Source organism: Amycolatopsis sp. cg9, assembly GCF_041346945.1.
GTDB lineage: Bacteria > Actinomycetota > Actinomycetes > Mycobacteriales > Pseudonocardiaceae > Amycolatopsis.
Genome location: NZ_CP166850.1, coordinates 4028344 through 4084252 on the forward strand (window position 1 = coordinate 4028344; position 55909 = coordinate 4084252).

The 55909-nt window shown below is 71.5% G+C and carries 52 protein-coding genes (2 of these 52 running past the window's edge); 25 read left to right on the forward strand and 27 right to left on the reverse strand.

Features of this window, described 5'->3' with window-relative positions; all coding sequences use genetic code 11:
* From AB5J73_RS19440 to AB5J73_RS19455, 4 genes are all read left to right on the forward strand, one after another.
* Positions 1-376, forward strand: the 3' end of a protein-coding gene (locus AB5J73_RS19440) for an ABC transporter substrate-binding protein (RefSeq protein WP_370971088.1). 938 nt of this gene lie to the left of the window's left edge; the window shows 376 of its 1314 coding nt (coding positions 939-1314); its start codon lies beyond the left edge, outside the window; the stop codon is at positions 374-376.
* 60 nt (positions 377-436) lie between these two features.
* Entirely contained in the window at positions 437-1003 is a 567-nt protein-coding gene (locus AB5J73_RS19445; protein WP_370971089.1) for a TetR/AcrR family transcriptional regulator, read from the forward strand.
* A gap of 21 nt (positions 1004-1024) precedes the next feature.
* Positions 1025-1975, forward strand: coding sequence for a GlxA family transcriptional regulator (locus tag AB5J73_RS19450; RefSeq protein WP_370971090.1), 951 nt, complete (start codon positions 1025-1027; stop codon positions 1973-1975).
* A gap of 83 nt (positions 1976-2058) precedes the next feature.
* The gene (locus AB5J73_RS19455; RefSeq protein WP_370971091.1) at positions 2059-2454 is read left to right on the forward strand and encodes an HPF/RaiA family ribosome-associated protein; all 396 of its coding nucleotides are present in this window, start codon (positions 2059-2061) and stop codon (positions 2452-2454) included.
* A gap of 462 nt (positions 2455-2916) precedes the next feature.
* Here the strand turns inward: AB5J73_RS19455 and AB5J73_RS19460 are convergent, their stop codons facing one another.
* From AB5J73_RS19460 to AB5J73_RS19475, 4 genes are all read right to left on the reverse strand, one after another.
* Positions 2917-3918: a serine/threonine protein phosphatase gene (locus AB5J73_RS19460; RefSeq protein ID WP_370971092.1), complete on the reverse strand. Its 1002-nt coding sequence runs from the start codon at positions 3916-3918 to the stop codon at positions 2917-2919.
* Between the two features lie 45 nt (positions 3919-3963).
* Entirely contained in the window at positions 3964-4755 is a 792-nt protein-coding gene (locus AB5J73_RS19465; RefSeq protein WP_370971093.1) for an SDR family oxidoreductase, read from the reverse strand.
* A complete protein-coding gene (locus AB5J73_RS19470) occupies positions 4752-5159 on the reverse strand; it encodes a carboxymuconolactone decarboxylase family protein (protein ID WP_370971094.1) in 408 nt (135 codons plus the stop codon). The genes AB5J73_RS19465 and AB5J73_RS19470 overlap by 4 nt, the downstream gene beginning before the upstream one ends.
* 65 nt (positions 5160-5224) lie before the next feature.
* Entirely contained in the window at positions 5225-7207 is a 1983-nt protein-coding gene (locus AB5J73_RS19475) for an NB-ARC domain-containing protein (protein ID WP_370971095.1), read from the reverse strand.
* 566 nt (positions 7208-7773) lie between these two features.
* Here AB5J73_RS19475 and AB5J73_RS19480 point away from each other — a divergent pair.
* A complete protein-coding gene (locus tag AB5J73_RS19480) occupies positions 7774-8319 on the forward strand; it encodes a hypothetical protein (RefSeq protein ID WP_370971096.1) in 546 nt (181 codons plus the stop codon).
* A gap of 184 nt (positions 8320-8503) precedes the next feature.
* Here the strand turns inward: AB5J73_RS19480 and AB5J73_RS19485 are convergent, their stop codons facing one another.
* From AB5J73_RS19485 to AB5J73_RS19515, 7 genes are all read right to left on the reverse strand, one after another.
* Positions 8504-8899 carry an Imm7 family immunity protein gene (locus tag AB5J73_RS19485; protein WP_370971097.1) on the reverse strand — a complete coding sequence of 132 codons (396 nt, stop codon included), beginning with the start codon at positions 8897-8899 and terminating at the stop codon, positions 8504-8506.
* Positions 8900-9062: 163 nt separating this feature from the next.
* The gene (locus AB5J73_RS19490; RefSeq protein ID WP_370971098.1) at positions 9063-11447 is read right to left on the reverse strand and encodes a tetratricopeptide repeat protein; all 2385 of its coding nucleotides are present in this window, start codon (positions 11445-11447) and stop codon (positions 9063-9065) included.
* 61 nt (positions 11448-11508) lie between these two features.
* Entirely contained in the window at positions 11509-12120 is a 612-nt protein-coding gene (locus AB5J73_RS19495; RefSeq protein WP_370971099.1) for a TMEM175 family protein, read from the reverse strand.
* A gap of 329 nt (positions 12121-12449) precedes the next feature.
* Positions 12450-14690: a tetratricopeptide repeat protein gene (locus AB5J73_RS19500; protein ID WP_370971100.1), complete on the reverse strand. Its 2241-nt coding sequence runs from the start codon at positions 14688-14690 to the stop codon at positions 12450-12452.
* Positions 14690-15055 carry a hypothetical protein gene (locus tag AB5J73_RS19505; RefSeq protein WP_370971101.1) on the reverse strand — a complete coding sequence of 122 codons (366 nt, stop codon included), beginning with the start codon at positions 15053-15055 and terminating at the stop codon, positions 14690-14692. The genes AB5J73_RS19500 and AB5J73_RS19505 overlap by 1 nt, the downstream gene beginning before the upstream one ends.
* 239 nt (positions 15056-15294) lie before the next feature.
* The gene (locus tag AB5J73_RS19510; protein WP_370971102.1) at positions 15295-16041 is read right to left on the reverse strand and encodes a cyclopropane-fatty-acyl-phospholipid synthase family protein; all 747 of its coding nucleotides are present in this window, start codon (positions 16039-16041) and stop codon (positions 15295-15297) included.
* Positions 16042-16226: 185 nt separating this feature from the next.
* Positions 16227-16799, reverse strand: a complete 573-nt coding sequence (locus AB5J73_RS19515; RefSeq protein ID WP_370971103.1) for a TetR/AcrR family transcriptional regulator — start codon at positions 16797-16799, stop codon at positions 16227-16229.
* A 78-nt stretch (positions 16800-16877) separates the two neighbouring features.
* Here AB5J73_RS19515 and AB5J73_RS19520 point away from each other — a divergent pair, with 78 nt between their 5' ends.
* Both AB5J73_RS19520 and AB5J73_RS19525 read left to right on the forward strand, forming a co-directional pair.
* Positions 16878-17495, forward strand: coding sequence for an NAD(P)-dependent oxidoreductase (locus tag AB5J73_RS19520; protein WP_370971104.1), 618 nt, complete (start codon positions 16878-16880; stop codon positions 17493-17495).
* Positions 17492-18400, forward strand: a complete 909-nt coding sequence (locus AB5J73_RS19525; protein WP_370971105.1) for an SDR family NAD(P)-dependent oxidoreductase — start codon at positions 17492-17494, stop codon at positions 18398-18400. Before AB5J73_RS19520 ends, AB5J73_RS19525 begins: the two co-directional genes overlap by 4 nt.
* Positions 18401-18493: 93 nt before the next feature.
* Here AB5J73_RS19525 and AB5J73_RS19530 read toward each other — a convergent pair whose 3' ends face one another.
* Positions 18494-19063, reverse strand: coding sequence for a TetR/AcrR family transcriptional regulator (locus tag AB5J73_RS19530; protein WP_370971106.1), 570 nt, complete (start codon positions 19061-19063; stop codon positions 18494-18496).
* 89 nt (positions 19064-19152) lie between these two features.
* Between AB5J73_RS19530 and AB5J73_RS19535 the strand changes: the two genes are divergently transcribed.
* A complete protein-coding gene (locus AB5J73_RS19535; RefSeq protein WP_370971107.1) occupies positions 19153-20103 on the forward strand; it encodes a ketopantoate reductase family protein in 951 nt (316 codons plus the stop codon).
* A 10-nt stretch (positions 20104-20113) separates the two neighbouring features.
* On the opposite strand, the gene AB5J73_RS19540 is transcribed toward AB5J73_RS19535, so the two are convergent.
* Entirely contained in the window at positions 20114-20941 is an 828-nt protein-coding gene (locus tag AB5J73_RS19540; protein WP_370971108.1) for an alpha/beta fold hydrolase, read from the reverse strand.
* Positions 20942-21012: 71 nt separating this feature from the next.
* Between AB5J73_RS19540 and AB5J73_RS19545 the strand changes: the two genes are divergently transcribed.
* Positions 21013-21999 carry a GlxA family transcriptional regulator gene (locus AB5J73_RS19545; RefSeq protein ID WP_370971109.1) on the forward strand — a complete coding sequence of 329 codons (987 nt, stop codon included), beginning with the start codon at positions 21013-21015 and terminating at the stop codon, positions 21997-21999.
* A 134-nt stretch (positions 22000-22133) separates the two neighbouring features.
* Here the strand turns inward: AB5J73_RS19545 and AB5J73_RS19550 are convergent, their stop codons facing one another.
* Positions 22134-23564 carry an amidase gene (locus tag AB5J73_RS19550; RefSeq protein ID WP_370971110.1) on the reverse strand — a complete coding sequence of 477 codons (1431 nt, stop codon included), beginning with the start codon at positions 23562-23564 and terminating at the stop codon, positions 22134-22136.
* 294 nt (positions 23565-23858) lie between these two features.
* Between AB5J73_RS19550 and AB5J73_RS19555 the strand changes: the two genes are divergently transcribed.
* A complete protein-coding gene (locus tag AB5J73_RS19555) occupies positions 23859-24887 on the forward strand; it encodes an MFS transporter (RefSeq protein WP_370971111.1) in 1029 nt (342 codons plus the stop codon).
* Here AB5J73_RS19555 and AB5J73_RS19560 read toward each other — a convergent pair.
* The 3 genes from AB5J73_RS19560 to AB5J73_RS19570 form a co-directional block, all read right to left on the reverse strand.
* On the reverse strand, positions 24863-25057 hold the full coding sequence (locus AB5J73_RS19560; RefSeq protein WP_370971112.1) for a hypothetical protein: 195 nt from the start codon (positions 25055-25057) through the stop codon (positions 24863-24865). The two genes, AB5J73_RS19555 and AB5J73_RS19560, sit on opposite strands and share 25 nt — an antisense overlap.
* Positions 25058-25128: 71 nt before the next feature.
* Positions 25129-25785 carry a response regulator gene (locus AB5J73_RS19565; protein ID WP_370971113.1) on the reverse strand — a complete coding sequence of 219 codons (657 nt, stop codon included), beginning with the start codon at positions 25783-25785 and terminating at the stop codon, positions 25129-25131.
* Positions 25773-26972, reverse strand: a complete 1200-nt coding sequence (locus tag AB5J73_RS19570; protein WP_370971114.1) for a sensor histidine kinase — start codon at positions 26970-26972, stop codon at positions 25773-25775. The genes AB5J73_RS19565 and AB5J73_RS19570 overlap by 13 nt, the downstream gene beginning before the upstream one ends.
* Positions 26973-27095: 123 nt before the next feature.
* On the opposite strand from AB5J73_RS19570, the gene AB5J73_RS19575 reads away from it, so the two are divergent.
* A complete protein-coding gene (locus AB5J73_RS19575) occupies positions 27096-27830 on the forward strand; it encodes an ABC transporter ATP-binding protein (protein ID WP_370971115.1) in 735 nt (244 codons plus the stop codon).
* The gene (locus tag AB5J73_RS19580; protein ID WP_370971116.1) at positions 27824-30364 is read left to right on the forward strand and encodes an FtsX-like permease family protein; all 2541 of its coding nucleotides are present in this window, start codon (positions 27824-27826) and stop codon (positions 30362-30364) included. Before AB5J73_RS19575 ends, AB5J73_RS19580 begins: the two co-directional genes overlap by 7 nt.
* 41 nt (positions 30365-30405) lie before the next feature.
* On the opposite strand, the gene AB5J73_RS19585 is transcribed toward AB5J73_RS19580, so the two are convergent.
* Positions 30406-30732 carry a hypothetical protein gene (locus AB5J73_RS19585; protein ID WP_370971117.1) on the reverse strand — a complete coding sequence of 109 codons (327 nt, stop codon included), beginning with the start codon at positions 30730-30732 and terminating at the stop codon, positions 30406-30408.
* 195 nt (positions 30733-30927) lie between these two features.
* On the opposite strand from AB5J73_RS19585, the gene AB5J73_RS19590 reads away from it, so the two are divergent.
* The gene (locus tag AB5J73_RS19590) at positions 30928-31593 is read left to right on the forward strand and encodes a glycoside hydrolase family 11 protein (protein WP_370971118.1); all 666 of its coding nucleotides are present in this window, start codon (positions 30928-30930) and stop codon (positions 31591-31593) included.
* A gap of 2 nt (positions 31594-31595) precedes the next feature.
* Positions 31596-32258 carry a polysaccharide deacetylase family protein gene (locus AB5J73_RS19595; protein ID WP_370971119.1) on the forward strand — a complete coding sequence of 221 codons (663 nt, stop codon included), beginning with the start codon at positions 31596-31598 and terminating at the stop codon, positions 32256-32258.
* 5 nt (positions 32259-32263) lie between these two features.
* Here AB5J73_RS19595 and AB5J73_RS19600 read toward each other — a convergent pair whose 3' ends face one another.
* Entirely contained in the window at positions 32264-32935 is a 672-nt protein-coding gene (locus tag AB5J73_RS19600) for a hypothetical protein (protein ID WP_370971120.1), read from the reverse strand.
* Between the two features lie 87 nt (positions 32936-33022).
* Here AB5J73_RS19600 and AB5J73_RS19605 point away from each other — a divergent pair, with 87 nt between their 5' ends.
* On the forward strand, positions 33023-33694 hold the full coding sequence (locus tag AB5J73_RS19605; protein ID WP_370973236.1) for a response regulator: 672 nt from the start codon (positions 33023-33025) through the stop codon (positions 33692-33694).
* 4 nt (positions 33695-33698) lie between these two features.
* Here AB5J73_RS19605 and AB5J73_RS19610 read toward each other — a convergent pair whose 3' ends face one another.
* Entirely contained in the window at positions 33699-33878 is a 180-nt protein-coding gene (locus AB5J73_RS19610; RefSeq protein WP_370971121.1) for a hypothetical protein, read from the reverse strand.
* A 130-nt stretch (positions 33879-34008) separates the two neighbouring features.
* Positions 34009-34221, reverse strand: coding sequence for a DUF5988 family protein (locus tag AB5J73_RS19615; RefSeq protein WP_370971122.1), 213 nt, complete (start codon positions 34219-34221; stop codon positions 34009-34011).
* A 369-nt stretch (positions 34222-34590) separates the two neighbouring features.
* Between AB5J73_RS19615 and AB5J73_RS19620 the strand changes: the two genes are divergently transcribed.
* Positions 34591-35484: a TIGR03619 family F420-dependent LLM class oxidoreductase gene (locus tag AB5J73_RS19620; protein ID WP_370971123.1), complete on the forward strand. Its 894-nt coding sequence runs from the start codon at positions 34591-34593 to the stop codon at positions 35482-35484.
* On the opposite strand, the gene AB5J73_RS19625 is transcribed toward AB5J73_RS19620, so the two are convergent.
* Entirely contained in the window at positions 35468-36091 is a 624-nt protein-coding gene (locus AB5J73_RS19625) for a hypothetical protein (protein ID WP_370971124.1), read from the reverse strand. The two genes, AB5J73_RS19620 and AB5J73_RS19625, sit on opposite strands and share 17 nt — an antisense overlap.
* A gap of 124 nt (positions 36092-36215) precedes the next feature.
* Between AB5J73_RS19625 and AB5J73_RS19630 the strand changes: the two genes are divergently transcribed.
* A complete protein-coding gene (locus tag AB5J73_RS19630; protein WP_370971125.1) occupies positions 36216-36848 on the forward strand; it encodes a hypothetical protein in 633 nt (210 codons plus the stop codon).
* Here the strand turns inward: AB5J73_RS19630 and AB5J73_RS19635 are convergent.
* Both AB5J73_RS19635 and AB5J73_RS19640 read right to left on the reverse strand, forming a co-directional pair.
* On the reverse strand, positions 36826-39987 hold the full coding sequence (locus AB5J73_RS19635; RefSeq protein ID WP_370971126.1) for a sigma factor: 3162 nt from the start codon (positions 39985-39987) through the stop codon (positions 36826-36828). The genes AB5J73_RS19630 and AB5J73_RS19635 overlap by 23 nt on opposite strands.
* On the reverse strand, positions 39984-40262 hold the full coding sequence (locus AB5J73_RS19640) for a hypothetical protein (RefSeq protein ID WP_370971127.1): 279 nt from the start codon (positions 40260-40262) through the stop codon (positions 39984-39986). The genes AB5J73_RS19635 and AB5J73_RS19640 overlap by 4 nt, the downstream gene beginning before the upstream one ends.
* Before the next feature lie 364 nt (positions 40263-40626).
* Between AB5J73_RS19640 and AB5J73_RS19645 the strand changes: the two genes are divergently transcribed.
* The gene (locus AB5J73_RS19645; protein ID WP_370971128.1) at positions 40627-42756 is read left to right on the forward strand and encodes an RICIN domain-containing protein; all 2130 of its coding nucleotides are present in this window, start codon (positions 40627-40629) and stop codon (positions 42754-42756) included.
* A 1-nt stretch (position 42757) separates the two neighbouring features.
* Here AB5J73_RS19645 and AB5J73_RS19650 read toward each other — a convergent pair whose 3' ends face one another.
* Genes AB5J73_RS19650 through AB5J73_RS19660 form a run of 3 tightly spaced genes read right to left on the reverse strand, consistent with a single transcriptional unit; the run spans position 42758 to position 45389 of the window.
* The gene (locus tag AB5J73_RS19650; protein ID WP_370971129.1) at positions 42758-43609 is read right to left on the reverse strand and encodes a class II fructose-bisphosphate aldolase; all 852 of its coding nucleotides are present in this window, start codon (positions 43607-43609) and stop codon (positions 42758-42760) included.
* Complete coding sequence (locus AB5J73_RS19655; protein ID WP_370971130.1) at positions 43609-44511, reverse strand: 1-phosphofructokinase family hexose kinase; 903 nt, start codon at positions 44509-44511, stop codon at positions 43609-43611. The genes AB5J73_RS19650 and AB5J73_RS19655 overlap by 1 nt, the downstream gene beginning before the upstream one ends.
* A complete protein-coding gene (locus AB5J73_RS19660) occupies positions 44508-45389 on the reverse strand; it encodes an SIS domain-containing protein (protein WP_370971131.1) in 882 nt (293 codons plus the stop codon). The genes AB5J73_RS19655 and AB5J73_RS19660 overlap by 4 nt, the downstream gene beginning before the upstream one ends.
* 273 nt (positions 45390-45662) lie before the next feature.
* Here AB5J73_RS19660 and AB5J73_RS19665 point away from each other — a divergent pair, with 273 nt between their 5' ends.
* The 7 genes from AB5J73_RS19665 to AB5J73_RS19695 all read left to right on the forward strand — a co-directional run.
* Positions 45663-47057, forward strand: a complete 1395-nt coding sequence (locus AB5J73_RS19665; protein ID WP_370971132.1) for an ABC transporter substrate-binding protein — start codon at positions 45663-45665, stop codon at positions 47055-47057.
* Positions 47057-48016, forward strand: coding sequence for a carbohydrate ABC transporter permease (locus AB5J73_RS19670; protein WP_370971133.1), 960 nt, complete (start codon positions 47057-47059; stop codon positions 48014-48016). Before AB5J73_RS19665 ends, AB5J73_RS19670 begins: the two co-directional genes overlap by 1 nt.
* On the forward strand, positions 47997-48902 hold the full coding sequence (locus tag AB5J73_RS19675; RefSeq protein WP_370971134.1) for a carbohydrate ABC transporter permease: 906 nt from the start codon (positions 47997-47999) through the stop codon (positions 48900-48902). The genes AB5J73_RS19670 and AB5J73_RS19675 overlap by 20 nt, the downstream gene beginning before the upstream one ends.
* 6 nt (positions 48903-48908) lie before the next feature.
* Positions 48909-49955 carry an ABC transporter ATP-binding protein gene (locus AB5J73_RS19680; RefSeq protein ID WP_370971135.1) on the forward strand — a complete coding sequence of 349 codons (1047 nt, stop codon included), beginning with the start codon at positions 48909-48911 and terminating at the stop codon, positions 49953-49955.
* On the forward strand, positions 49952-51805 hold the full coding sequence (locus AB5J73_RS19685) for a DUF5107 domain-containing protein (RefSeq protein ID WP_370971136.1): 1854 nt from the start codon (positions 49952-49954) through the stop codon (positions 51803-51805). Before AB5J73_RS19680 ends, AB5J73_RS19685 begins: the two co-directional genes overlap by 4 nt.
* Positions 51806-51884: 79 nt before the next feature.
* The gene (locus AB5J73_RS19690; RefSeq protein ID WP_370971137.1) at positions 51885-52670 is read left to right on the forward strand and encodes a DeoR/GlpR family DNA-binding transcription regulator; all 786 of its coding nucleotides are present in this window, start codon (positions 51885-51887) and stop codon (positions 52668-52670) included.
* 319 nt (positions 52671-52989) lie between these two features.
* Positions 52990-55909 carry the 5' portion of a TIM-barrel domain-containing protein gene (locus tag AB5J73_RS19695; RefSeq protein ID WP_370971138.1) on the forward strand. Its footprint extends 212 nt past the window's final position, so only the first 2920 of its 3132 coding nucleotides appear in the window; its start codon is at positions 52990-52992; the stop codon falls past the right edge of the window.

A 55909-nucleotide genomic window follows, 5' to 3' on the forward strand; every position in this document is an offset into this window, starting at 1 on the left:
CCCGTGGGTCGCCTACTTCAAGGGCATCCACGACAAGTACATCCCGAAGGAGCCGTTCACGAACACCGTGCTGTTCGGCATGGTGCAGGCGTACACGTTCGCGCAGGCGCTCAAGGCCGCCGGGCCGGACCCGACGCGCCAGAAGCTCGTCGACGCGATGAGCTCCGGGTCGCTCAAGGGCCCCGGCCTGACGCCGTTCGGGTTCTCGAAGGAGTCCCACGCCGGCTACACCGGCGCGTACGTCTTCAAGATCAACCCGGACACCACCACGGCGGTCATCCAGCCACCGTCGGTCACCGACCGGGGTACCGGGGCCATCACGGCGTACACCGGTGAACGCGCCACCCCGGAGCAGGTGAACCTGCTGAGCAAGTGAGGAACGGGCCGGTTCGCGGCGGTGCCGCGGACCGGCCCCCCGCTCACATAGGGTGGCGACATGACGGTCAGGGAGAAGGTCGTGCGGGCGGCGGTCCGGCTGTTCGCCGAGAAGGGCTTCGAGGCGACGACGGTCCGCGAGATCGTCGAAGCCGCCGGCGTCACCAAGGGTGGCCTCTACCACTACTTCGAGTCCAAGGACGACCTGCTCTTCGAGATCTACGTGGCGATGCTGCGGATGCAGACGCGGCGGATGGTGACGATCGCCGGGTCGGACCTGCCGCTGCCGGAGCGGCTGCACGCGATCATCGTCGACGTCGTGGTGACGAGCATCGCCGACCTGGACGCGGCGACCGTGTTCTTCCAGTCCTTCCCGCTGCTGGAGAAGTCCAAGCAGGTCCAGGTGCGCGCCGAGCGGCGGACGTACCACGAGCGCGTGCGCGACCTGGTCGCCGAGGGGCAGCGGGCCGGTGTCTTCCGCGCGGACGTCCCGGCCGACCTGGTGATCAACTACCACTTCGGCGCCATCCACCGGCTCGGCATGTGGTACCACGCCGACGGCGAGCTGTCGGGGGAACAGGTCGGCGAGCACTTCGCGAACCTGATGCTGCGCAGCCTCCGTCCTTAGTGGACGATCTATCGTGGGGTCATGCACATCGTGGCGGTCCTCGCGCTGGACCAGGTCGTCCCGTTCGACCTGGCGACCCCCATCGAGACCTTCTCGCGCACCCGGCTGCCGGACGGCGCACCGGCCTACGAGGTCCGCATCTGCGGCCCGGCGCCCGAGATCGACGCGGGCGCGTTCACGCTGCGGCCACCGTGGGACCTGACCGGCCTGGCCGAGGCGGACACGATCATCGTGCCGGGCCGCTCGGCGAACCCGCCGGTCCCCGCCGCGGCTTCGGCGGCGCTGCGCGCGGCGGCCGAGCGGGGCGCCCGGATCGCGTCGATCTGCTCGGGCGCGTTCATCCTGGCCGAGACGGGCCTGCTGGACGGCCTGCGCGCGACGACCCACTGGGCGGCGGCCCCCGAACTGGCCCGCCGGCACCCGGCGGTCGAGGTCGACCCGGACGTGCTGTACGTGGACAACGGCCAGCTCCTCAGCTCGGCGGGCGCGGCGGCCGGGCTGGACCTCTGCCTCCACCTGATCCGCCGCGACCACGGTTCGGCGGTGGCCGCCGACGCGGCCCGCATGTCGGTGATGCCCCTGGAACGCGAGGGCGGACAGGCCCAGTTCATCGTTCATGACACCCCGCCGGCCCCGCGCGGGTCCGAGCTGGAGCCGCTGCTGGCGTGGCTGGAGGAGAACTGCGCCGCGGAGCTGACGCTGCCGGGCATCGCGGGGCAGGCGGGGATGAGCACGCGGACGCTCAACCGCCGCTTCCGCGAACAGACGGGAACGACGCCGCTGCAGTGGCTGCTGCGGGCCCGGGTGCGCCGGGCGCAGTACCTACTGGAGGCGACGGCGGACCCGGTGGACCGGATCGCGGGCGAGGTGGGGTTCGGATCGCCGACGGCGTTCCGCGAGCGCTTCAAGCGGGTGGTGGGGCGGAGCCCGCAGGCCTACCGCGCGAGCTTCCGGGCGGCCGGGATGACGTGAGCGGGTGGGGCGCGACCGCCGCCGGGTTTGAGCCTGCCGTTCTCGTGGTACTGACCGGGATCATCGCAGTCCCGTTCGGGAGGGTGCTCGTGCAGATCCAGGTCAACACCGACCACAACGTCCACGGTGGCGAACGACTGGCCACCTTCGTGACCACCGACCTGGAGAGCAGCCTCTCCCGGTTCGGCGGGTGGGTGACCCGGGTGGAGGTGCACCTCAGCGAGGACGGCGGCGGCAAACCGGACGACAAGAGGTGCGTGATCGAGGCCCGCCCCGGCGGCAAGCAGCCGATCGCGGTCACCCACCACGCGACCACTGTGGACGACGCGTACACCGGCGCGGCCCACAAACTGGGGCGGGTACTGGATTCCCGCTACGACCGCGCCCACGACCACAAGGGCAGCGAGAGCATCCGGCACATGCCGGCCCCGGAGGACCCGGACCAGGTCGGCGTGCTCGAGGACGAACCGCGGGACTGAGCAAAGCCGGCGGCCTCCTGCGAGACGCGCACACGCCGTGACAGGGCGTGGCGCGTTCGGCAGACCGGCAGCCGGGATCGGCGATCGGCTCCGACGCGGGAATCCCTGCTGAAGCAGCGCGCGCAGCTCGACGAACAGCGGCGCGAGCGCGATGCTCGCCGTGACTACGAGTACGAAGCCCGCAAACGGCTGTACGCCGAATGCGGGCCGATCCTGCTGCAACTGAGCGAGGCCGCCGAGCGCCGGATCGCCGCACTCGCTCGAACGGCGCGGCAAGGTCACCTCGGGCCGGAGCGGACGTCGTGGCTGGCGGCGGCTCACCCTGGTCGATTTCAAGCTGGACCGTGAAATCCAGGACACGCGCGCCCTGCCCAGGCCTACCTCTACCGGGCCTTGCTGCAGGTTCCCACCGACGTCGGCGTCGCCGAGGGGTACCTCGCGGAGCGACCGGCGGCTGTCCCATCACCCCGGGTATTCCGCGTGGATCTCGCCGTCGAACAACCGCCAGTAGAAGGCGTTCAGCTTCGCGGCCGCAGGCGCGTGCCGGGCCAGGATCGCGGCTACGGTTCGCGGCACGTCCGCCGGGATGTGCCCGGCAGCGCACCGGCGGACGTACTCGTTGCGCTCGACCGGGCCGCCGCCGGCCGGCACCGGTACGCCGCACACCGCGGTCACCAGCCAGTTGACCAATCGCATGGCGGCGTAACCTTCGTCATGGTTCGCGTGGCGTTCGGCAAAGTCGCGCTCGGCGGCCGACAGGTCGAAGTGCGGCGAGGTGGCCAGCCCGAAGTCGGTGAGGTAGATCCGCTCCCCGTCCGTGCGCAGGTTGCCGAAGTGCCCGTCCATGTGCAGCAGTTGCCTGCCGCGCAAGAACTTCACGATCTCGGAAAGCTGCCGCTCGACCGCGGCGGCCTTGCCGGCGGGGTCCTCGCCCAGCCAGTCCGGCAGCGGGTGCGGGAGGTACTCGCAGAACAGCACCAGGCTGCTCGATGCCGCGGCCAGCGCTTCGAACCGCGCACGCACGGTCGAGCTGCCGCCCAGCGCGGCGACCACCCCGTCGATGTCGGCGTACTCGGCCGCGAGCGGTGACCGGCCGGGCAGCACCCGCCAGTGGTGGAGAATCGGGAACGCCTGGGTTTCGCCGGCCAGCACGGCGTCGGTGACGATCACGTTCGCGGCCAGTTCCCGCCACGCGGTGAACCCGGGGCTGACGACGCCGTACTGGCAGTGCACCGGCAGATCGAACAGGTTCGCGGTGGAGCCGGGGTGGGCGAGCTCGAGGTCGGTCAGCGGGATGCGCTTGGCGAACACCGGCGCACCGTCGACGTCGAGGACCGCCGAGCCGCCGCCCACACCCACGCCGTTGGCCTGTCCCGTGCCGACGAGCGCGGCGAGCTCGTCGTCACTTCGGGAATCCAGGAGAGCCGAGAGCCTTCGGTGGCGGGCGAGCCGGGTAGCTGTCACCGCACCGATGGTGCCACGGAACGGGCTGCGGCCGGTCGCGGTGGATCACGCGGTCGTGGCGATCCCTCCATCGACGGGGACGACGGTGCCCGTCAGGTAAGCGCCTGCCCGGCTGGCGAGGAACACGGCGACACCCGCCATGTCGTCGTCGCGGCCGATCCGGCGCAGCGGGGCCGACGCCGCGATCGCCTCGCCGAGCTCGTCGAGCGTCGCGGCCATCATCGCCGACGGGAACGGTCCCGGCGCCACCGCGTTCACCGTGATGCGCTGCGGGCCCAGTTCCTTGGCGAGCACCCTGGTGAGCTGGTGCAGCGCGGCTTTGCTGCTGGAGTAAGAGTAGTTGGGCCGCTGGGGGATGTGGATGGCCGCGATGCTGCCGATGTTGATGACCCGCGCGGGGTCGTCGGCGGTCCCGGCGCTGCGAAGTGCCGGCAACAGCGCCTGCACCAGCCAGAACGGCGACTTCAGATTGAGGTCGACGACCGTGTCCCAGGCCGCGTCCGGGAACGTCTCCAACGGCTCGTCCCACATCGCGCCCGCGTTGTTGACGAGGATGTCGAGACTCCCGTCGGCCGTGACGAGCTGCGAGAGGCGCTCACACTCTTCGTGCCGGGACAGATCGGCGGGGATCGCCCGGACGTCGCCGTGTGCGGACAGCTGTTCCTGCGCCCGAGCGCACGCTTCCGCGTCGCGTGAGCTGATGACCACGCGGGCACCCGCCTGGAGGAGCCCGCGCGCGATCATCATCCCGATGCCCCTGGTGCCACCGGTGACGAGAGCGCGCTTGCCACTCAGGTCGAAAAGCTCGGTGTGCGTTGCGAATCGGCTGTTCGTCATTTGGCGTCCTTCTCGTCGGTCACCGGCAGCAGCCCGCGCTCGCCGAAGACCTTCTTGGCCGTGAAGGTCGCGTTCAGCGCCTTCGGGAATCCACAGTAGACAGCGGAGTGCAGCAGCGCCTCGACGATCTCCGCGGGCGTGAGTCCGACGTTGAGCGACGCGTTGACGTGCACTTCCAGTTGCGGCTCGCAGCCACCGAGGGCGGTGAGCATACCGAGGGTGACCAGCTGCCGGTCGCGCGGCGCGAGCCCCGGCCGCGCGTAGATCTCGCCGAACCCCCACGACACGACGGCTTCCGCCAGCGCGGGGGAGACGTCGGCGAGGTTGTCGAGCACGCGCTGCCCGCTCTCGCCGTCGATGGCGGTCAGGGTCTTGAGGCCGAGTTCGAAGCGCTCGTCGGTCATGGCGGGTTTCCTTTCCCCAGTACGTCGTTGCGAAGTCGACGCTAGGGGCTGGAGCGCGCTCCAGGTCAAACGTGACGGCCGCCACTGTCGATCAGGCCGGCTGCCTGTCCGTGGAGGCGGGCGAACAGGTCCCTCGCCTCCGCGGATCTGGCGTCGGCTTCCTCGTCCCGGCCCAAGGCGCGCAACGGCAGGACCATCCTGTCCAAGGTGCTGGCCACGTGCCTGAGGTAGCCGTGGGCGCGGCGCAGCGCGAGGGCCCGCTCGTAGTGCTCGACCGACTCGGCCGGCCGGCGGGCGTGGAACTCGATGTAGCCGAGGGTTTCCCGGCCGGACGCCTCGCCCTCCGGGTTGGGGTGCAGGGCCAGCGCCGCCTCGCCGAACGAGCGGGCCCGATCGAGGTCGCCGAGCAGGGCGGTGAACCAGGCGACCGCGTTCAAGGCGTGGGCTTCGCTGATGGTGTCCTGCAGTTCCCGCGACAGGTGCAGGTTCTCCTGGGCGTGGAGCAGGGCGCCGGCGTTCTCGTCCTGGCGGCCGAGCGCCCAAGCGAGGGCACGGTGGGTGTGCGAGAGCTGGTACCGGTCGCCCGACCGCTCAGCGAGGGTGCTCGCTTCCCGCAGGTGTGCCAGCCCCTCGGAATCCCGGTGGGCGCGGGTGAGCGCCTCGCCGAGGCGTCGGTGCGAGGTGATCAGGGCCGGACCCGACGTCGGCGCGCGCAGCGCGAGTCCCCAGGTGCGGATGTCGGCGTCGGGGCGATCCCGTCGGTGGTGGTAGGTCGTCAGCGTTCGCGCCAGGTGCCAGACGACGTCGTGCCACCCGTGCTCCGCGGCGGTGTCGGCCGCGGCGAGCAGGCACAGGTGTTCCGCGTCGAACCAGGCCAGCGCCGCGTCGAGGCCGGTGGCTGCTTCCGGCCGGCATCCCCGCGACATCGGCGGCAGGACGGCGGGCGGACCGTACGGCTGGAGGTGGCGGTCGGCCGAGTGGGCGGAGTGCAGGTAGTGGTCGGTCACTCGCCGCGTGGCCTCGGCGTCCTCGGCGCGGACCTCGGCCCGGATCAGGTCGTGCATGCGGTAGCGCCCACTGGCCACCCGTTCCAGCAGGCAAAGCTGTTCCAGCGCCGTCAGTTCGGCCGTCGATCCGGTGAGGCTGGCCACGGCGGCGAGGCCGATGTCCGGGCCTGGCGCGGCGGCGAGCAAACCGAGGACGCGCGACTGCGTCGCGGTCAATGCGCGCAGCGACCACGACAGCGCCGCGGGCACGCTGCTGCCCGGGTCCTCGTCGTCGAACCGGCCCAGCTCTTCGGCGATCCGCGCCAGGGGTAGTTCAGGAGACAGCTGACCGCGGCTGGCCACGATCGCCAGCGCGAGCGGCAGCCCGGCGCAGCGCCGCACGATCCGCCGCGCGGCGGCGGGATCCGAGGCGAGCCGGTCGGATCCGAGCCGCGCGGCCAGCAGGTCGTGGGACTCGGCGTCGTCGAGCTGGCCGAGTCTCAGGTGCGCGGCACCGTGCCGGGTGGTCAGCGAGGTGAGCCGGTGGCGGCTGGTCACCAGCACCGTGCAGGAGGCCCCGCCGGGCAACAGCGGCTCGACCTGGCGCGCGTCGGCAGCGTTGTCGAGGACCACCAGCAGGCGCTTGTCCGCGGTCAGGCTTCGGTAGAGGGCGACTTGAGCATGCGGATCGGGTGGGATGTCGACGGCTCCGAGAGCGTCGAGGAACCCCCGGATCGCCGCCGCGGGAGCCATCGGCAGATCCGGCGAAAACCCGCGCAGGTCGACGAACAGCTGCCCGTCCGGAAACCGGTGGCGGTTGCCGTGGGCCCACTGCACCGCCAGCCAGGTCTTGCCGATGCCGCCGATCCCGGCGATCGCGTGCACCCCGGGCCCGTCAGCCAACCCGGCCAGGTCATCGGCCCGGCCCACGAAGCGTGCCGGCGAGGCAGGCAGCTGCCGGGGCGGCGGCCGCACGCGCGTGATGACGACCTCGCCGGCCTGCACGAGGGTGCCCGTCACATCGCCGTTGACCACGTTGTGCACCCCGAACCGGTCCGGCATGCCAACCAGGATCCACCGTTCGGCGGGCGTGGGCCAGGTCGTTCCGCGAGATCCGCTCAGGAACCCGGCCGCGGGCGGTCTTCGACAACCACTTTTTCGGCACCGCGCTTGGCGAACGCCGCCCAGAGGCTGAAGCCCACGACCCCCACCGCGGCGGCCAACCAGAGTCAGACGAACGGCTCGCGCAGCGGGAACCGCACCAGGACGAAGACGATCATCGCGACGCCGACGACCGCGCCGAACACGGCGGAGGGCTTGGACGGCTTGATCCGGTACACGAGCACCACTCCCCAGACAGCGGATTCCGTGGCGCCCGATCACCCCCTGGACGATCTCTCGAAACCAGCGCGGCTGCGGTTGCCGCGAGCGGTTTCCCGGGCCGGAAGTACTCCCGCAGGTCCTGGCGGAAGGCGTCCCCGGGATCGCCGCGGGCGTCGGCGCTGACGATGTCGAAGGGCGTCCGGCTTCGCGGGCACCTCGGCGACCTCGGCCACTGCCCCTCGGCGGCGCCGCCCACCAGGGTGCCGATCCTGGCGAGGCTGTCGTGCCCCGGGAAGAAACCGGGGGTGAACAGGCTCAGCTCGCAGCCGGTGACGAACACCTCCGCCCCCACCCGCTCCGGGTCACCGCCGGTGATCCGCACCGCGTCGCAGCGCAGGTCCTCGGCGACGACGTGGATTTCCCGCCGCACCGCCTCGACGTCGAAAACCGGTCGCCGCCAAGCCCGGTCGCGTCAGCACATCCGGGCGTGGCGATGGGCGGACGATCCTTCGTTGCGAACGGCGCTTCTGGTGGCGAGGGTGGCCGAATCCCGCGGCTGCCTGCACCCGGGCGACTGGCCGGATGTCGCGGTCGGCCTGCTGCTGGAAGGTGCTGAAGATCCCGCGATCGCCGAGCCGGCCGGCTTGAGCCGCCGAGCGAACGGATGGGACACCGAACCACTCGTGGCCGCCGCGTGCGAGCGGCACGAGATCGTGACTCCCCGCCGGGAGGAGTCAACGGTTCTCGTCGCCCGGTTGATGGCGGACGATCTCCGTGCCCGCCCGGCCGCCGTCACCGCGCCGATGACCCGGCTCGCTCCCCCGGAATTCGAGCCGGACCTGGCCAGCTGATGCTTCACCGCGGAGGAATACCTGGATTGCGGTTGCGCCGAGGTCGACCGAGCGAGGTCCGAACCCGATGCCGAAGCGGCACCCGGCCTCGCCGGGCCCGGCATCCGCTGATGCCGCGAGCCGGTCGACGACGGACCGCGTGGCACGCGCTCATACCGACAAGCGGACGCGTGATTTTCAAAGGTCAGCGCGTCCCCGCGTCTTCCAATGTGGGGATCACGGGTGACAAAAGGTGATCGGCGTGCTCGGTGACCCTCCCTCGGGCCAGTCGGAAGACGCGGTAGCTCAACCTGTGCTCGGGGTGTTCGTCGTCGTGGACGTACAGCAGCCCGTATGACCCCGGAGCGAGCCGGCCGACCTTGGCGAAAAAGTCGATCACCTCTGCTCCGTGCTGCCCGCGGCGATTCGGGTTGCCGCCCAGGTGGATGTAGTCCGTGCCGTTCATCGGCTGCAGATCCTTCAACGCGTAGTCAGCGAGCTCGTCGACCAGGGTTCGGATTTCGTCGAGGCGAAGGGGCGGTTCGTCATCGAGCGCTTCGGCGGTCGAGCGAAGCGTTATCCAGCCGTGGCACTCGAACATGACGAGAGTCTAGGAGGTCACGCGGTCGGGCCGCCGCACCTCCATGCGGCCGTCATCCGCTCATGCCGATGAGCGGACGACTACGGCGGAAAGCTGTGGCGTGTTTCTGCTACTCAGTCAAACGAGGGAACAAATCTATTCTGTGGTTCTCTTGCCGCGCGGCTCAGGAAAGACGGGCAAGCCACGCAAGAGTCGCTTCCTGGGAGTACCGGTCTCCGATACGTTGATACAGGGGCAGGGCCTGGTGGAATAGTTCCCGCGCGCGGGTGTTGTTCGACTCGTGGAACTCCAGTTCGCCGAGGTTGCGCAGGCAGTTGGCTTCGCCCAGCACCGAGCCGAGACGCTGGTAGAGCGGCCGCGCCTGGCCGAACAGTTCCCGCGCACGAGCGTTGTCCGACTCGCGGAACTCCAGGTCCCCGAGGCTGCTCAGGCAGTTGGCTTCGCCCAGCACGTCTCCGACACGCCGGTAGAGCGGCCGCGCCTGGTCGAACAGTTCCCGCGCGCGGGTGTTGTTCGACTCGCGGAGCTCCAGTTCGCCGAGGTTGAGCAGGCAGTTGGCTTCGCCCAGCACGTCTCCGACACGCTGGTAGAGCGGCCGCGCCTGGTCGAACAGTTCCCGCGCGCGGGTGTTGTTCGACTCGCGGAACTCCAGTTCGCCGAGATTGCTCAGGCAGTTGGCTTCGCCTAGCACCGCGCCGACACGCCGGTAGAGCGGCAGCGCCTGGTCGAACATTTCCCGCGCGCGAGCGTTGTCCGACTCGCGGAACTCCAGTTCGCCGAGGCGGCGCAGGCAGTTGGCTTCGCCCAGCACGTCTCCGACACCCTGGTAGAGCGGCAGCGCCTGACCGAACAGTTCCCGCGCGCGACGATTCTCCCCCCGTGCGACATAGAGCACCCCGAGGGCGAAGGCCGTATCGGCGCGGGTAGGTGGTTCCAGGTCGGCGGCGAGAGTCTCCCGCGCGAGCTGATCGTCGCCGAGCCCGGTGAATCGCTGAAAAACCAACAAGTCTGGCGCCACCGGTGCAACGACTGCTGGATCGCGGGGCAGCCTGGTGAGGATGACCTCCACGACATTGGTGAACTCAGGCACCACCGTCCCTACGGCGTGGGCAGCGTCCGGGTCACCGACCCTGCCGGCCAGCTCGGCGAGGGTCCGCACCCGCGCAATGAGCTGGTCCAGCGCCGCTGCCCCGGGCGGGTGGTGAGCGGCGATGTGCCCGCGGATCGGAGCCAGGCAACGCTGCCGCAGGTGATCACCGTGCAACAGACCCCGGCTCCCCAGCTCGATCACCCCCGCAGCCAGTTCCTCGGGCAGGTAGAGGACCGGCCGGTCTCGTGGCCACCCGTCGGGCAGCAGCGCTGCCAGCGACAACGCGGTGCGGGCATCCCGGCTGAGCCGGTCCCAGGACAGCTCGATCGACACCGGCAGGCTGGAGGTCCGGTCCGGCCGGGCGGCGTGGGCGAGCAGGTCGGTGCGCTTGCTCCGCCACGCCGACATCAGCATGTCCAAGCCCGCTTCGGCGCGGGCCAGCGTGGCCAGCAGGGTGATCGCCAGCGGGACCCCGTCCAGCTCGGCCACCAGCAGCTCGACCGCCGGATCCCCGCGATGCCGGTCGCCGGCGACCTCGCTGAATACGTCGACGGCGTCGGCAAGGGACAGCGGTCCCAGCACAGTCTCGGCCATGCCGGTCAGACCCAGCGGTGTGCTGCCGCCGCGGTAGCCGATCCCGACGACCGTCGGGTTCGCCTTGTCGGCACGCACCTCCGCGACCAACGAGGTCATCCCCGCGGGGTCGGAGTCCGCAGGTGTTTCGAAGTTGTCCAGGACCAGCACGCAGGGCTGTCCCCGCAGAAACGACAGCACCCTGTTCCGCAAGTGCTCACCCGGAGCTACCCCGAGCACCAGGGCCATCTTGTCCACCACCGCGTTCGCCGATTCGGCGCCGTCACACGACACCACGAACCGCCGTGCCCCGTAGGAGGCGACGACGGCCGGGTCGGTGACCGCGCGGCCGAGCACCGTGGACTTCCCGATCCCGGGGCCGCCGGCGATCACCGCCGACCGCCCGGCGTTCCAGGCGGCCACCACGTCCGCCACCTGGGTATCGCGGCCAACGCACAAGTCGACCGTCGGCGGCGGCAGAGGCTCAGCCGACGGAGCCAAGGCGGGCAGCAGTACCTGGGTGCCCGGTCCGGCGACGATTCCGCCGGGCCCGGCCACCAGGTTGTGGTTCCCGACGACGTTGCCGTCACCGGCGGTGACCGCGCCGCCGATGGTCCCGGCTTGCAGCACCACGTCGGTGCTCGTCGAGTCGGCGACGGAGTTCGTCACCGCCGGGGCCGGGGGTTCTGCCTGCCGCGCTCGCCGCAGCCCATAGGCCGATACCCCCAGGCCCAATACGCCGCACACGGCGCCGACCACGCTGCCGACCTTGTCCGCCGCCTCCAACCCGGCCCACACGGTGCCACCACCGGCCACGGCCGTCACGGCCCCCGCGGCGACCCAGGGAACCCAGCGGCGGCGAGACACACCGACATCATCGCCCATCACCTCCGGCCCGTAACGCAACCGCGCGGCAGGAGCGAGAATCGATACCGCCGCTACGCGACTACCGGTCGGCGTGGCGCGCCCGCAGCCAGAAGGCGATCCTCGCCGGGAACAGCAGCAGCAACAGGACGTAGTAGCCGAAAGGCGGCTTGATGAAGCCCACCACGACCGCGAGCGCGAACACGACCGAGCTCAGCGCGTGGTTCCAGAACACCTCGTCCGACACCGGTTCGGCGTCCCCGCGGATGTCCGGGTTCCGGCGGATGATGGACACCATCGTCGTGTGGCACAGGCTGCTGGCCAGCAGCGTCCCCAGGTAGAACAGCACGGTGAAGCGCTCGGACTGGTACGCGCCGATCAGTTCGGTGGGGAAGGGCAGCAGCGCGATCGTCAGCAGCCAGCAGAAGTTGACGCGGATCAGCGCGGGGCTGTACGACCGCACGTGCTCGAAGATCCGGTGGTGCACGCCCCAGAAGCGGCCGATCACGACGAAGCTGAGCAGGAAGCTGACGATCTTCGACCAGTTGTGCGTGACCGCCTCGACCGCCGGCTTGTGCTCCGCGACCAGCTCGGGCACCAGGTCGGTGAGCGGCAGGACCAGCAACGTCAGGGCGATCGCGACCACGGCGTCGGTGAAGAACACCAACCGCTCGGAGGACTTCTTCTGCTCCACGCGAACATCAAACACCACACTCCCGGGGCCACGACCACCGCCGCAGCGATCACGCTCACCTGGATCGGGGTGCACCACCGGATACGTCCGCTCTTGCCGACGAGCGGACGGCTCCGGACGAACCAGGGCCACTCGCCGTCGCACGCATCGCGCCGCCGCTGACGACCTCACCGGCGGCGCAATGATCACCAGCCTTGCCTTCGACCCGTTCGCCACCCCCGCGACGGCGGCTCCGGCATTCGCTGCCCGCCGCAGGCGAGCGCAACGCTCATTCTGCTGTCGACCATTCGGGGATGGCTCGCGATCAGGGCTCCGTTCGCTTGACATCGTCAGCCTGGCAGGAATCCGTATCCTGGCAGAGGCCGGTGAACCCAGTAGACGTGCCGCGACACAGCGTGGAGCGTCAACTGATGCGCCTCTCCCAGACTGCGTCTCACGTCCGTCAAGATCCGGGAGTAGAGCTCGCGGGCCCTGAGCGGGTCACCCGCGTAACCGACCGCGTCCGCATGAGCGCAGCGCATCTGCAACGTCGCGGGGTCTTCATCACCCTGCACGAACGCGAGGTCGTCGATCAGATCGGCATAGATCTCGGCTGCTCTCCCGTACTTTTCACACCTCATCACCTGACCAGCGAGTGCTGACCTGTCACTGAGCAGCTGCGGTGATCGTGCCCCCAGAAGACTGGTGGTGATCTTGATCAGTTCTTCGTAGAGCTGCGTAGCGACACTCGGATGCCCCATCCGCCCACGACAATGGGCCAGCGCCCGCAGCGCATCGGCCGTGTCCGGATGCTCGCGACCAAGCTTGGCCGTCCTGAGATCTATCAGCTCCTCCAACACCTCGGAGGCCTCTCGAAGCTGCCCTGCCTCGATAAGGCAGTGAGCGAGCTCCTGACGTGTTCCCAGCGTGTCGGTATGTGATCGTCCGAAGGCTGCTTCGCGGCTTCGCAGCACGCTGCTGAACATCTCAAGCGCTTCACGCGTTCGCCCCAGATCACCCAGAGTGCAAGCGAGATTGTGCGCAGTGACAAGTGTTTCCTGATCGCTTGGACCGTAAACTCTTGCCATCGTGTCGAGGACCCTCTGGCGGACAGCAAGGGACTCCTCGCCTCGGCCGAAGCGCGACAGCCATCGCGCGTGCATCTCTGCCGCGTACATTGACTCCGGGTCGTCCGACCCAATCCGCAGGTCGTAGGCCCCCACCACGTCGGCCAACTCGGCTGGCGCGGAAGCATCGCCCAGTTCGGCCCGGCAGCAAGCACGCTGAGTGCGCCACCGCAGCACTTTCCGCGCTCCGTCAGCATCCTCCGGTGTGCCAGCACCGATCAGGGCGTCGTAGGCGTCGGCCGCCTTCGCGTGTTCTCCGATCTTCACCAGGCCGAACGCGAGGCTCTCGCGGCTACGAAGGGTGCCCGGATCTCCTGGGCCGAGTACCTTCGCCCGGCCTTCAACCACGCCGTCCATGATTGCCACAGACCGCCGATGGTTACCAGCCCAACCCAGCAAAGACGCCAAACGATCTCGAACCTTAAGCGTCAGCGGGTCGAGCGGACCGAAAATCCGCTCGCAGTCCCGGGCAAGCACCTCAGCGAGGTCCACACCCTTCTGTCGATCCTCGGCGGCCGTCCACCTCGCCACCTGTTCCCGTACGCGCAAGGTCTCCCGGTGCTCGGCGCCGAATTCGATCACGCAGTCGGTCAGCAGGCTTCTCGCCACCACGAGCGCAGCCCGCGTGTCGCCGCTTGAACCGGTTCCCACTTCGTCCGCGGCCGCGATCCGTTCTTCGACCCGCCGGGCATCGAGCGGCCGCTTCACCACACCGGAATCAATGACCAAAGCGGCATTACGCACCAAGAAAAGATTGTGCGCGGTGTTGCCGGCGGATTGCTGCGGAGTGGGGAGGCCAAGAACGGACATCGTTTGCAGCACACTATCGTAAAGCTCGAAAAGTCGAACACCCTCTCCACTTCCTGGCAGCCCGTTTCGCAGCACCGAAAGAAGCACTCCCGTGAATGCCGTGTATTCCTCACCCTCGGGTGCCATTGCGACGGCATTTCTACCCGCGGACGTCATCACGTAAACCCCGGATACGTCAACCTGATCGATAATCCTCCTTTCATTCGACGCCATCATCGGAATTACTCTTCCCGAATAGCAACAGTCAAGCACCAAGACTCTGGTCTTGGCTTTACTTCTACCGAGAACGTTGCGCACCATCGAGTAGGGAATCCCAGTCCACTCGACGTCGTCACCATTTGAATTCTCCAACGGGAAGAACAGGTCTTGGTTCGGGCCACCCAAGACGCCGTGACCGGAGTAGTACACAAGTAGGAGGTCATCGGCCACCCGAGCGGCATCCAGGAGCTTTTCAGCCACTTCCTCGCGGGTTTTGGGGTCGGAGAGTACCGCGCATCTGTCACGCGCAAACGTTCCGGTCGGCGGGGCGGTGAGCACTTCAGCGAGTCCACGGACGTTGTTTGCCACCGCAGGCAAAGGCTTCAGATCGGGAGCCGAGTACCCGCCGATGCCGATCAGAACAGCAGCAGAGCTGAGCGCATCCGGAAACGTCATCAGGAGTTACTCCGATCCCGCAGAGCCAAGTCCGATGTGGCTCTGATCAGAGCTTCTATGTCTTCGACACCTTCGCTCTCAATCTTCACGGCTGTGCCGTCAGGCCTCAGGACGGACAACTCGACCTTCGTGCCTCTAGGCCTCTTCAGCCAAACAGCGAGGACACTCGCCAATGCCGTAACCCCCCCACCTGACCCAAGGGCCACGACCAGCACGTCGGCGAACTGGGCTCCCATCGAGTCGTCGTTCGCTGCGTGTTTCGGGCTGGTCAGACGTCCGCGGAGATCGTCTTCTTGCTCCAGTTCGCGAACAAGATATCCGACCTCCTCAAGAGGGACAGCAATGGTCGAAAGTCGGACTTCCACGATGATCTCCCTGCAGCCACGTCGTGCCCATTGCCGGGAAGGTCGCCAAGACCACCGAACCCGTTACGACCTGCTGCCGCCTGCTCGACTTAGCATCCGCTCGCCGAAGACGTCCCGGATCGGCGGCGTGGTGGCGCCGACACGACCACCGCGGCCTGTTCACCTCTCCGAACATCCGCTCATGCCGATGTGAGTGCGTCCCGATGTCGGGGCACCGGGACGCACTCACATCGCTGGTATCAGCGGTTCATCAGGGCGAAGACGCCCCAGCCGAGGTATTCGCGTTGGTATCGGGCGTGGCGCGCCGGAGCGGCGGTGAGCTCCGCGCGCATCTGCTCGGCCAGCTCGTCGTCGGGATGCGCGTCCAGCCAGCGGCGGGTGTTGAGCCATTGAGCCGCGACGTAGCGGTCCCAGCTGTCCTGGTCGGCCAGGACCATCTCCACGACGTCACATCCCAGTTCCCCGAACTGTTCCAGCAGTTCCGGGAGGAGGCGGAAGTCGTCTGCGCTGGTGGCGTGACAGCCTTCGACGGTGGCCTGGTCCAGGGGCTCCCGGCGCCAGTACGGCTCGCCGATCAGCATCAGGCCGCCGGGGCGCAGGCTGCGTCGGAGCAGGTCCACGGTGCCGGCGACACCACCGCCGATCCAGATCGCTCCGACGCACGCCCCGATGTCGACCGGGTCGCCGGCGACGTGGCCCGACGCGTCGCCGTGGGTGAACGTGACCTGTTCGGCGACCTCCAGCTCGATCGCTCGGGCCCGGGCCGCGGCGAGGAACACGGTGCTGATGTCGACGCCGGTTCCGGTGATGCGGTGATCTCGGGCCCAGGTGCACAGCAGCTCACCCGAGCCGCAGGCCAGGTCGAGCACCCGGGTGCCGGGTGGCGGGTTCAGCGCCTCGCCCAGCGCAGCCAGTTTCCGGCTGGTGAGCGGGTTGTGGATGCGGTGGCTGCTCTCGCGGATGGTGAAGCTACGGGGTAGATCCACTTCGGGGATTCCTCACGTCCAAGGGGTGGTTCACAGTGGCCGGCGCTGAGTCGGCCGTCGTCGGCCGGGCTACGCGGACATTCATGAAATGCACCTCTTCGGACGGAAGGCCGTGCGGTCGACGGAAGACTAGGCGGGTCGCCCGTGCCGGTCCACCGGTTATCGCGTCGAGCCACTCCGGAAGCTCACTGGTCGGTGGACCAGGTGCCGAGGCCGGCGACGACAACCTCGATGAGAGCAGAGTCGATCGGGGCCCGCTCGATGGTGCTGCGGTAGTACATCGGTCCGATGGCCACGGCGGCCGCGTCTCGGCTGGTGAGCGCGAGGGTGAGCTCGCCGCGTGCCTGGGCGTCGTCGAGGGCGGCCGCGAGCCGGTCGGCGAGGATGCCGGCGAACTGTGCACGGCGGGTGTCCATGTTCGCGTCCCACAGGGCCGTGTTGGCCAGGGTCGTGGACACGGCGCGGACGTCGTCGAGCTCGAGCTGGCGGGCGATCGCCGTCAGTTCCCGGCGCAGCCACTCCCGGGTCGGCGCGGTGGGCTCGGCGAGGAACGGCATCGGGACCGTGGCCATGGCCTCGAGGAGGAGGGACTCGGCTCGGGGCCAGTGGCGATAGACCGTCGCGCGCCCCACTCCCGCGCGGTCGGCGACCTGCACGTGCGTCACCGCGGCCGGGCCGCTCTCCAGCAGGAGCTCGCGGGCCGCGTTCAAGATCGCTTCGCGGCTTCGCACGGCTCGGGGATCCGTCTCGCTGGTCACGAACCAATCCTATGAGACAACTTGACTCGAAGTGCGGGGAGCGTCCATCATCCAAGTATGAGACAATCTGTATCACAGATGACGGTGGCCGTCCTCGGGGCAACGGGTGCCACGGGCCGGCACGTGGTGTCCACGGCGCTGCGGCGCGGGCACCGCGTGGTCGCGCTGACCCGCCGCGCGGGAACCTCCGCGCCGAGCGAAGGACTTGACGAAGTGACCTGGCCCGACATCACGGACGCCGCGGCCCTCGCGCGTGCCCTGCCGGGCGCAAGCGTGGTGATCAGCGCGCTGGGCGGAGCGGACAAGGGGCCGACGACGGTCTGCACCGACGGCGTCCGCTCCGCGGTCGCGGCGATGGAAGCGACCGGGGTCGACCGCTTGATCGCCGTCAGCGCGCACGGCGTGCTGGAGACGCGCGACAAGTCGCTGTACTCCCGGGCGGTGTGGGCGAACGTGGCCGACCGCATGCGCGACAAGGAAACGATGGAGCCGCTCATCACCGCCTCCGGTCTGAAGTGGACGATCGTCCGGCCGCCGAAGCTGTCGGACGGCGACCGGATCGGGAAGTACCGGGCCGGCACCGACCTGCGGATCCGGCTGTGGAGTGCCGTCGGCCGCGCCGACCTCGCCGCCTTCCTGGTCGACGAAGCCGAAACCCCGCAGTACACCCACGCCCACCCGCGGGTGGTCCGGTGAACGCCGCCATCCCCGACCTGACGGAGAAGGTCGCCGTCGTCACCGGTGCGACCGGCGGCATGGGCCAGGTCATCGCTGCCGACCTCGTCCGCGCCGGTGCGCACGTGGTCACCGTCGCCCGCGATCCCGCTCGCGCGGACGCTCTGCGCGCACGCATCGGCGCCCCGGCGGCGAACCGGCTCGACGTGATCGCCGGAGACCTGTCCCGGCGCGCGGACGTCGTGACCGCGGCAACGACCATCCTGGACCGCTACGACCGGATCCACATCCTCGTCAACAACGCCGGCGCGCACTACTCGGAACACCGCGTCTCGGCCGACGGCGTCGAGATGCACATCGCCCTCGACTACCTCGCCGCCTACGGCCTCACCACCCTGCTGGACGCGCCACTGCGACGTGGCCGGGCCCGCATCGTGAACGTCGCCAGCGACACCCTCAACGACACCCGGCAGATCAAGTTCGCGGGCAAGCCCCGCCCGGCGACTCTCGACCTGACCGGCGTCGGCGACCTCGCGGAACTCAATCCCGCAGCCGGGTTCGCGCCGTTCGAGGCCTACGCACGCGCCAAGCTCATGACCGTCACCGCCGGCTACGCCCTCGCCCGCGACCTCGCCGCCGACGGAGTGACCGTCAACGCGCTGCACCCGGGGATCGTCGCCACCGACATCATCGACGACCTCGTGCCCCCGCTTCTCCGCCCGGTGCGCACCTTGATCCGCCGCAGCCTGCTCACCCCTGCCGAAGGAGCGAAAAGCGCGACACGCATCGCGACCGACCCCGCCATGGCCGGGGTCACCGGCCGCTACTTCAGCCGTGACACGGAATCGAGCACTCCGCCGGTGTCCCACGACCCCGCCACCCAGCGGAAGCTCCTCGCACTGAGCCAGACCCATTTCGCCGGCTGACGCCGACCTGACCGCTGATCTCGGCCTTGTCCATCACCCGGGCCGAGAGGGACACGTTCCGCGCGGACGCAACGGCCCGCTCTTCGCCTCTCCTCAAGGTGACCGGCGCAGTCCGGCCAGCAGGAGGGTGATGACGCCGTCGGCTTCGGCTCGCCAGTCGGGGCGGTCGTGTGCCGCGCCGATTCCGTGCAGGGCCATCATCACTGCACCGGCCGTCACGTCGCTGCGGATGGTGCCCTCCGCCACCGCGGCGGTGACCAGGTCGGTGACGGCCTGCTCCAGTTCCCGGCTGCCCTCGGCGAGGGTGCCCGTGCCGGTCGCCATGAGGGTGGACAGGGTCCGGGCGAGGCCCTGGTGGGCGTCGATGTAGCCGACCATGTCACGCAGGAAACTCGCCAGGGCCTCCGCCGCGGGCAGCTCGGCCTGCAGGCGGCGGGCGCGGGCGCACAACGTCGCGACTTCCTCGCGGTAGACGGCCTCGGCCAGTGCTTCCCGCGTCGGGAAGTGGCGGTACAGCGTGCCGGTGCCCACTCCGGCCAAGCGGGCGAAGTCGTCGAAGCGCAGTTCGAAGAAGGTTCCGTCGTCGAAGGTTTCGCGTGCTTTGGCCAGCACCGCGTCCCGGTTGCGCCGGGCGTCGGCACGCAGTGGCTTGCCGGCGGTCATCCGCCACCTCGCGTTGACAAGCGGGCACTCCCTCCATAGCGTGGTAAGTGGAGATGACCTCCAGTTTCATCATACCCGACGAGGTGCGCGTGAAGATCCTCATGTTCGGCCGGGGCGTGATCGCCACGGTGCACGGCTGGGCGCTGGAAAAAGCCGGGCACGACGTCGAGTTCTACGTCCGGCCGGGCCGCGCGGCGGCTTACGGGGAGGCCGTGGAGCTCGATCTGCTCGACGCGCGGAGGCGGGTGTGGGGCCAGCGCGTCGTCGAGGCTTGGCCGGTGCGCTACCGCGAGCAGCTGACGCCGGACCACGATTTCGACCTGATCGTGCTGAGCGTGCCGCACCACCGCCTCGCGGAAGCGGCCGCGTTCCTGGCGCCGCGCATCGGCAACGCCACGGTGCTGGTGTTCGGCAACATCTGGGCCGAGCCGCTGGCCGCGATCGGTGCACTTCCCGTCGATCGGGTCGCGTGGGGCTTCCCGCTGGCCGGCGGTGGCTTCGGCGAAGACGGCGTGCTCCGCGGGACGCTGCTGCCCGCGGTCGTCTTCGGCACCCTCGACCGGCCACCGAACGAGCGTGAAAGGGCCACGCGGCGGGTCTTTCGCGAGGCCGGCTTCCGGTTGCGGGAGAAACGCGATTTCCGCGTCTGGCTGTGGCTCCACTTCTTGATGAACGCCGGCCTGCACTCGCAGGGCTTGCGGCTGGGCACGCTGGCCGACCTGCCGGGGGCGACCGGCGACTTGCGCGAGGCGCTGCTGGCCGCCCGCGAGCTGCTGCCGGTGCTCGAGGCGCGCGGTGTCGACCTGCGACGCCACCGGCGTGCCACGCTGGGTTACCGGGCGCCGACCTGGCTGACCGCGCCCGCGTTCGCGTGGCTGACCGTCCATATCCCGTTGGTGCGCCGGAGTTTCGAGGGCCACGCCGACCCCGGAGCCGAGGAGCCTCGGGAGGTCTGCCGCGACGCCCTGGCCGAAGCGCGACGGCTGGGCATCGCGGTACCCCGGCTGGAAGCGGCGGAAAAGAGCTTCGCCGGCCAGTGAAACGCGCGGCCTACGCGACGAAGAAATCGATGAGTGCGCGGGCGACCCGGCCGGGGGCGTTCTCGGTGCGGATGTGCGTCGCCGCCGGGATGCGCAGGAGCGTGGTTTCCGGGATCTCCCGGGCGAACTCCTCGGCGTACGCCACTTTTTCGAAGCGGTCGTCCTCGCCCCAGACCAGAAATTTGGGCGTCGTGGACCGCCGCAGCGCGGGGACGAGGCCGAGGGTGTAGCGGCTGTCGGCCGCGCTCGCCATGGCCAGCCACGAACGGCGGACCCGCGGATCGGTCCACGGAGCCAGGTAGCCGGCGATCCGCTGCTCGGTGGCGGCACCGGCCAGGTCCGTCGCCACGGCCTCCCGGCGGGCGGCGAGGAACTCGTCGGCGGTGACCGCCCGGTCCAGCAGCCGGGCCACGTGGGGCGCCGGCCAGGAGTCGTAGGTGACCGAGTTGACCAGGGCCAGCCGGGACACCTCCAGCCGATCGCGGGCGAGGAGGTGCTGGGCGACGGCGCCGCCGATGTCGTGACCCGCCACCGCGACCGGCCCGGAGATCTCCATCGCGGACACGAATCGCGCCACCCAGTCCGCCAGCGCCGGGATCGCGGCCGTTTCCGGGATGAGCTCGCCGCCCGAGTACCCGAGTCCGGGGAAGTCGACGGCGATGGGCCGCAGACCCGCCTCCGCGAGGCGGCCGAGCACCGGCAGCCACACCCGGCTCCAATACGTTCCGTGCAGCAGCAACACGGCCGGGCCGTCCTGCCCCGCGGTCAGGTAGCTGACCGGTTCGCCGTCGACCTGAACCGTGGTCCTCTGCACGCCCGTTCCCGTCGTCGCACCCATGGATCCCACTGTTCCCCGGAGCGGCCTCGCGGCCGAGTGTCGACAAAGACACCCATGGGTACTTTCCTGCCATGAACCGGCACCGGGTGGTAGCCCTGCTCAACGCACCCCAGTCACCCTTCGAACTCGCCTGCGCCGGCGCGGTCTTCGGCACCACCCCGCCGGGTGTCCCCGCCCGCTACGACTTCCGGATCTGCGCCGAGCGTCCCGGTCCGCTGCGGACCACCGCCGGCTACCCGGTGCACGTCGACGCGGGGCCGTCGGCGCTGCGGGAGGCCGACACCGTGGTCGTCCCCGGCTGGGAGCCGGCCGGCGCACCGGTGCCGCCTGCCGTCACCGAGGCACTGCGCGCCGCCCACCGGCGCGGGGCGCGGATCGTCGCCATCTGCACCGGGGCGTTCGTCCTCGCGCGGGCCGGACTGCTCGACGGCCGCCGCGCCACCACGCACTGGCGCCACACCGCCCAGCTCGCCGCCGCCTTCCCCGGGGTGCGGGTGGACCCGGAGGTGCTGTACGTCGACCACGGCGACGTGGCGACCAGCGCCGGCACCGGCGCGGGCATCGACCTGTGCCTGCACCTCGTCCGGTCCGACCACGGCGCGGCCTACGCCGCCGAGATCGCCCGGAACATGGTGCTGCCGCCGCACCGGCGGGGCAGCCAGCTCCAGTACGCCACCCGGCCGGCCCCGGCCATGGCGGACGAGTCGCTGGCGCCCGTGCTGGAGTGGGCCACCGCCCGGCTCGGCACCCCGCTGACCGTCGGCAGGCTCGCCGCACGCGCCGGCGTGTCGAGCCGGACCCTCGCCCGGCGGTTCACCGGACAACTCGGCACCAGCCCCGGGCAGTGGCTGCTCGACCAGCGTCTCGACGCGGCACGGGTGCTGCTGGAACGAACCAGCCTTCCGGTGGAAGCCATCGCCCGCCGGGTCGGCCTCGCCTCGGCCGTCAACCTGCGCCGCCGCTTCCGGGCTCACCTCGGCACCACCCCCGGCGCCTACCGGCGGACCTTCGGCGAAGCTCCTGGGCGCGGTGCCGGGGCAACGGAGGCGATCCGCTGACGCCGAGCGGTCGCGGCCGGAGGCTCGGGGCCTACAAGGCCGCCGCCACCGCGATCCGCCTCGCCACCCTGCCGGACGGCGGACCGACCGGCTCCTTCCGCAACGACGACGGCGTCATCCCCTGGTGACCCGGCCTACCTGGGTGCCCGGAAGCCGCCGATCTCCTCCTCCAGCAGTTCCGCCAGCCGCAACGGGGTGCGGTCCTCGAACATCGGGCCGATGAGCTGCACCCCGACCGGCAGGCCCTCGGGGGACCGGCCCGCCGGTACCGCCGTGGCGGGCAGGCCGGGCATGGTGGCCAGCCCCGCCCAGACCAGCTGGTCGAAGTACGGGTACGCGACGCCGTCGACGTCGATGCGGCGTTCCATCGGATTGGGGTGGTGGTCGTGCGGGAAAGCGGGAGTGGGCGTGATCGGGCAGACCACCGCGTCGAATTCGGCGAACAGCCGCCGCCAGCCGTGGCGGTGGAGTTCGCGGCGGTGGTTCGCCTCGAGCCAGTCGTGGTGGCTGGAAGCCATGGCGCGCAGCCGCACGGCGCCGAGGCTCTCGTCGTCCGCGCTCGGCTGCTCGAGCGACTCGATGGGGAAACGCGCGACGGAGCCCGAAATCAGCAACCGCATGTAGAGCGTCGCGGCTTCGGTCAGGTCGGGCAGCAGCGGGCTGTGCCGTTCGACCCGGGCGCCGCTGCCGGCGAGCGCGGCGGCCACCCGGTGCACGCCCGCCCGCACGGCTGATCCGGTCGGGATCAGCGGGTGGTCCTCGAGGACCAGGACCCGGAAGTCGCCGAGCCGGTCGTGGCGGGCGGGCGGCAACGTCACCTTGTACGCCTTGCCGTGCGTCAGCGGGTCCGGGCCGGCCATGACGTCGAGCAGGAGCGTGAGGTCGCGGGCGGTGCGCGCCATCGGCCCGACCACGGCGAGGTCGAGGTCGACCGGCAGGACCGGCTCGGACGGCGGGGTCATGCCGCGGGTGGCCGCCAGTCCGAGCGTCGGCTTGTGCGCGTAGACGCCGCAGAAGTGCGCGGGGGTGCGCAGCGAACCGGCGAGGTCGGAGCCGATGGACAGCGCGCCGAAGCCGGCCGCCAGTGCCGCCGCCGAGCCGCCGGAGGAACCGCCCGGCGTGCGATCCGGGTCCCACGGGTTGGCGGTGGTGCCGTGGATCTCGTTGAAGCTCTGGATGTCCTGCAGCCCCAAGGGAACGTTGGTCTTGCCCAGCACCACCGCGCCCGCGTCCTTGAGCCGTGACACCTGGACCGCGTCTTCGGCCGGCACGTGGTCGCGGTGCTGCGGCATACCCCAGCTCGTGGGGAGCCCGGCGACGTCGTAGGACTCCTTGACCGTCACCGGAATGCCGAGCAGCGGCCGGTCCTCGCCGCGGGCCCGCGCCCGGTCGGCCTCGCGCGCGGCGGCCCGCGCGCGGTCGAAGTCCGGCACGCAGATCGCGTTGATCGCCTTGTCTTCGCGTTCGATACGGGCGATCGCCTCGTCGGTCAGGTCCACCGAAGTCACTTCACCGGCACGCAAAGCGGCCGCGAGTTCGCCGGCCGTCCGAAAGTTCCACTCCATGGATCCGAAGCTAGCGGGAGGCCACTGTGGACACGAAATCCCGATTCGCGCAAGGTGGCGCACCGCCGGTCGCGATGCTGTTCCCCGGCGAAATCCGGTGCCCGCTCTCCGCGCATCGGCTAACCTCGATCCCGTGTCGAGCCCCGAAGCGTCCAAGGCCGGGCTGCCGGTCATCCCGGCGGCCCGATAACTCCCCGTTCCCGGGTCCCCGGGTGACCACGAAATCGTCCCGTCGATCTCGTGATCCCTGGAGCTTCCGTGCCCTTGTACTTCTTAGCCGTGGCCGTGTTCGCCATGAGCACGTCCGAATTCATGCTCGCCGGGCTCGTGCCCGGCATCGCCGCCGCCTTCGACGTTTCGCTTGCGCAGGCGGGCTACCTGACGTCCGCGTTCGCCGCCGGCATGGTCGTCGGCGCGCCGGTGATGGCCGCGCTCTCCCGGTCGTGGCGACGGCGGACCGCACTCGTGTGCTTCCTCGCCGTCTTCGTCGCGATGCACGTCGTCGGCGGGCTCACGACCTCGTTCGGTGTCCTCGTCGGGACGCGGCTGGTGGCCGCGATCGCCAACGCGGGCTTCCTCGCCGTCGCGTTGACCGCGGCCGCCGCGCTGGAGCGGCCCGGTCGCGCGCTCGCCGTGTTGCTGGGTGGCACGACCGTCGCCTGCGTCGCCGGCATTCCCGGCGGGGCGTTGCTCGGGTGGCGGCCGGCGTTCTGGGCGGTCGCGGTGCTGTGCCTGCCCGCGTTCGCCGCGGTCTGGTGGATCCCCGGTGCCGCCGCGGGTTCCAAGCCGGCCGGGTTGCGGGCCGAACTGGCCGAGCTGCGGCGACTGTCCGGGGTGCTGCTGGTCGGCGCGCTCGTCAACGCGGCCACCTTCGGCGTCTTCACCTACCTGGCGCCGGTGGCCGAGGGCGTCGCCCCGGTGCCGGTCGTGCTCGGTGCCTTCGGGGTGGGGTGCTTCGCCGGGATCACCGCGGCCGGGCGGCTCGCCGACCGGTGGCCCGGCCGGGTGGTCGCCGCCGGGGGACCGCTCCTGCTCGCCGGGTGGGTCGCCCTGGCACTGGCCGCGCACGTCCCGGCGGTGCTCGTGGCACTGGCGTTCACCCAGGGCTCGCTGTCGTTCGCGGTCGGCGGCACGGTGATCGCCCGGATCCTGCGGCTGGCCGAGGGGGCCCCGACGATGAAGGGGTCCTACGCGACCGCGGCGTTCAACGTCGGGGCCGCCGCGGGTCCCGTGCTCGCCGGGACGCAGGCACGCCCGTTCTGGGCCGCCGCGGCACTGGTCACCGCGGCGCTGCTGGTTCACGCCCGGCGGCGCCGGACGTAGTGGGTGACCAAGCCCGCGATCGCCACGACCGCGATGCCGCCGGCCACCATCCGGACCGTGAAGTCGAGCCCGATCAGGGGGCCGGCGGCGTTGGTGATCCCGCTGACGAGCAGGACGAGCCAGAGGAGGACGGGGACGGCGGTGCGGGCGGGTGCGTTTTCGTTCGTCATGCCGGGAACGTTAGGGATCCGGCGGGCCGTCCTCGATGCCGTCAGCACCCGGATGCGGGGTGGTGCCTGCGCTACCCCGCGTCCCGCTGCAGGTACGCCAGCACGGCCAGCACCCGCCGGTGCCCGCCGCCTTCGTCGGAGGGCAGGCCGAGCTTCGCGAAGATGTTGCGGATGTGCTTGAGCACCGCGCCGTCGCTGACGACGAGGAGCTCCGCGATCGTGCTGTTGTTGTAGCCCTCGGCCATCAGCGCCAGCACTTCGCGCTCCCGTGCGGTCAGCGCGGCCAGGGGATCCGCGGCCCGGCGGCGGGCCATCAGCTGGCCGATCACCTCGGGGTCCATCGCCGTGCCGCCCTTGGCGACCCGCTGGAGCGCGTCGATGAACCGCTCGACCTTGCCGACGCGTTCCTTCAGCAGGTAGCCGACCCCGCCGACGCCGTCCGCGAGCAGCTCGACCGCGTAGCTCGTCTCCACGTGCGCGGACAGCACCAGCACCGGCAGGCCCGGGTGGATCTCGCGCGCCCGCACGGCGGCGCGCAGCCCCTCGTCGCGGTGGGTCGGCGGCATCCGCACGTCCATCACGACGGCGTCCGGGCGGTCGCCTTCGACGAACGCGAGGAAGTCCTCGGCGTTGTCGACCGCGGCGGCCACCTCGATGCCCGACGTCTTCAGCAGCAGCGCGAGACCTTCGCGCAGCAGCGCGTCGTCCTCGGCGATCACGACCCGCATGGCAGCTCCACTCGCAGCACGGTCGGCCCACCGGGTGGGCTCGTCAACCGAAGGGTTCCGTCGAAAGCCTCGGCCCGGCGGCGGATCCCGGCGAGTCCGCTCCCGGCGGACTCGTCCGCACCGCCCCGGCCGTCGTCGCGGATTTCCAGGCGCAGCAACCCGGGCGGGCCGCTCAGCTCGATGTCCACTTGCGACGCGTCGGCGTGCTTGGTCACGTTGGCCAGCGCCTCCGCGACGACGAAGTACGCGGCCGCCTCGACCGCGGCCGGGCGCCCGGTGTCATCCGAAACGGTGACCGCGACCGGGACCGGGCTGCGCTCGCCCAGCGCGCGGACCGCGCCGGCCAGGCCGCGCTCGCTCAGCAGGGGCGGGTGGATGCTGCGGACCACCGTGCGCAGCTCGGCCAGCGCGTCGGTCGCCGTGTCCTGGGCCTTGACCAGCAGTTCGCGCGCGGTGGCCGGGTCGCGGTCGTAGAGCTGGCCGGCGACGCCCAGCTGCAGCACGACCGCCGCGATCCGGGCCTGCGTGCCGTCGTGCAGGTCGCGTTCGATGCGGCGCAGCTCGGCGCCGTGCGCCTCCAGCGCCGCCGCCCGCGTCGCGGTCAGTTCGGCGACCCGGTCGGCGAGGACGACGCCCGGGCCCGGGGTGAGCAACGACCGCGCGGTCCGGGCCTGCCAGCGGGCGAGCCGGGGCAGCAGCAGGGTCGCCGCGCCGAAGGCGGCGCCGACCAGGAGCGTCAGCCCGGCGCGCGGCCACGAGTTCACCACCAGCCCGACGGAACCCTCGATCCCGCCGGGCACCGCCGGCCACACGAAGGCCGTGACGAGCTGCTGGACCACGCCGAGCGGGAGGCCGATCGCCAGCGAGCCGAGGAACACCCCGGTCGCGGCGTGGATCGCCAGCCACGCGAGGTCGCGGCGGGTGGCCGGGTCCTTCAGCGGCGAGCCGTCCCGGTAGGGCTCGGGGATCGGCTCGCCGAGCGCCCGCGCGGCCCGGCGGCGGTCGACCCCGACCGGCCACCGCGACAGCCGGATCGCCGGGGCCAGCGACGGGATCCCGACGCCGAACGGGCACAGCAGGAGCACGGCGAGGAGCCCCACGAGGGCGAAGATCGACAGCAGCGAGGTGCCGGCGCCGACCACGAGGTAACGAGCCGCCGACCAGCACTCGCGCAAGCGGGTCGTCACGCCGCCAGTGTCGCACCACACCGCCGTGGTGGTGCTGGCGCTACCCCGGATCCACCCGCGCACGGGATCGAACGCGGGCGCCCGCCGACCTAGTTTCGAGTGGACGGAACGAAGGGGATCGCAATGACAGCAACGTATGCCGTGGAACTGGCCGGCGTGCGCAAGGTTTACGGCTCCGGTGACGGCGCGGTCGTCGCGCTCGACGGGGTGTCGGCGGGGGTGGCGCGCGGCACGTTCACCGCGGTGATGGGGCCGTCCGGCTCCGGCAAGAGCACCTTCCTGCACTGCGCGGCCGGGCTGGACCGGCCGACGTCGGGGCGGGTGCTGCTGGGCGGCACCGAAATCGCCCGGCTGAAGGAGAGCGAGCTGACGCGGCTGCGGCGGACCCGGATCGGGTTCGTCTTCCAGGCCTACAACCTGCTGCCGGCGCTGAACGTGCTGCAGAACATCACGCTGCCGCTGCGGCTGGCCGGTGAGAAGCCGGACCCGCGGTGGCTGCGCGAGGTCGTCGAGGGCGTGGGGATCGCGAAGCGGCTGGAACACCGGCCGGCCGAGCTGTCCGGCGGGCAGCAGCAGCGCGTCGCGATCGCGCGGGCGCTCGTCACCCGGCCCGAGGTGGTGCTGGCCGACGAACCGACCGGCGCGCTCGACACCCGCACCGGGCGGCAGGTGCTGGACCTGCTCCGCGACGTCGTCGAGGGCATGGGCCAGACCGTCCTGATGGTCACCCACGACCCGGTCGCGGCCTCGGCCGCGCACGGCGTGCTGTTCCTGGCCGACGGCAAGCTGGCCGGCCACCTCCCGCACCCGACCCCCGAGCGGGTCGCGGAGCGGATGACGCACCTCGGGGAGTGGTGAGCGTGCTGTCCCTCGCCTGGCAGACGATCCGGAGCCGGCTCGGCGGGTTCGCCGGCGCCTTCATCGCGATCCTGTGCGGGACCGCCCTCGTGGCGGCCTGCGGGGTCCTCATGGAGTCCGGCCTGCGCGCCGGAGTCCCCACCCAGCGGTACGCCGCCGCGGACGTCGTCGTCGGGGGCGCCCAGACCGTGCGCCCGCCGGGGGCCGACGCGCTTGCGTTCGAGCAGGTCGGCGAGCAGCCGTCGGTCCCGGCGGAACTGGCCGGGCGGATCGCCGGGCTGCCCGGGGTGCGGGCGGCGGTGGCGGAGCAGAGCTTCCCGGCGCAGGTCGTGACCGGCGACGGCCGGGTGCTCGGCGGCACGCAGTCGCTCGGCCACAACTGGGACGCCGCCGGGCTGGCGCCCTTCACCCTGCGCGAGGGGCGGGCCCCGGCGGCTCCCGGCGAGGTCGTGCTCGACGCCGCGCTGGCGGCCGACGCCGGGGTCGGCGTCGGCGGGCAGGTGCGGATCGCGACGCGCTCGGCACCGGCCGAGTTCCGGGTGAGCGGTGTCGTCGACGCCATGTCCCGGCAGTCGGCACTGTTCTTCACCCCGGAACGGGCCGTGGAGCTGGCCGGACGGCCCGGGCAGGCGCACGCGATCGGCGTGCTGGCCGATCCCGGCACCGCGCCGGAGACCCTCGCCGAGCGGGTGCGCGCGGCCGCGCCCGGCACCGAGGTGACCACCGGCGTCGAGCGCAGCAGCATCGAGTTCCTCGACGTCAGCCAGACGCGGACGCTGCTGCTGGCCATCGCGGGCTCGTTCGGCGGGTTCGCGTTGCTCGTCGCGGTGTTCGTGGTGGCGAGCACCCTCGCACTGACCATCAACCAGCGGCGGCGGGAGTTCGCGCTGCTGCGCGCGGTCGCGGCGACCCCGCGGCAGATCCGCAAGCTCATCGGCACCGAGACGACGCTGATCGCGCTCGTCGCCGGCGTCCTCGGCAGCCTGCTGGGGCTCGCGGTCGCGTCCGGGCTGCGGGACGCCTTCGCCGCGATCGGCGTGGTGCCGGCCGACTTCGGCCTCGCCATCAGCCCCGTCCCGCTGGCCGCCGCCGTCCTGCTCGGCCTGGGCGCGGCCCGGCTGGCCGCCTGGGCGGCGTCACGGCGGCCGTCGACCATCAACCCGGTCGAAGCCCTGACCGAGGCCGCGGTCGAACGGCGCGAGCTCGGCCGCGGCCGGCTGATCACCGGCTGGGGCCTGGTGCTCGCCGGGTTCGGCGGCGCGCTGGTCCCGCTGTTCCTCCGCGGCGACGCGGCGACCGCGACCTCGACGATGGCGACGCTCGTCGTCGTCATCGGGCTGGCCGTGGTCGGCCCGCAGGTGACCGGCCTGGTGGTGCGGTTCCTCGCGCCGGTGCTGGCGCGCGTCTGGCGGATCAGCGGGTACCTGGCGGGCGCGAACGCCCACGCCAACGCCCGGCGCGTCGCCGCCGCCGTCACCCCGCTGATGCTGGCGGTGGCCTTCGCGCTGGCCACGTTCTACAGCCAGACGTCGAGCACGGAAGCCGCGCGGCAGGAAGCGGAGCGGTCGACGACCGCGGACTACGTCCTTTCCGGCCCGGCGGGTGTTTCGCCGGAGGTCGCGGCGGCGGTCCGCCGGGTGCCGGGCGTGGCCGTGGCGACGCCGGTGGTCCGGACGTCGGTGCTCACCGCGTCGACCGTGGGCGACAGCGTCGAAGTGCAGCGGAAACCGGCGCAGGGACTGGCGGCCGACCAGGCCGGCGGCGCGCTGGAGCTCGGCGTCGACGCCGGGCGGCTCACCGACCTGACCGGCGGCACCGTGGCGCTGAGCCGTTCGGAAGCGGACTGGCTGGACAAGAAGATCGGCGACGAGGTCGAGTTCTACTTCGGCGACGGCGTACCCGCGAAGCTGCGGCTGGTGGCCACGTACACCCGCGACCTGGCGTTCGGCGACTTCGTGCTGCCGGTCGAGCTGGCGCGGCAGCACACCGGCGGCCGCCTCGACGATTCGGTGCTGGTCCGGCGCGAACCGGGGGCGGACGCGGGCGCGGTGGCCTCGGCTCTGCGCGGGCTGCCGTACCCGGGCCTGGTGGTGGCCCCGGCGGCCTCGGCGTCCGCGCCGCAGGGCGGCGACCGGCAGGCGCAGTTCTACCTGAACCTCGTCGCGGTCGGCGTCATCGTCGGGTACCTCGCGATTTCCGTGGCCAACACCCTGGTCCTGACGACGGCGCAGCGCGGCCGCGAATTCGCGCTGCTGCGGCTGGTCGGCACGACGCGCCGCCAGGTGACCCGCATGATGCGGCTCGAAGCCGTGGCCACGGTCGGCATCGCGGTGGTGCTCGGGACGCTCGTCGCGGTGGTGCCGCTCGCGCTGCTCAACGCCGGGCTGCGGGGAACCCCGCTGCCGGCCGGCCCGCTGTCCGTCTACTTCGGAATCACCGGCGGCGCGGTGCTGCTGGGGATGGTCGCGATCGGGGTCGCGACGCGGGTGGCGTTGCGCGCCCGGCCGATCGACGCGATCGGGCTGCGGGAGTAGGGAGGTGCGGGGTGGGCCGGGCGGCCCACCCCGCACCGGTTTCAGCAGGCCGTGCCGGTGTCCTCGCCGGTGTAGGACGACACGAGGTACTGCGTCGTCCGCCCGATCAGCGCCGCGGTGCCCGCGGCAACGCACTTTTCGCCGTAGAACGTCTTGAAGGCACCGCCGTAGGTCAGTGCGTAGACGTTGATCTTCGTGGCGGCGGAACCGCAGTTGCCCCAGTAGTAGTCGCGCGCGTTGGGGCCGGACGCCCCCTGCGTCGCGTAGTTGCCGCAGGTGACCGACTCCGACGCGGACGCCGGGCCGGCCACCAGGGGCAGGGCCGCGAAAGCCAGACCGAGCGCAGCGGTCGCCGCAATGCGTTTCATGGGAACCCCCCGTTGGGTAGGAAACAGTGCGGCGCCCACGCTAGCGCTTTCCGGGAGCGGCAATTCCCCCTGAATTCATAGGGGTTGACGGAATCACCGGGACGCGGGAGCATCGAAACTTTCCGAAAGTTATTGCCCCACCACGGGTGCTGCTCGCATGCTTTCGCCATCCCCAGTCCTCGACGAGGAGGAAGCATGCTCACCAAGAAACGCGGCCGCGGCAGGGTGTTCGCCGGTGGGGCCGTCCTGGCGCTGATCGCCACCTTCCTGCCCGGCACCGCCAGGGCCGACACCGTCATCACCACCAGCCAGACCGGGAACAACAACGGGTACTACTACTCGTTCTGGACCGACGGCGGCGGCTCGGTCAGCATGACGCTCGGCTCGGGCGGCAACTACCGGATGAACTGGAGCAACGTCGGGAACTTCGTCGGCGGCAAGGGCTGGAGCAACGGCAGCCGCCGGACCGTGAACTATTCCGGCAGCTTCAACCCCTCCGGCAACGGCTACCTGGCGCTCTACGGCTGGACGTCCAACCCGCTGGTCGAGTACTACATCGTCGACAACTGGGGCACCTACCGGCCCACCGGGACGTACAAGGGCACGGTGACCAGCGACGGCGGCACCTACGACGTCTACCAGACGACCCGCTACAACGCGCCGTCCGTCGAGGGGACCAAGACGTTCAACCAGTACTGGAGCGTCCGGCAGCAGAAGAAGACCGGCGGCACCATCACCACCGGCAACCACTTCGACGCGTGGGCCCGCTACGGCATGCGGCTGGGCAGCTTCAACTACTACATGATCCTCGCGACCGAGGGCTACCAGAGCAGCGGCAACTCGAACCTGACGGTGGGCTGACCATGCGTGGGACGAGGATCCTGCTGACGGCCGCGGTACTGGCCGCGGCGAGCGTGTGCGCGGGCGCACCGGCCCAGGCGGCGGCGTGCGGCGGGTACGTCGGTCTGACGTTCGACGACGGGCCGTCGTCCGGGAAGACCCCGGCGCTGCTGAACGCGTTGCGGCAGAACGGGTTGCGCGCCACGATGTTCAACGAGGGCCAGTACGCGGCCGCGTACCCGGCCCAGGTCCGCGCCCAGGTCAGCGCCGGGATGTGGGTGGGCAACCACAGCTACACGCACCCGCACCTGACCCAGCAGAGCCAGTCGCAGGTCGATTCGGAGATCTCCCGCACGCAGCAGGCGATCGCGGCCGCGGGCGGCGGCACCCCCCGGCTGTTCCGCCCGCCGTACGGGGAGACGAACGCGACGGTCCAGGCGGTGGAAGCGAAGTACGGCCTCCGCCAGATCATCTGGGACGTCGATTCCCAGGACTGGAACAACGCGAGCGTCGACGCGATCGTCGCGGCCAACGGCCGCCTGCAGAACGGCCAGATCATCCTGATGCACGAATGGCCGGCCAACACCTTGACGGCGATCCCGCGCATCGCGCAGAACCTGGCGAGCCGGGGGCTGTGCGCGGGGATGATCTCGCCGTCGACCGGGCGGGCGGTGGCGCCGGGCTGACCGGGTCAGTCGACGTACCACTCGACGCGCGCCGAGTCCGGCCCCAGCGGGCGGATCTCGGCGCACGTCCGGTGGTTCACCAGGAGCCCGGTGGTCCGGCAGAAGCGGGGCACCCGCGTGATTCCGCTGGGCGGCGCGGGCGTGAAGTTCTTCGCGATCAGGTACCCGGCCACGACTTCCGGAGCCCGGTCGCCGGCGGCCGTCAGGACCCGCCAGCAGCCGCCCGAGCCGCAGTCGATGTCCTCCGCGATCCGCAGCCCGGGCGGGCCGGGCGACACCCCTTCGTCGCCGGGAGCCCTCTCCCAGCCGGCGACCAGGACGCCGGCGGTGACGACGAACCCGGTGAGCACCAAGGCCGCGAGGCGCCCGAAGTGCCGTCGCTCGAGGGCCGCCCACGCGACCGCGGCCAGGAGCGGGTGAAGCCAGTGGACCTCGATCGCGGCGGGGACCCACGGCCCGGTGGCGTCGAGTTCGCGGGGGACCACGAACCACGCCGGCAGTGCCACCAGGACGACGCCGGTCCAGGGTGAGCGGGGTGCGCAAGCCCAGACGAGGACCGGGAGCAGGCCGAAGACCGCCGCGAAGGGGTCGTTCCGCGCGAAGGGGACCACGGCGATCGCCGCCGCCACGAGCACGAGCCGCCACCACCGGGCCCGCACGCGTTCACTGGTCGGCACCCGGCCATTCTGGTGGAACCGTCATCCACAGTGGACCCCGGCCGATGGGTGGTAGCGTGCCGGGTGGTGACGGCGCGGGAGGGGACCATGGGCGAGCCGCGGCCGATCAGCGTGATCGTGGCCGATGACCAGCAGGCCGTGCGTGAAGGACTGGCCGCGCTGCTGGGCCTGCTCGACGGTGTCGAGGTGACCGGGACCGCGGCGGACGGGGCGCAGGCGCTCGAGCTGGTCGCGCGGCTCGCGCCCGACGTCGTGCTGATGGACCTGAACATGCCGGTCCTGAGCGGGGCCGACGCGACCCGGCGGATCACGCGGGATCACCCGGACGTCGCCGTCGTGGTGCTGACGACCTACGCGGACGACGCGTCGATCGCCGGCGCGCTGGCCGCCGGGGCGCGCGGGTACCTGACGAAGGACGCCGGCCGCGCCGAGATCGGCGCCGCGCTGCGGGCCGTGGCTTCGGGGCAGCTGACGTTCGGGGCCGAGGTCTCGCGGCGGGTGGCCGGCGTGCTGCTCGACCCGGGTGCGCGGAAAGCCGTCCCGCGCGGGGAAAGCCTGCCGGACGGGCTCACCGTGCGGGAGGCCGAGGTGCTCGGCCTGATCACCTCCGGGCTGAGCAACGGCGAGATCGCGGCCGCGCTGTTCGTCGCCGAGACGACGGTGAAAACGCACATCAACAACGCGTTCGCCAAGATCGGCGCCCGCAACCGGATCGAGGCCATGCGCTACGCCGTGCGCCACGGCCTCGACCACGATTGACCGGTCACGATTTGCCGCGCTCGTTCAGGTAATCGAGCGCTTTGCCGCCGACCTCCTTCGCCCGGTCGTACCGGCCCGCTTTCTTGAGCGCGAACACGACCACGCCGAGCAGCAGGATCAGCAGCACGATCCCGCCGCCGATGACGGCGAAACGAAGCAGCATGAAACCGAGCACTTCACCCATGGCGGATTCCCTTCGGTGCTGGCGCCGCTTCGCCGCGGCGCCCGACGGGAAGGAAACTAGCCCCGGGCACGGGTGGAGGAGGACCTCCGCGGGGTGGAGATCGGGGTGGAGACCCGGCTGGTCCCGCAGGTCACTCGGCGACTCTGGTGCGGCCGCACCAGGCGAACACCGGTACCCGGTCGCCCTCGCTGCCGGTCGTGAACTCGCCTTCGTGGGAGAAGTGCTCGTAACCGGCGCCGAAGCTGACCTTCGCGACTTCGCCGATGCTGCCGACCGTCCATTCGCGGTGCCGTTCGATCAGCTCGGCCGGACCACCGGAAAGCGTCACCTTGATATTCGTCATGATTCATTCTCCGTGGGTTCGTCTACGCGGAGGAAAAGCAGGAAATGTGGCCTACGTCTCTCGACGATGCCTGACGGCCGATCACCGTGTCAAGATGTCCGGCTCCTATCCGGAAATGGCGGTGAACAGGGGTTGACGACCCGCGGATAAGGGTTTTCCGAACTGTGGGACAGGGGTTGCCGGGCGGCGGTTTCGGCCCGGGGTGGCCGGCTCCGCGCGCCGGCCGGGGGTGCCGGCCGCGCCCACGCGCGCCCGGCCCCGATGGGGCGGCCGGGATCGAAGATCCCCGAACTGCTTGAACACGCAACCAGATGCGAGTACTAGTGGCAACAGGGCCGGCACGGTCCGTTGACTCTTCAGGGGAGAATCATGCGTCTTGGTTTCAGCCTTCCGGTCTTCGGCAAGGCGGCGGCCACTCCGGGTGGGATCGCGCGGTACGCGAAGGCGGCCGAGCAGGCGGGGGCGGCCAGTCTCTGGGTCGGTGACCGGCTGCTGTCGCCCGTCGCCCCGGTCGTCGCCTACCCCGGTTACGACACCATGCCCGAGGAATTCCACACCGCGCAGGACCCGTTCACCGCGCTGGCCGTCGCCGCGGCGGTGACCGAGACCGCGATCCTCGGGTCCAGCACCATCAACGCCACGCAGTACCAGGCCGCGAACTTCGCCCGGCTGCTGACCAGCATCGACGTCGCCAGCAACGGCCGGTTGCTGCCCGGGCTGGGCATCGGCTGGTCGCCGGACGAGTACGACGCCGTCGGGATCCCGATGTCCGAGCGCGGCAAGCGGCTGGACGACCTGCTCGACCTGCTCGACAAGTGGTGGACGCAGGACCTGGTGTCCCACACCGGCGCCGGCTACACGATCGCCGAGAGCCACGTCGACCTCAAGCCGGTCCGGAAGCCGCCGGTGCACCTGGCCGGGTTCGGGGAGAAGGCGCTGCGGCGCGTCGCCGAGCGGGCCGACGGGTGGCTGCCCGTCTGGTCGGTGCCCGAGCAGTTCCCGGCGAACGTCCTGACCGACACCCTCGCCAAGCTCCGCGCCGGCGCCGAGCAGGCGGGCCGCGACCCGGGGGCGCTGGGTGTCGCGCTGCGGGTGAACGCCGGTCCGGAGACCAAGCCGGAGGCCATCGCCGAGTCCGTCGTCAAGATCGTGTCGGTGCTCGAGCCGGACGAGGTCTTCGTCGACCTCACCTACCTGACCGGCAGCGTCGAGGAGCACCTCGACCTCACCGGCCGCCTGCTGGAGCTCACCGCCCAGGGCTGACCGAAGCCGCGCGGCCCTCGTCGAAGAAGGCCTTGATCGCCGGGGCCCCGCCGAGTCCGGCGAGCGGCCGCGCGGCACCGAACGGCGCGTTCCAGAACGCGCCCTCCCGCCGCTCGTGCGGGCCGACGTACGCGTACGGCTCCGCGAGGTGGCCGTCCCCGGGCGAGACGCCGTAGTTCACCTCGTCGAGCGTGATGGCGACGTCGAAGTGCTCCGGCCACAGGGCCGGCACGACGTCCGGCGCGAAGTCCCGCAGGGCGCGGTCGCCGTCGGCGAAGGCACGCATCAGGACGGCCACGGCGGCCGGGTCCAGCGTGATGACCTCGCCGGCGTCGACGCCCGGGCCGTCGCCGTACACCCCGGCCGGCGCGCCCGCCTCGATCCCCGCTGCCGCCGCCACCTCGGTGAACGACCGCCCGTGCAGGGCCACCCGCGTGCCGGGCGCGACGAGCTCGCCGCCTGCCACCCGCAGGTCCGGCGCCACGACGGTGGCGAAGCCGCCTTCGACGACGCGCAGGTCGATCCGCTCGCCCGCGCGCCACTGCGGGCCCGCCAGCAGCAGTTCCGCGGCGCCGTGCAGGAACCGGCGGGTGTTCGGATCGGTCATCGGTTTCGCTCCTCCCGTGTCCGGATTCCCAGTGTCCTCGAAACGCCCCGAAATTTCTTCCGCGCGCCGGGGAGATGGCCCCCCGTCGCGCCACGGGAAGGCTGTACCGAGAAGGGAGCAGCCGATGCGGAGTGTGCGGAGGGGACCGGTGCACCGGTCGATCGTGGTGGTGGACATCGCGGGATCGTCCCGCTGGGACAACCTCGCCCAGCTGCGGGCGCGGGCCGCGCTGACGAGGATGATGCGGCTCGCCTTCCGCGCGGCCGGGGTCGGGTGGTGGCGGCTGTCCATCCAGGACCGCGGGGACGGACTCCTCGCCATCGTCCCGGCCGGGGTGTCCAAAGCGGACCTGCTGGACCCGTTCGTGCCGCGGCTCCTCGCGGAGTTGCGCGCGTACAACGGCATCGTCGCGCCGGCCTGGCGGATCCGGCTGCGGCTGGCGGTGCACGCGGGGGAGCTGCTGCGCGCCGGCCCGCGGTGGGTGAGCGAGGACGTCAAGCTCGCGTGCCGGCTGGTCGACGGCGAACCGCTCTACGAGCAGCTCGGGCGGGGCGGCACCGACCTGGCGGTCGTGGTGTCGGAACGGATCCACGACGGCGTCGTGCGGCACGGCTACAAGGGCATCGACCCGGCCGGGTACGCGCCGGTGCGGGTCAGGGTGAAGGAGGTCGACGTCCTGGCGTGGCTGCGGGAAACCGCGGACCCGGCCCGGGCGAGCCGGGTCCGCGTGCCCGTCAGCCGCGTGGGCGAAGGATGAGCGTCGTCCCGTCACGGCCGGCGAAAGCACCGTCCACGGTGGCGTCGTAGCCGACGTGGCCGGTGCTCGTCAACTGGAAGAGCAGCCGGTCCCCGCCCGGGATCGAGACGTAGTGGCTGCCCGGCACGAGCCGCAGGACGCGGGCCTGCCGGGCGTCCCACCAGCCGACGCCGCCGACGCCGAACTGCGGGTAGCCGGACGCGGAGGCGTCGACCGTGATCGGGAACCCGTGCAGGGCCAGTGAAGTACCGCCTTCGCCGGTGAACGTCCCCCGCAGGCCCGGGTCGTACTGGACGCGCCCCTCGGCGGTGACGGCGAACGGAACGGTCAGCCCACCGGTCAGGACGAGGTAGGTCGCCCCGGGCAGGAGCCGGACGGTGGCGCGTGCACCCGGGTTCGGGTCCGGCAGGCCGTTGACCGTGACGTTCTGGTAGTCCACATCGGACACGTCGATCCCGATCCGGAACCCGTGGACGGCGAGTGTCGAGCTGCCCTGGCCCGTCAGCAGCCCTTCCCGGCCCGGTTCGTAGCCCACGAACCCGCGGTCGTCGACGGTGAAGGAAACGGTCAGCCCGCCGTTGGTGACCACGCGGTGGGTGCCGGGGAAGATCCGCACCGTGCGCGGCGGCCGCGGCGTGCCGAACGCGACCCCTTCGATCGTGACGTTGGCGTAGTCGACGTCGGTGGCGTCCAGCGTGACCGGTAGCCCGTGCACCGCCAGCACCGTCCCGGTCCCGGTGAGCAGCGGGTGGTCGGGCCGCACGAGCCCGGCGGCGGTCACGGTGAACGGAACGGTGAGCCCGTCGTGCGCGACCACGCGGTGGCCGCCGGGCAGCAACCGGTATTCGCGGACGGCCTGCGGCGGCCGCCAGCCCGTGCCGCTCACGGTCATGTTGTCGTAGTCGACGCCGGTGGTGTCGAGCGTGACGCGGAAGCCGTGCACGCTCAGGGTTTTCCCGCCGGCGCCGGTGAACGGGCCCGCGAGGCCGTCCGCGTAGGTGACGGTCCCGTCCGCGGCGATGGTGAACGGCAGCGAGTTCCCGTTGGCCGTCACGGCGGAGTGCGTGCCGGGCAGCAGCCGGAACGTGCGGACCGCCTGCGGCGCGGGCCAGCCCGCGCCGCTGATGGTCATGCCGGCGTAGTCGGTGTCGCTCGAGTCGAGCGTGACCGGTAGCCCGTGCACGGCGAGCGTTCCGGAACCCGCGCCGCTCAGCAGCCCGCGCGGGTCGGCGGCGTAGGCGACCTTGCCTTCGGCGGTGACGGTGAACGGCAGCGAGTTCCCGTTGGCCGTCACGACGTTGTGCGCGCCCGGCAGCAGCTTGAGCTGCCGGACCGGTTGCGGCACCGGGAAACCGGTGCCGGAGATCGCCATGTTGTAGTAGTCGACGCCGGTGACGTCGAAGGTGACGGCGTGCCCGTGCACGGCCAGCACCGAGCTGTCCCGGCCGGACAGCGTGCCGTCCAGGGCGGGGTCGTACTGGACCCGGTAGTCGGCGGTGACGCTGAAGTTCAGCACCTGGCCCGCCGGGGTGGCGAGGGTGTATGCGCCGGGGGTGAGGTCCAGCTGCTGGCGTTGACGGCTGTCCCGGACGCCGACGCGGGAGATCGTGAAGGTGGTGTAGGAGACGTCGGTGGCGTCGATCGTGATCGCCTGCGGCCGCGGTGCCGGGGTGCTGGGCGGCGTGCTCGTGGTGGGTGGGGCGGTGGTGGGCGGTGCCGTCGTGGGTGGGGCGGTCGTGGGAGGTGCGGTGGTGGGTGGCGCGGTGGTGGGTGGCGCGGTGGTGGGTGGCGCGGTCGTCGGCGCGGCCGTGGTGGGCGGCGGTGTGGCGGCTGGCGCGCTCGAAGACGGTGCCGGTGGCGGGACCGGCGCGGTGGTCGCGGATGCGGTGGTCGCCGGGGCGGCGGGTGGTGGCGCGGCCGGGGACCCGGGTGCCGTGGCCGTCCGCGGCGCGGAGCTCGCCGGTGCGGGTGGTGTTTCCGGTGGGGGAGCGGGGGTCCGCGGCACCGTCACGGCCGCCGGGATCGCGCCCGGGCTGCGCACCGGCGCCGGTGCGCCCGGCGCGGTGGTGGTCCCGGGGCGCGGCGACGCGCTGTCGTGTTCCCCGCCGGGGGCCAGCAGCGCCGCCACGATCGTCGCCGCGACGGCCACCCCGCCCGCCGCGCCCGCGACTATCCGGTGGGCGACCTCGGGGTTGTCGCGCACGAAGCGCGTCACCGCGTCCACCTTGCGCAGCAGCGACGGCCGGGACGTGAGCAGCCGGGGCCCGGCCAGCGGCACCGGAACGACCAGCGCGGCCGCCGCGGGCGCCTGCGCCGGCGAAAGCCCGCCTTCGCCGGCGCGGTCGAGCAGGGCGACGAGCGCCCGGCGGCGCTCTTCGTCGTCTTCGCCGAGCCGCAGGAGCCCGGGACCGAGGGCCCAGCGGCTGTAGTCGCGGGCTTCGTCGGCGCGCGTCGCGCACACCGCGCACCCGGCGGCGTGCTTGAGCACCGCGCGCGTCTGCTCCGGGCCGAGCACGAGACGGCGGCCGCCGGTCAGCTGCTCGGCGGCCAGGACGTCCCGCAGTCCCGCGCAGTCGCCGCGCCCGGTGCGGGCGAGGACGAGCGCCGCGACCGCGTCGAACATCTTGACGCGGGAGCGCTGCAGCTGCCGGTTCACGATTTCGACCGGCTGCCCCAGCTCGGCCGCCAATTCCGCGCCGACGACGTGCCGCCCGCGTTCGAACGTGAGCCGCATGTGGGTGCGCATGACCGCGGCCAGGCCGGCGCCGATCCCGAGGGTCGCGGCGTCGAGGGTGTCCCACAGCTGCTGCTTGCCGAGCAAGATCTCGTACTCCGACGGCAGCTCCGGCAGGTCGGTCCGGGCCAGCTCCAGCTGCGGGTCACCCGGCTCCCGCTCGAACTCGGCGGGCAGTTCGCTTTCGCGGTTCTTGGCGCGGTAGCGCTCCTTGAGCACGTTGGCGGCGATCCCGTTCAGCCACGCTTCGAGCACCAGCGGCTCGGTCCCCTTGCGCAGGCTTTCCAGCGCGCGGACGACGACCTCGCTCACGCAGTCGTCGAGGTCGGCCTGGTTGGGCAGCCCCTTTCGCAGGTAGCGCCGGACGGTGGTGCGGCAGTACTCGAAGATCTCCGCTTCGGTCATCGCGTGGCCCTCCGGGCGGCGAGCCGGGTCCCGGTTTCCAGCAGCCACTCGCGCGCGGGCCGCCCGCAGGGGCAGGGCAGGTGCCCGACGAACTGGGCGAATGTGTCGTGGGTGGTTTCCCACGACGCGGTCCGTTCCCGCAGGATCCGCCAGCAGCGCTGGAAGACCGGCCGCGCGTACCGGCCGTAGAGCGCGTCGAGCGCGCTCCAATCCCCTTCACCCAGCCGCACCACGAGGGCGCGGTCTTCTTCCTGCTCGGTGCGCAGGACATCCATGACATCTCCCGAGGTCGGCGACGTGTCACCGGTCCCGTGCGCGCCGGAGGGCGGTTCTCCCCGCGCGGGCGAATCTTTTTCGAGCACCTCGTCGTCCTGACGGACCGGCGGCGTTCCGACAGTCGCGCCGACGTCCGCGGGCGTTCGGCGGATCCGGGCATTTCACCTGTTCGGTCCAAGCGGCCCACGAAGGGTTTCCTGCGTGATCCTGAACGAACTCCCACAGTATCTTGCAACTTCAAACAACATCCTGCACACTGCGAGCACCCGGCGCCCGGCGAGTCCCCACCCACGTCGAGATCGAGGAGTTCCCATGCACCCTGCCTCGTCATCAGGCTCACGCCGCAGACGCGCCGCCGCGCTGGTGGCCGCAGCTGCGGTGTTCGCCGGTTCGGCGGCGCCCGCCGAAGCGGCGCCGCCCACCGGCGGGTACACCGTTTCGATCCAGTCGAAAGGCGCGTGGTCGAGCCCGACCGACTCGCCGGCCAGCCCGTACCTCGACAAGGACGGCACCTTCTACTTCCAGCAGTCGGCCGCGCTGTACGGGGCCACGCAGCCGCGCGAGTGGGAGTTCTACAGCGGCCGCGACTTCGACAGCTTCACCAAGAACGCCATCAGCGACGCCGTGAACCCCGCGGACCCCGAAGACCGCAACGACGACACGACGAAGCGGTGCAACACCAGCCCGACCGGGGTGGAGTCGACGAACCCGCCGTCCGGGTCGAGCTACTCGCAGAGGAACTTCTGCGACCTGGTCGGCACCTGGGTCGACCCGGACACCGGTGACTGGTACGGCCTGGTGCACAACGAGTTCACCCCGCAGCCGTTCGGCGACGGCCTGCACTACGACGCCATCGACTACGCGGTTTCGACCGACCAGGGCAAGACCTGGAAGATCAAAGCGCACGTCCTCACCTCGCCGTACAGCACGAAGCGCGGTGACACCGCCGCCTTCCCGAACCAGACCTACTACTACGGCGACGGCGACCAGCGGCTCTACGTCGACACCGCGTCCGGCTACTTCTACGTCTTCTACGGCTCGCGCGTGGTGGACAAGAACGGCGGCTGGAAGGCCTTCTACGCGCACGCCGCGCGGGCGCCGATCTCGGCCAAGATGGCCCCGGGGTCGTGGCGCAAGTGGTACGACGGCGCCTGGACCGAGCCCGGCGTCGGCGGCCGGGAAAGCAACCAGGTGCCGGTCGGCCCGGACAGCGCCACCGGCTACACGCCGACGGCGAAGGAGTACAGCCCCGCCTCGACCGGCACCGCGGACCAGCAGATCGCGGCGGGCAAGATGCCCGCGACCTCGCCGCTGTTCGTCATGGACATCACCTACAACGCCTACCTCGGCCTGTACATCGGCGAGCCGCAGGCCTTCGACCAGAGCGGGAACGCGCCGCAGCAGTACTACGCCACCGACGACCTGGCCACGCAGAAGTGGTACCCGATCGGCGGCACCGGCGGCTACCACACGGCGTCGTGGTACCGGTGGTTCGTCGACGGCGTGAACAAGACCGGCTCGGCGATCGTGGGCAAGGACTTCCGCGCGTACTGCTCGTTCGGCTGCTCCGGCGGCGTTTCCGGGGAGTACGTGAACGTCTCGATCGACAACCCGGCCCGCGCGGCGGTCCCGTTCGACCCGGCCAAGACCTACCGCATCGCCTCCGGCGACGGCCGGGTGCTCGCCCAGAGCGGCTCCGGGACGACGTCGGTCGCGGCCGGCGACGGCTCCGCCGCGCAGGCGTGGTCGTTCACCGGCAACGGAGACGGTTCCTACCGGATCACCAACGCCGGGAGCGGCGGGCAGCTGGGCGTCGCGGCCACGTCGTCGGCCACGCGGGCCTGGGGGACCGTGCCGACGGTGACGTCCGGTTCCGGGGTGGGGCAGCAGTGGTTCGTCATCCCCGGTGCCTCGGGGACGTACCGGCTCGTCAACCGCTACAGCGGCCTGGTGCTGGGCATGTCCGCGGCCCGGCCGGCCGAGACCACGCCGGTGCGCCACTGGACCGACACCACCGGCAGCGCGGTCGGCGGCGGGCGCACCGCGGCCCAGCAGACGCTGGCCATCACGGCGGTGGGCACCGTGCCCGTCCTGACCGGCACGCACACCCTCGCGGTCGGCGGCAAGGCGCTCGACGTGCCGGGCCACAGCACCGCCAAGGGCACCCACCTCGTCACGTGGACCGCGAACGGCGGCGCCAACCAGAGCTGGACGTTCACCGGGCAGCCGGACGGCTCCTACGAACTGCGCAACGTCGAATCGGGCCTGTGTGCGGACGTCGACGGCGGCGCCACCACCGCCGGCGCGGCGATCATCCAGTGGACCTGCACGGGCGGGACCAACCAGCACTGGCAGGCCACGAGGCAGGCCGACGGGACGTACACGTTCGCCTCCGTCCGCAGCGGCCTGCTGCTGACCACGGCGTCCACTTCGGACGGCGCCGCGGTCACCCAGCAGGCCGCCGGCGCCCGCCAGCACTGGTCGGTCGGCTGAGTCAAGGGCGGGGCAGCGCTGACGAGCCGAGGACGCCGAGGAGGCGGCGGACCTCGGCCGTCACCGCGTCGCGGCCCGCGCCCAGGTAGCGGCGCGGGTCGACGCGCTCGGGGTGCGTCCGCCAGTCACCCGCGGCGGCCGCGGTGAAGACCTTGTTGAGCTGGGTCGCGATGTTGACCTTCGTCATCCCCGCCCGGACCGCTTCGGCCAGGCCGTCGTCGGACACCCCGGACGAGCCGTGCAGGACCAGCGGCACCGGGACCCGCTCGTGCAGCCGGGCGATGAGGTCGAAGTCGAGCGCGGCATCGCGGGTGAGCATCGCGTGCGAGCTGCCCACCGCGACCGCCAGCGCGTCGACACCGGTCGCCGCGGCGAACTCCGCCGCTTCGTCCGGGTCGGTGCGCGCGCCCGGGGCGTGCACGCCGTCCTTGCCGCCGACCTCGCCGAGCTCGGCTTCCACCCAGACGCCGTGGTCGTGGCAGAACGCGACGACCTCCCGCGTCTCCCGCACGTTGTCGGCGTAGTCCAGTTTGGACGCGTCGAACATGACCGAGCCGAACCCGAGCCCGACGGCTTCGCGCACGAGGTCGCGGGATTCGGCGTGGTCGAGGTGCACGGCGACGCGCGCCTCGGCCACCCGGGCCGTGGCCAGCGCGGCGCCGCCGATCGGGGCCAGTGCGCCGTGGTAGCGCACGGCGTTCTGGCTGAGCTGCACGATCACCGGCGCGCCCGCCAGCGCCGCGCCCTCGGCGATCGCCGTGAGGTGTTCGAGCTGGATCGCGTTGAAGGCGCCGCAGCCCCGCCGGGCCGACGCGGCCTCCGCGACGATCTCGCCGGTGCTCACCAGAGGCATCAGGACTCCTGTTCCGGCCGGACGCGCACGGCGGCCAGCTCCCGGTGGTAGTGCGCGAGGTCGACGTCACCGGCGAGCGGCCCGAGCACCGCCGCGCCGGAGAGCGCGACGGCCCGGCGCAGGATCTCCGGCCAGGGCTCGCGCCGGCTGAGCCCGAGCGCGAGGGCCGCGACGACGGCGTCCCCCGCGCCGGTGGCGTTGCCGCTGAGCGCGCCGGACGGCCTCGCGCGCCAGACGCCCGCGGGCGTGACCGCGAGCAGCCCGTCGGCGCCGAGGGAGACGACGACGGCGCCCGCCCCGGCCCGCATCAGCTCGCGGGCCGCCCGCCCGAGGTCGTCGAGCCCGGTGACCTCGCGCAGTTCTTCGGCGTTCGGCTTGACGACGGCGGGCCGCCCGGCCAGGCCGGCCAGCAGGGCCGCCCCGGAGGTGTCCAAAACGGACTGCCGGCCGTCGATCAGCCGCGCGTAGCCGTCGGGTGGTGCCCCGGGCGGCAGGCTGCCGGAGCAGACCAGCACCTCGGGTTCACGGCGGCGGACGCGCTCGGTGAGCAGCGCCCACTCCATCGCGGTCACCGCCGGGCCCGGCTCGTTGAAGAGGGTCACCGAACCGTCCACAGCGGACAGCACGGTGGTCGTCCGGCGGGTCTCGCCGCCGATCGGGACCAGCTCCGCGGCCACTCCCGCGGCGCCGAGGTCCGCGGCGACCGCGGCGCCGGTGGCCCCGCCGGCGGTGGCGATCGCGTGCACGTCCACGCCGAGCGCGTGCAGCACGCGGGCGACGTTGACGCCCTTGCCGCCCGCCCGGTGCCGGACGTCGCGCGCCCGGTGCACGGCGTCCGGCACCAGCCCGTCCACCGTGTACGTGACGTCGAGCGCGGCGTTCGGCGTCACGGTGACGATCATGTGAGGACGACGGAACGCGTCAAGCTGCGGGGGTTGTCCGGGTCGAGGCCCTTGCGGCGGGCGATCGCCCCGGCCACGAGCTGGGCGCGGACGAGGTCGGCGAGCGGGTCGAGGCCGCTCTCGACGAACGTGCCGCCCGCCCGCCGGACGTCGTCGGCGAGCCCGTCCGGCGCAGTGCCGAACATCCAGGTCACCCGGCCCGGCTCGCTGATGCTGATCGGCCCGTGCCGGTAGTCCCACGCCGGGTACGACTCGGTCCACAGCAGGCACGCTTCGCGGAACTTGAGCGCAGCCTCGTTCGCGATGCCGATCGACCAGCCGGTGCCGAGGAAGCTGAACTGCTCCGCGCCGGTCAGCGCGTCCGGCAGCGGCTCGGCCAGCACCCGCTCCGCCTGCGCGACGACCTCGGTCAGGTCCTCGCCGAGGTGAACGCGCAGCATCGCCAGCGCGGTGGTGGCGAACCGGGTCTGCACGACCGAGCGTTCGTCCACCGAGGACAGGTCGACGACCGCGTCGGCGGTGCCGGCGACCTCGGCCGGCACCCCGGTGATCACCGTGGTCTTCGTCCGGCCGCGCAGCTTCGCGAGCAGCGTGTGCACCTCGGTCGTGGTGCCCGAGCGGCTCAGCGCGAGCACGTGGTCGTAGGCGCGGCCCACCGGGAACTCGGACGCGGCGAACGCGTCGGTCTCGCCGAGCCCGGCGGTTTCGCGCAGCACCGCGTAGGCCTGGCCGACGAACCACGAGGTCCCGCAGCCGACGATCGCCACCCGGGCGCCCGGCGCGGGCAGCCACCCGTCGTTCGCCGCGGCCAGCGCACCCGCTTCCCGCCAGCAGCCGGGCTGGCTGGCGATCTCCGCAGCCATGAAGGTCCCGCTCATGAACTCCCCATCCGTGCCGGTTGTGCGCAACACCAGACACGGTAGATGCAAGTTTGTGCAACGTCAACGAGTCAATCGATCACTTGCGCGCAATGGATGCGTCGAGGTGCGAGCAGGTCCCGCGGTGTGGTTACGTGCCTGATCAACCGAGCACCTCGGCCTTTGCCGCGTGCACGGCGTCGACACCTCGGTGTTGACAAGTGCTCGAAAGCTGTTAAAACTGCGCAGCAACGCGCAGAAGGCGTGTTCCTCATCGATGTGGGCGGTGGCGATATGCGGCGGAGCAAGCTCATGGCGTTGACAGCGGGGGTGTCCCTCCTGCTGGCCGGGTGCGGTGGGGGCGCGGACACCGGCAGCGGGACCGGCGAGAACGCCCTGCCCGGGGTCGACCAGTACCTCAACGCGCCCTGTCCGGAGGCCGCGGTCAAGCCGGCCACGGACAAGGAGTTCACCTACTGGGCCATGTGGACCGCCGACGAGCCGCAGGGCAAGGTCCTGCAGAAGGCGTTCAAGTGCTTCCAGGAGAAGACCGGCGTCAAGGTGAACGTCCAGTGGCTGGGGCGCAAGGCCTACACCCAGAACCTGGTGCCCGCGCTGAACACCGACGCGGTGCCGGACCTGTTCGACCAGGACGTCAGCAAGGTCGGCGCGGCCATCATGACCCCGGGCGGCACGCAGGGCCTCGACGACGTCTTCGCGATGAAGGTCGGCGAGGGCGACAAGACGGTCCGGGACGTGCTCTCGAAGAGCTCCTACGACTTCCCGCAGAACAAGGACAAGACGGGCCAGAACTTCATGGTCCCCTACACCGTCCAGTCCAGCGCCTGGTGGTTCAACAAGGACTCCGCCGGTGACGTCCAGCAGCCGAAGACGATGGACGACCTGCTCGCGCTGTTCGACAAGGCGAAGGCCGACGGCAAGGCGGCGATCAGCCAGGACGGCGACATCCCGTTCTACAACATGTACTTCTTCACCCAGCTCGCCGAGCGGTACGTCGGCTCGGGCGGGCTGAACAAGGCCGCCACCGACAAGACCGGCCAGGCGTGGAAGACCGAGCCGGGCTTCCTCAAGGCCGCCACCGAAACCGCGAAGCTGCCCAAGTACTTCATCGACGGCTGGGACGCGGCGAAGTTCCCGCAGGTGCAGCAGCGCTGGGCCGACGGCGACTCGCGCTACCTCTACGTCGGCACCTGGGCGCCGAGCGAGACGCGCGAGTACCTGGACAAGCAGGGCGCCGGCACGAAGATCTCCTACGGCTCCTTCCAGTTCCCGATGCCGTCCGGCGCCACGCACGACACCGTCGAGCAGATGTCGATCGGCTTCGCCGTGACCAAGAAGGCCAAGCACGCCGAGGCCGCCAAGGCGTTCATCGCCTACTTCCTCAACAAGGACATCCTCTCCGGCATCCCGGCGGTGGCCGACAACCTCGTGCCGCGCGCCGACCTCGCCGTGCCGGACGACCTGAAGCAGGTCAAGGCCGCGCTGGACGACCCGAAGAAGGAGCACGTCCTGCAGTACGACGGGATCGACGGCATCGCCGGCGGCAAGTGGCAGACCGACGTCTTCGACCCGGCCGACACCGCGCTGCTCAAGGGCCAGCTGACGCCGGAGCAGTTCGTCGACCAGCTCGCCGCCAAGGGTGCCGAGTTCTGGAAGAACCAGGGCTGATGGCCACGCTCACGACGACGCCGCCGGCGGCACGGGCTCAGGGGGCCCGTGCCGCCGGCGGCGCGCACCTGCGCCGCAAGAAGCGGCTGTTCTGGCCGTTCGCCGCGCCCGCGTTGGTGCTGTACCTGGCTTTCCTGGTGCTGCCGACGGTCGGGACCGTGGTCCTGTCCTTCACCAGCTGGGCCGGCGCGGGGGACACGCCGAAGCCCAACGGCGTCACCAACTACACGCAGATGTGGGCGAGCGACTCGTTCCAGTACGCCTTCCGCAACACGCTCGTTTACGTCTTCGCCGGCGGCGTCGGCACGTTCGCGCTCGCGTTCCTGTTCACCATGGTGCTGCGGGACATGCGCGGCGGCAAGGTCGTCCGCGCCATCCTGTTCTTCCCGAACATCGTCGCGCCGGTGGCGCTCGGGATGTTCCTCGGCTTCGTGTTCAAGTACCAGCCCGGCAAGCAGGGGCTGGCGAACTACGTCCTGGAGCACGCCGGCGCGGACGCGGCCAAGTTCCTGGCCCCGGCCAACGTGACCGGCGTCGTGACGGCGTCGCTGATCTGGGCCAGTTCCGGCTTCTACATCACGATCCTGATGGCCGCGGTCGACCGGATCCCGCCGTACCTCTACGAGGACGCGGAGCTCGGCGGCGCGTCACCGTGGCAGAAGTTCCGCAGCATCACGCTGCCGATGACGTGGGACGTCGTCGGGGTCGCCGGGGTGCTGTGGACGATCAACGCGCTGAAGATCTTCGAGCTGGTGTTCGTGCTGGCCGGGCCGGGGACGTACGCGCCGCCGAACCAGGCGTGGACGCTCGGGATCTACGTGTTCGACCGGACCTTCGGCTCCAACGGCACGCCGGACTTCGGTGCTGCCTGCGCCTGCGCGGTGGCGATGATCGCGCTGGTGTCGATCCTGGTCGTGCTGCTGAGGCGGGTGATGCGCCGTGACGCGATCCAGTTCTGACGTCGTGCGGCGAGCGCCGCGCAAGCCGAAGCCGGCCCCGGGCTCCCGCCGGTTCAGCCCGCTGCGGCTGCTGGGTTCGGTGATCGTCTGGGCGTTCACCGCGGGCAACGTCCTGGTGCTGTACTGGCTGCTCACGGCCGCGTTCAAGACGCCGGTGGAGATCTTCACCAAGCCGTTCGCGCTGCCGTACCAGTGGTTCCACGTCGGCAAGCCGTTCCGGAACTTCGTCTACGCCTGGAACAACGCGGGCTTCGGCGACGCGGTGGTGACGACGGTGGTGCTGGTCGGCCTCGCCACGGTCGCGACCGTGGCCGTCTCCGCGCCCTGCGCGTACGCGCTGACCCGGCTCGGGGTGCGCGGGTCCGGGCCGCTGACCAACGTCGTCGCGATCGGCATGGGCGTGCCGTTCCAGACCGTGATCATCCCGCTGTTCGTGGTGCTCAGCCGGATCCACCTGGACAACGAGTACGGGCTCTTCCTGCTGTACGTCGCGTTGTCGATCCCGTTCACCGTGTTCCTGCTGACCGGCTTCTTCCGGTCGCTGCCGGACGAGCTCGAGGAGGCGGCCTCGCTGGACGGCGCCTCCCCGGCCCGGACGTTCTTCTCGGTCATGCTGCCGCTCGCCCGCGGCGGCCTGATCACGGCGTTGACGCTCAACGCCATCGGCCTGTGGAACGAGACGCTGCTGGCGATCGTGTTCCTCAAGGACCAGGCGCACTTCACCCTCTCCCGCGCGCTGTTCACCTTCTACGGCGCGGCGAGCTACCAGTCGGAGTACGGCGGCCTGATCGCCGGCGTGGCGATCGTCGTGCTCCCGATGCTCGTGCTGTACCTCGTGCTCGCCCGCCGGATCATCACCGGCCTGACCCTCGGCGCCGGAAAGTAGGAGCAGATGGCCACCGTGAGTTTCCGGGACGCGACCCGGTTCTACGCCGGAGTCGACCGCCCCGCCGTCGACGGCTTCGACCTCGACGTCGAAGACGGGGAGTTCCTCGTCCTGGTCGGCCCGTCCGGTTGCGGCAAGTCGACGACGCTGCGGATGCTGGCCGGGCTGGAGGGCGTCGACGACGGCTCCATCCACATCGGCGACCGCGACGTCACCGAGCTGGCCCCGAAGGACCGGGACATCGCGATGGTGTTCCAGAACTACGCGCTCTACCCGCACATGACCGTCGGGGACAACATCGGCTTCCACCTCAAGCTGGCGAAACTGCCGAAGGCCGAGCGCGAGCGGCGGGTGCGGGAGGCCGCGGCGCTGCTCGACCTGACGGAGTACCTGGACCGCAAGCCGGCCAAGCTGTCCGGCGGGCAGCGCCAGCGCGTCGCCATGGGCCGCGCGATCGTGCGTGAGCCGAGCGTGTTCCTGATGGACGAGCCGCTGTCCAACCTGGACGCCAAGCTGCGGGTGCAGACGCGGACGCAGATCGCGTCGCTGCAACGGCGGCTGGGCATCACGACGCTGTACGTCACGCACGACCAGGTCGAAGCGATGACCATGGGCGACCGGGTCGCGGTCCTGCGCGACGGCGTGCTGCAGCAGTGCGACACCCCGATCGGGCTGTTCTCGCGGCCGGCCAACGTGTTCGTGGCCGGGTTCATCGGCTCGCCGGCGATGAACCTGCTGGAGACCGCGGTGGACGAAGCCTCGGTGCCGCTGACCCCGGCGCAGCGCTCGGCGCTCACCGGCCCGCGGCTCGTGGTGGGTGTCCGGCCGGAGGGCTGGACGCTCGGCGAGGGTGGTCACGAGGCGGTCGTCGAGGTGGTCGAAGAGCTGGGCAGCGACCAGTACCTGTACTGCCGGGCGGGGGAGCAGGTGCTGACCGTGCGGACGCCGGGCATGGCGCCGTGGCGGCGCGGCGAACCGATCACCCTGTCGCCGAAGCCGGACGCGGTCCACCTCTTCGACGCGGCGACCGGGGAAAGGCTGCCGGACGCATGACCACCCTCCGCCGGACGTCGCTCACGCCGCCCGCGGCGGAGCTGGGGCCGGAGAACCCGCTGCCGCCGCTGGTGAAGCCGGAAGCCGTGGCTTCAGTGTCCAATGTGGACGAGCTGCCCGCCGACCTGGCCGCCGGGCTGGCGTACGGAAGGCTCGGCACCGTGCTGCCGTGCCGGCTCCAGGACGGCTACTCGCGCGAACGCGCTGTCCGCGAGCTGCCCGCGCTGGTGCTGGAAAACGACCACCTGCGGGCGACGGTCCTGCCGTCGCTGGGCGGGCGGCTCTGGTCGCTGGTGCACCGGCCGACCGGGCGCGAGCTGCTGTACCGCAACCCGGTGTTCCAGCCCGCGAACCTCGCGCTGCGGGACGCGTGGTTCGCCGGCGGCGTCGAGTGGAACCTCGGCAGCACCGGCCACACGACGCTGACCTGCGCGCCGATGTTCGCGGCCGAGGTCGAGGGCCCGGACGGGACACCCGTGCTGCGGCTGTGGGAGTGGGAGCGCACCCGGGACCTGCCGTACCAGCTGGACTTCTGGCTGCCTGACGATTCGGCGCACCTGTTCGTCGGCGTGCGGATCCGCAACCCGCACTCCCACGACGTCCCGGTCTACTGGTGGTCCAACACCGCCGTGCCGCAGACGGCGTCGACGCGGGTGCTCGTGCCCGCGGACCAGGCTTGGCACTACGGCTATTCGGGTCGGCTCGACCTCGTCGACGTGCCCGGCGAGCTGACCTACCCGGCGCGGGCCGCCGCGGCCGCGGACTACTTCTTCGAGGTGGCGTCGGAGCGCCCGTGGATCGCGGCGGTCGACGAGACCGGCGCCGGCCTCGGCCAGGCGTCCACGGCCCGGCTGCGCGGCCGGAAACTGTTCCGGTGGGGCGAATCCGCGGGCGGACGGCACTGGCAGGAGTGGCTCGCCCCGGGTGCGGAAACGGGCTACCTGGAGATCCAGGCGGGACTGGCCCGCACGCAGCTGGAGCACCTGCGCCTCCCACCGGGTGAAGCGTGGGACTGGCTGGAGGCGTACGGCCCCGTTTCGGCGGACCCGGCTGCGGTCCACGGCGAGGACTGGCGGGCCGCGACGGCCTCCGTCACGGGCTTGCCGCCCGCCGGCGTGCTCGAGGCGCGGCACCGGGCGTGGCAGGGGATCGCGGACGCGGAGCCGGGCGAGCCGCTGGCCACCGGCTCGGGCTGGGGTGCCCTGGAAACCCTCCGCATGGTCGCCCTCCTGCCCGGCACACCGTTCCCGAAGGAGACGCTGGGACCGGAGCAGCGGCCGTGGCTGGACCTCCTGGACGGCGAGACACCGCAGGGCGATCCGCGCGTCCCGCCGCCGTCGACGCTGGTCAACCGGTACTGGGCCGAGCTGCTGGACTACACGACCGACAACTGGCTGACGTGGTACCACCGCGGGGTGGCCCGCTGGGCGGCCGGCGACCGGGACGCGGCCCAGGAAGCTTGGCGTGCTTCGGTGGCGGCGAAGGAGAACGCTTGGGCGTTGCGCAATCTCGCCGTCGCCGCCACGGACCCGGGGGAAGCGGCGCGGTTGTCCCTGCGTGCCTTCGAGCTGGCACCGGACGTGCGGCCGCTGCTCGTCGAGGCGTTGTCCGCGCAGCTGGCGGCCGGGCACGCCCCGGTTTCCCTGCTGCCCGAGCACCCCGGCGGCCGGCTCGCGTTGCTGGCGGCGCACACCCGGCTCGCCGCGGGGGATCGCGCGGGCGCGAAGGCCGTGTTCGACGCGGGCTTCGAAATCCCGAACATCCGGGAAGGCGAGACGTCCCTTTCGGACACCTGGGAAGCGCTCTCCGCGGATCCGCTGCCGGCGGCGTACGACTTCCGGATGAAGTAGCGGCGGCGGCGTGCCGGGGCGCGGCGGAAAGCGGCGATGCAGCATACTGCTCGCCGAGAGTGAACTAGGGAGTACCGCGATGGCCCGGCACGAACGCTTGAGCACCCTGCTGGACATGCTGGGGCAGCGGGAAAAGATCGACGTCGAGGACGTGGCCGCGGAGCTCGACGTCTCCGCCGCCACGATCCGCCGCGACCTCGACCACCTCGCCGAACAGCAGCTGCTCACCCGCACCCGCGGCGGCGCGGTCGCCAACGACCTCGCCTACGACCTGCCGCTGCGCTACAAGACCGCGCGGCACGTGCCGGAGAAGCAGCGGATCAGCACCGCCGCGGCCGCGTTCGCCGCGAAGGGCATGGTGGTCGGCCTGAACGGCGGCACCACGACCGCCGGGGTCGCACGCGCGCTGGCGATGCGCCCCGACCTGTCCGGCCGCGGCGACGCACCGGGCCTCACGGTGGTGACGAACGCCCTGAACATCGCGCACGAGCTCGCGGTCCGCCCGAACGTCAAGATCGTCGTCACCGGCGGCGTCGCGCGGCCGCAGTCGTTCGAGCTGAGCGGCCCGCTGGCCACGCGGGTCCTCAGTGAACTGACGATCGACCTGCTGTTCCTCGGCGTCGACGCGTTCGACCCGGACGCGGGCGCGTTCGCCCACCACGAGGGCGAGGCCAGCATCAACCGCCTGATGGTCGAGCGCGCCGAGCGCGTGGTCGCGGTGGCGGACGGCTCGAAACTGGGCCGCCGGGCGTTCGCGCGCATCTGTGAGACGACGCAGGTGCACGCGCTGGTCACGGACACCGACGCCGACCCGGAGGCCGTCCGCGCCTTCGAGGCCGCCGGAGTCGCGGTCCAAGCCGTCTGATCCCAGTTCCCCGCCGAAGGGCACCTTTCCCGCGTCACACGCGAGAGTCCGGCAAAGTCGGCGCCGCGCGGTCTGCCGGCGTGCGTTGCCGTGTCGCGAATGACTCATTGGGGACCTCAGAGGTCCCCAATGAGTCATTCGCGACCTTGGCGGAGCCGCTGTCGCCGGGCGGGAAGCGGCGTCCTGACTTTGCCGGAGCCCGGGTGTCACACGCGAGGAAAGTCCCCTTCGGCTTATGCACCTTTCGGCGGGTGACACTGCGCGAAGCGTGCGCTATACAGAGCACATCATGCGTGTTAGTGTGCGAAAGGTGTCATTAATGAGCAGACTTGCGCAATCGCTCAGTTGTCTGGCCGCGGTCGCCGCCCTCGGGCTGGCGCCCAGCGCGGCCTACGCGGATCCCTCGCCGTCGGCCGGCAGCCTCGGCGACCTGACCGGCATTTCCGCCGACGGCCCGGTAGTCACGCTGAAGTCGGGAGCCGCGGCGGTGCGCGTGAGCTTCCCGGCCGAGAGCGCCGTCCGGGTGTGGCTCGCCCCCGACGGGACGTTCACCGATCCGGCGGGTGACAAGATCGTCCTGCCGAAGACCGCGACCCCTGCGACGCCCCAGCGCGTCGACAAGGGCGCCTACTGGGCCATTTCGACGCCCAAGGCGACCCTGCGGGCCTACAAGCACCCGCTGAAGTTCGCCCTCTACGACGGCGCCGACCGCACGCAGCGGTGGGCCGAGTCCGCGCCGCTGTCCTGGACCGGCACCACGACCACGCAGACCCTGGCCCGGACCGCGGCCGAGCAGTTCGTCGGCGGCGGCGAGCAGAACGGCCGGTTCAGCCACCGCGACCAGACCATCAAGATCTTCGCCGACGACAACTGGAACGACGGCGGCGCGCCCAACTCGCAGCCGTTCTACGCCTCGACCGCGGGCTACGGCGTGCTGCGCAACACCTTCGCGCCCGGCAGCTACTCCTTCACGTCCCCGGTGAAGACCACGCACGACGAGCGCCGCTTCGACGCCACCTACGTCGTCGGCACCGGCCTCAAGGACGTCGTCTCGGGGTACACCGACCTCGTCGGGAAGCCGTTCCTGCCGCCGATCTACGGGCTCGAAACCGGCGACTCCGACTGCTACCTGCACAACGCCAACCGCGGGGAGCGGCACACGCTCGACGCGGTGAAGATCGCCGACGGCTACACGCAGAACGGCATGCCGAACGGCTGGATGCTGGTCAACGACGGCTACGGCTGCGGCTACGAAAACCTGCAGCAGACCGGCGAAGGCCTGCGGAAGAACACCATGCAGCTGGGCCTCTGGACCGAGGACGGCGTGCCGAACCAGGCCGAGGAGGTCAAGGCCGGCGTGCGGGTGCGCAAGCTGGACGTCGCCTGGGTCGGCCCGGGCTACCAGTTCGCGCTCGACGCCTGCGACACCGCCTACAAGGGCATCGAAGACAACAGCGACGCCCGCGGGTTCGTCTGGCAGCCGGTGAGCTGGGCCGGCGCGCAGCGCTGCGGCGTGCTGTGGAGCGGCGACCAGGCCGGCTCCTACGACTACATCAAGTGGCAGATCCCGACGTACGCGGGCGCCACGACGTCCGGCATCGCCTACAACACCGGCGACATCGACGGCATCTTCGGCGGCAGCCCGCAGACCTACGTCCGCGACCTGCAGTGGAAGACGTTCCTGCCGACGGCGATGACGATGGACGGCTGGGCGTCGTCGGACAAGCAGCCGTGGCGCCAGGGCGAGCCCTACACCTCGATCAACCGCAAGTACCTGCTGCTCAAGGAACGGCTGCTGCCCTACACCTACAGCTATTCGGCGCAGGCGCACCAGACCGGCGTCGGCCAGGTCCGGCCGCTGGCGCTGGAGTACCCGGACGACCCGAACGTGTGGACCGACAAGGCGAAGTACGAGTTCCTCTCCGGCACCGACTTCCTCGTCGCGCCGGTGTACGAAAAGGCCAACGTGCGCAACGGCATCTACCTGCCCAAGGGTACGTGGGTGGACTACTGGAGCGGCAAGACCTACACCGGACCCACCACAGTGGACGGCTACGACGCCCCGCTCGACACGCTGCCGCTGTTCGTCCGCGCCGGGGCCGTCGTCCCGATGTGGGCCGAGGGCACGAAGTCGTGGCAGACCCGCGACAAGGGCGAGCTCGACCTCGACGTCTACCCGTGGGGCAAGGGGAGCTTCACGCTCACCGAGGACGACGGCGTGACCCGCGGCTACCAGCGCGGCGAGCAGGCGAAGCAGACGTTCACCGTCGACGCGCCGCAGTCCGGCCCGGGTGCGGTGACCGTCGGGATCGGCGCGAGCACCGGCACCTACCCGGGCAAGCCGGCCGCGCGGAACTACCTGCTGACCGTCCACACGGGATCGAAGCCCGGCGTCGTCCAGGCGGGCACCACGGTGCTGCGCCAGTACGGCAGCAAGGCCGAGCTCGACCGGGCGTCGTCCGGCTGGTGGTACGACCCGGCCGGCAAGGGCGTCGTGCGCGTCAAGACGGGGCAGCTCGGCGCGGGCGAGCGCCAGGACGTCCGCCTGTCCGGCACCAGCGCGGTCGGCGGCTTCTTCCCCGAGGACGACAACGGCTCGGTGGCGCTGACCGTGCCGCCGGTGGCCGCGCCGGGCCAGGCCGTGACCGGCACGCTCGGGTTCACCAACGGCACCCCGCTGCCGGTGCGGGACGTGCGGCTTTCCGTGCAGGGCACCGGCTTCCGGGCCGACGTCCCGGCCGCGCCGAAGCTCGTCCTGCCCGGGCAGACGGTGCGGGTCCCGGTCAAGCTGACCCCGGACGCCGGGCTGAAACCGGCGGACTACCAGGTCACGGCCACCGCGTCGTACCAGGCCAGGCTGGGCGCGCACCAGGCCGCGGACTCGGCCACCGTCACCGTCCCGTACGCCACGTTGGCCGCGGCCTACGGCAACGTCGGCGTCACGGACGCGGCGCACGCGACGGCGGGCGACCTCGACGGCGGCGGCAGCAGCTTCCGCGCCGAGGGCTTGGCGGAAGCGGGCCTGAAGCCGGGCGCGGCGTTCACCGCGAACGGCGCCACGCTCACCTGGCCGGACGCCGGCACCGGCAAGGCGGACAACGCCGTGGCCGCCGGCCAGACGATCGCGGTGCGCGGCACCGGCACGAAGCTGGTGCTCGCCGGTACCGGCACGGGAACGGCCAAGGGCACGGTGTTCGTCCAGTACGCGGACGGCAGCACGAGCCAGGCCGACGTCGGCG

Coding starts and splice junctions, on each gene's coding strand:
- AB5J73_RS19445 (WP_370971089.1), top strand. CDS start 437: ATGACGGTCAGGGAGAAGGTCGTGCGGGCGGCGGTCCGGCTGTTCGCC.
- AB5J73_RS19450 (WP_370971090.1), top strand. CDS start 1,025: ATGCACATCGTGGCGGTCCTCGCGCTGGACCAGGTCGTCCCGTTCGAC.
- AB5J73_RS19465 (WP_370971093.1), bottom strand. CDS start 4,755: ATGACGAACAGCCGATTCGCAACGCACACCGAGCTTTTCGACCTGAGT.
- AB5J73_RS19470 (WP_370971094.1), bottom strand. CDS start 5,159: ATGACCGACGAGCGCTTCGAACTCGGCCTCAAGACCCTGACCGCCATC.
- AB5J73_RS19475 (WP_370971095.1), bottom strand. CDS start 7,207: ATGCCGGACCGGTTCGGGGTGCACAACGTGGTCAACGGCGATGTGACG.
- AB5J73_RS19485 (WP_370971097.1), bottom strand. CDS start 8,899: ATGTTCGAGTGCCACGGCTGGATAACGCTTCGCTCGACCGCCGAAGCG.
- AB5J73_RS19490 (WP_370971098.1), bottom strand. CDS start 11,447: ATGGGCGATGATGTCGGTGTGTCTCGCCGCCGCTGGGTTCCCTGGGTC.
- AB5J73_RS19500 (WP_370971100.1), bottom strand. CDS start 14,690: ATGACGTTTCCGGATGCGCTCAGCTCTGCTGCTGTTCTGATCGGCATC.
- AB5J73_RS19520 (WP_370971104.1), top strand. CDS start 16,878: ATGACGGTGGCCGTCCTCGGGGCAACGGGTGCCACGGGCCGGCACGTG.
- AB5J73_RS19530 (WP_370971106.1), bottom strand. CDS start 19,063: ATGACCGCCGGCAAGCCACTGCGTGCCGACGCCCGGCGCAACCGGGAC.
- AB5J73_RS19540 (WP_370971108.1), bottom strand. CDS start 20,941: ATGGGTGCGACGACGGGAACGGGCGTGCAGAGGACCACGGTTCAGGTC.
- AB5J73_RS19545 (WP_370971109.1), top strand. CDS start 21,013: ATGAACCGGCACCGGGTGGTAGCCCTGCTCAACGCACCCCAGTCACCC.
- AB5J73_RS19550 (WP_370971110.1), bottom strand. CDS start 23,564: ATGGAGTGGAACTTTCGGACGGCCGGCGAACTCGCGGCCGCTTTGCGT.
- AB5J73_RS19555 (WP_370971111.1), top strand. CDS start 23,859: ATGAGCACGTCCGAATTCATGCTCGCCGGGCTCGTGCCCGGCATCGCC.
- AB5J73_RS19560 (WP_370971112.1), bottom strand. CDS start 25,057: ATGACGAACGAAAACGCACCCGCCCGCACCGCCGTCCCCGTCCTCCTC.
- AB5J73_RS19565 (WP_370971113.1), bottom strand. CDS start 25,785: ATGCGGGTCGTGATCGCCGAGGACGACGCGCTGCTGCGCGAAGGTCTC.
- AB5J73_RS19575 (WP_370971115.1), top strand. CDS start 27,096: ATGACAGCAACGTATGCCGTGGAACTGGCCGGCGTGCGCAAGGTTTAC.
- AB5J73_RS19585 (WP_370971117.1), bottom strand. CDS start 30,732: ATGAAACGCATTGCGGCGACCGCTGCGCTCGGTCTGGCTTTCGCGGCC.
- AB5J73_RS19590 (WP_370971118.1), top strand. CDS start 30,928: ATGCTCACCAAGAAACGCGGCCGCGGCAGGGTGTTCGCCGGTGGGGCC.
- AB5J73_RS19595 (WP_370971119.1), top strand. CDS start 31,596: ATGCGTGGGACGAGGATCCTGCTGACGGCCGCGGTACTGGCCGCGGCG.
- AB5J73_RS19605 (WP_370973236.1), top strand. CDS start 33,023: ATGGGCGAGCCGCGGCCGATCAGCGTGATCGTGGCCGATGACCAGCAG.
- AB5J73_RS19610 (WP_370971121.1), bottom strand. CDS start 33,878: ATGGGTGAAGTGCTCGGTTTCATGCTGCTTCGTTTCGCCGTCATCGGC.
- AB5J73_RS19615 (WP_370971122.1), bottom strand. CDS start 34,221: ATGACGAATATCAAGGTGACGCTTTCCGGTGGTCCGGCCGAGCTGATC.
- AB5J73_RS19620 (WP_370971123.1), top strand. CDS start 34,591: ATGCGTCTTGGTTTCAGCCTTCCGGTCTTCGGCAAGGCGGCGGCCACT.
- AB5J73_RS19625 (WP_370971124.1), bottom strand. CDS start 36,091: ATGACCGATCCGAACACCCGCCGGTTCCTGCACGGCGCCGCGGAACTG.
- AB5J73_RS19630 (WP_370971125.1), top strand. CDS start 36,216: ATGCGGAGTGTGCGGAGGGGACCGGTGCACCGGTCGATCGTGGTGGTG.
- AB5J73_RS19635 (WP_370971126.1), bottom strand. CDS start 39,987: ATGACCGAAGCGGAGATCTTCGAGTACTGCCGCACCACCGTCCGGCGC.
- AB5J73_RS19640 (WP_370971127.1), bottom strand. CDS start 40,262: ATGGATGTCCTGCGCACCGAGCAGGAAGAAGACCGCGCCCTCGTGGTG.
- AB5J73_RS19650 (WP_370971129.1), bottom strand. CDS start 43,609: ATGCCTCTGGTGAGCACCGGCGAGATCGTCGCGGAGGCCGCGTCGGCC.
- AB5J73_RS19655 (WP_370971130.1), bottom strand. CDS start 44,511: ATGATCGTCACCGTGACGCCGAACGCCGCGCTCGACGTCACGTACACG.
- AB5J73_RS19660 (WP_370971131.1), bottom strand. CDS start 45,389: ATGAGCGGGACCTTCATGGCTGCGGAGATCGCCAGCCAGCCCGGCTGC.
- AB5J73_RS19665 (WP_370971132.1), top strand. CDS start 45,663: ATGCGGCGGAGCAAGCTCATGGCGTTGACAGCGGGGGTGTCCCTCCTG.
- AB5J73_RS19670 (WP_370971133.1), top strand. CDS start 47,057: ATGGCCACGCTCACGACGACGCCGCCGGCGGCACGGGCTCAGGGGGCC.
- AB5J73_RS19680 (WP_370971135.1), top strand. CDS start 48,909: ATGGCCACCGTGAGTTTCCGGGACGCGACCCGGTTCTACGCCGGAGTC.
- AB5J73_RS19685 (WP_370971136.1), top strand. CDS start 49,952: ATGACCACCCTCCGCCGGACGTCGCTCACGCCGCCCGCGGCGGAGCTG.
- AB5J73_RS19690 (WP_370971137.1), top strand. CDS start 51,885: ATGGCCCGGCACGAACGCTTGAGCACCCTGCTGGACATGCTGGGGCAG.